This window comes from Deltaproteobacteria bacterium HGW-Deltaproteobacteria-4 (assembly GCA_002841765.1).
Classification (GTDB): Bacteria; Desulfobacterota; Desulfuromonadia; order Desulfuromonadales; family UBA2197; genus UBA2197.
Genome location: PHAV01000014.1, coordinates 1 through 57,671 on the forward strand (window position 1 = coordinate 1; position 57,671 = coordinate 57,671).

Here is a 57,671-nt window from a genome sequence, read left to right on the forward strand (position 1 = left end):
GCCGATAGAGGACTTTCACCACCAAGTCGCGATTCAGCCACCATAGCTGAATCGATGGCGCTTACACGCCACGCGCCCTGCCGGGCGCACCAAGAAAAAGAGGCGGCCACCAATCGGTAGCCGCCCCTTCTCTCTACGTTTCACGGTTCACCATTCACGGTTCACCATTCACGGTTCACCAGAGCAGTTTCTTCCATTGCAGTACACCTTCCACCTTGGCGCAGACTTCGACTGTATCATCTGCTGCGCCTTGCGTGACCCAGATAGTGCCGCGGGTGGTGGGCGTAGCGTCATCACACGTCGGTTTGGCGGCAACGGTATTGAGACGGACGCCGCCGGCTACCTCGAGTCTTTGGGAAGGCGCGGTGGTGCCTATACCAACGTTACCGTCATTTTTTACCACCAACCTCTCGGCTCTATTACTTGGAGCACTTCCTGTTACAATTGAGAAGCGTTGTGGCACAGAACCGGCACTAACGGTGCCGTCAACAAAAACTTCCATCAAAGCACCCGACTGAAAAGCTGTGCCATCATGTCCGGCAAAAGCAAGTGTGCCAAGTTTATCCCCTGTTTGCACCGCCAGAGGAATTGAAGCAGTGCCTCGGCTGCGATTACCAACAAATACTGGTCGTTGACCGCTAACATCGCCATGCATCTGGAGCGTAAGGCTAGGCTGGCTCGCCGCACCAAGAATATTCATAATGCCATTTGATGTCATGGAGTAGGCATTATTCCCCGCACTATCCTTTACTGCCAGTTTAATAGCGCCTGCAGTTTCTGTTGCACCCTGCTGAACAGTCAGAACTGCTCCATTTGTCTGCGTTGCAATCTTGCTAAGAATGCTGGACTGGGTTTCAGTCTCTGAAGCTGGCAGTTGTGTGGCGGGTACTTTACCTGTAGCATCAAGGGCTGCATAGCCATTAGCAATGCCTTTGTTTATTTCATTTTCCGGGGTGAATCCAAGAACATTCTGCTTAGCATTAAGGGAGCTTTGCAGATCAGTCTGATTGCTGATAGTCCCGGTTATGCTACCCCATGACCCACCTGTAGGGAGGTTGGTGAGTTGAGAACCATCACCAATAAAAGCAGTAGCTTTTATATTCCCGTTAACTTCAAGCTTTTGAGTTGGGGCGGTTGTCCCGATGCCGATATTACCATCGTTTTTAACCACCAACCTCTCTGCTCTATTGCTCATACTACTTCCCGTTACAATTGAAAGTCTAGTCGGCACCACGCCGCCAGATACTGCACCATCAACGAAGCCCTCTATCAATGCACCACTCTGCTGAGCTCCTCCATCGTAGCCACTGAAAGCAAAGGTTCCCAGTTTATCGTTTAGTTGAACAACTGTTGGACTTGTTACCGTCCCTCTTGAACGCTCAAGCCCGTATACCGGTCTGACTCCTGGTGTGTCGGAAAATGCCTTGCTGTAATAATAGCCATAACTAGTGACTGTCCCTCCTGAATTTATATTTAGTTTTGATATTCCGGTTGCATCTTTAATATCGAACTTTAAAGCGCTTGCCGCTTCGGTCGCACCCTGCCGCACCGTCAGCACCATCCCATCAGCCTGCTGCGCCAATTTGCCGAGGATATCCGCCTGAGTATCCGGCGAACCAGCCGGGCCCTGGGGTCCGGTCAGACCCGTCGAACCCTGGGGGCCTTCCGGCCCGGTCAAACCAATGGGGCCTTGCAAGCCTTGCGGTCCGATTGCACCATCAGCACCCGTCAAACCTTGCGGGCCTTGTGGGCCCATCGGCCCCTCAGGTCCAGTCGCACCGACTGCACCGTCAACGCCATTGATACCGTCAACGCCGTTAGCGCCGGCAACACCCTGAATCCCCTGCTCACCTTGAGGACCAGCAATGCCCTGAATGCCCTGCTCACCTTGCGGCCCGGCAGGCCCGGTTGCACCGTCAGCTCCGGCAGGACCTACTGCGCCGTCAACACCGTTAGTACCGGCCAAACCTTGCGGCCCCATCGGGCCAACTTCACCTTGCGGACCGGCAGCACCATCAACTCCATTGGTGCCATCAACACCGGCAATGCCCTGGATCCCCTGCTCGCCTTGAGGCCCGGCAGGACCAGTTGCTCCGGCAGCACCATCAGCACCAGCCAAACCTTGCGGGCCCATCGGGCCAACTTCGCCTTGAGGTCCGGTCAAACCAATCGGACCTTGCGGACCAACTGCTCCGTCAACGCCATTGAGGCCATCGGCACCGGCGACACCTTGGATGCCTTGTTCACCTTGCGGCCCGGCAGGACCAGTCGCGCCAGTGGAACCAGTCAAGCCTTGCTCGCCCTGCAGTCCCTGTAGCCCTTGCGGCCCGGCAGGCCCGGTTGCACCGTCAGCTCCGGCAGGACCGACTGCGCCGTCGACACCGTTAGTACCGGCCAAACCTTGCGGGCCCATCGGGCCAACTTCACCTTGCGGACCGATAGCACCATCAACTCCATTGGTGCCATCAACACCGGCAATGCCCTGGATCCCCTGCTCACCTTGAGGACCAGCAGGACCAGTTGCGCCCGTTGCGCCGTCAGCACCGGCAACGCCTTGCGGACCGACTGCACCGTCAACTCCATTGATGCCATCAGAACCAGCAACGCCCTGAATTCCTTGCTCGCCCTGCGGCCCGGTCAAACCAATCGGACCCTGCGGACCGACTGCTCCGTCAACGCCATTGATGCCGTCAACGCCGGCAATACCTTGGATTCCTTGCTCGCCTTGCGGCCCGGCAGGACCAGTTGCGCCCGTTGCGCCGTCAGCACCATCGACTCCGGCAGCGCCGGTCAAACCGATAGGTCCGATGGGACCAGTTTCACCTTGAAGACCCTGGAGACCTTGATCTCCGGTATCGCCCTTGGGCCCGGTAGCGCCGATCAAGCCCTGCTCGCCTTGCGGACCAGCAGGCCCGGTTGCGCCCGTTGCACCAGCAGGTCCTACTTCTCCGTCGACACCATCAGCACCAGCCAAACCTTGCGGGCCAATCGGCCCGGCAACGCCCTGGATACCTTGCTCACCTTGCGGCCCGGCGGGGCCCATTGCACCGTCAGCTCCGGCAGCACCCGTCAAGCCGATTGGACCTTGCGGACCGACCTCACCTTGAATACCTTGGGGACCAGTTGCTCCGTCAAGTCCGTTAGTACCGGCAACGCCTTGAACCATCAGCACCAGCCAAACCTTGCGGGCCAATCGGGCCGGCAACGCCTTGGATGCCCTGCTCACCTTGCGGACCCATCGGGCCAACTTCGCCTTGAGGTCCGGTAGCGCCGTCAACTCCATTGGTGCCATCAACACCGGCAACACCTTGGATCCCCTGCTCGCCTTGAGGCCCGGCAGGACCAGTTGCGCCTGTCGCACCATCAGCACCAGCAGGTCCTACTGCGCCGTCGACACCGTTAGTACCGGCCACACCTTGCGGGCCCATCGGGCCAACTTCGCCTTGCGGTCCGGCAGCACCATCAAGGCCGTTAGCACCAGCGGCACCCGTCAAGCCGATTGGACCTTGAGGGCCAACCTCACCTTGAATACCTTGGGGCCCAGTTGCTCCGTCAAGTCCGTTGGTACCGGCAACACCCTGGATACCTTGCTCACCTTGCGGCCCGGAGGGGCCCATTGCACCATCGGCTCCGGCAGCACCATCAAGGCCGTTCGCACCAGCGGCACCCGTCAAGCCGATTGGACCTTGGCGCCTGTCAAACCAGTCAATCCTTGCGGGCCTTCCGGACCAGTGGCGCCGGTCAAACCTTGCAGTCCTTGTGGCCCAATCGGACCCTGGGGACCTTCAGCGCCGTCGACGCCATTGATGCCATCAGCACCGGCGGCACCTTGGATACCCTGCTCACCCTGAAGACCTTGAATCCCCTGAACGCCCTGCGGCCCCTGCGCACCATCACACACAAAGCTGACAGCATTGACGAATTCCGCTCCGTCCATCACGCCATTGCGATTATCATCGAGAAAAAATTCGAGCTTCTTTCCGCCGTTGGCACAGTTAGCGCCGACCAGCTCACTGCTGATCGTCACCAGGGCATTGCTGCCGTCGAGGCCGGGCGGAATCGAGAGATTGGTCAATCCCGCACCGTCGCCACTGTAACTGGTGGCCGTCACGGCGCCGAGATCGCTGACCTTGAAGGTAATGGCTCCGATATCGTTTTTGACCCAGAACCGATCGACCGCAAAAGAGACCGACGGTGACAGCAGGACGGCAGCAGCAATGATGGCCGTGGCCTGGCAAAGTGGTTCCAACCTGCCGCGCATTTTCTTGTTCCTCTTCATCTGATTCTCCTCATCAATTTATTGAGACCACAACATTCTCAAAGTTTGTTTCATTCCCTTGTCCCGCAGCACGCGTCGTGCGTGCGCGGGCCGCTATTCGATCCCGAGATTCTGCACTTCGAGGCCGCCATCACTGACTTCAAGATTCCCCTTGAGGATGGTGGCACCGGTCTGGCTGCTGAACAGGGAATCGTAGCCGCCCTCCAGAACGACCTCCTTGTTCATATCGCAAGCAAGGTCTTCGACAAAGTTTCTGGCCTGAGCCTGCACCGGGGCTCCCGGTCCCGAGACGTCATAGGCCCCCTGAAGCGTACCGATGTAGACACCGGCAACGCGAACATAGGAAGCAAAGAAGGCCTCGATGGTGTGATTGGCGTCGAGGTTTTCAAAGGTGTAGCTAATGACCGGACCTTGGGGGACGCCGTCGACCAGGACATTGGCGACATGCAGACCGGGATCAGGGGTGATGGTAAAGGTCTGGCTGGCGCCGGGCGGGAGGGCGGTGGAGCCGCTCGGATCGATGCTCCCCTGATTGCCGGCCGAAGCGTCGATGACGTAAAGGATCGTTTCGGTGGAGCCGACCAGTGCGACCTCCTTGATCGGGGTGTAGGAGTCGTTGGACGGAATCCGCAGGCTGCCGGTCAAGGTGCCGTTGATGGTCGGCGCAAATGTGACGGTGATGGTGCACTTGTTGGCGGGAAGGCTGGCATCGGCGACCAGAGTGGCGTTACTGCAATTGTCGTTGCTGACACTGAACTGGGCAGCGTCGGCACCGTTGAGTACGATGCTGCCGATTTTGAGCGGCACCTTGCCGACGTTGCTGACCGTCACCAGCTTGGAGGACTCCTGCCCGGACACCACGTAACCGAAGTTGACCGACGCCGGAGTATTGATGACCGGGATCTGTTTGATCGCCACCTTGAGAGAGGTGCGGGAAGCGTCGTAATAAGCGATGCTGACATTGTGATGGTCATCGACCATCAGGGTGGCATAGCGGCCGACGTCGCTCCCCGAGGCTTCTCCGGTCGCCCAGACCGGGGTCGGGATAGACCAGCTGCCACTGGCGGTGCGCTGGGCATACATGACCGTACCGATGCCGTTGCCGTTGTTGCTGTAGTACGCGAGGTGAACGATATCGAGGCCGTTGGCTTCGATGGAGGTGAAGGCTCCGGCCGTACCGCAGGGGCCGAAGTCGTAAGGGGTACTCCAGACCCGGGCGCCATTGACCAGCGCGCCATTCAGATACTTGACCCGGCCGGCCTGGACGTAGGCGACGTGCAGGGTATCCTGCGAATCGATGGTGATCGACGGGTCGGAGACAAACGCATTCACCAGCGCACTGACCTGGAAGTTGGTGGCCTGGGGCGTGGTGTTGGTGCCGTACATGAGGGTGCCGTTGGGGTTGTAGTAGACGACATGGATGTTGCCGAGGGAGTCAAGGACCAGGTCGCTCTGTTTACCGGCGCCGGCCAGCTGGTTGTCGCTTTCGAATTCGTAGTAGTACATGTCGCGTTCGTTGGCGTACCACAGGTTGTTGCCGTCGGTGTAGCTGATGAAGGTCTTCCCCTGATACTGGGTGGCGCCGGTGAAGGTATCTTCGGTGACTGCGCCCATCGGGAAGGGGGTGGGTGGGCCGGCCACGGGTTGCAGCTGCCAGGCGCCCTCGGCCGTGCGCCAGCGCGCTGCCGAATAGCCGTAGACCTGGGTCGCGGCATCCTGGGTGTAGGCCATGAAGCGCGGACCGATCCCCTCGCTGTAGACGGTGGCGGTACCGGCGGTGACGAAGTTGCTCCCCGTCGGGGCCGGGACAATGACCGGCGTGCTCCAGGAACCGGAGCTGTTGGTGACATATTTGAAGAGCGGCGCCGGGTTAAGGGGACTGGTGTCCATGTAGCCGACATAGAGCTTGCCGGCCTCGTCGCGGGCGATGGAGCAGTACTTGCCGGTATCGACGCCGCTGACGTTGTCGACCTCGTTGATCACCCAGGTGGCGACCGGGGCGACCGGGGTAAAGGCGACGGCGATACTTTGATTGGCGTTCACCTCGACAAAGGTGTAGGAGGTCAGGGTGCCGACAGAGACGCCGTTGACCGTCACTCCGCCGATCAGGAAGCCGGGATCGGGAGTGATGGTGAAGGTCTGGTTGCTGCCGCCGGCGGCAGTGACCGCCCCGGCGGGGGTGATGGCGCCACCGATAGTCGCGGAGGCGTTGACGGTGAAGCTGTCGGCCGGCGAGTAGCTCATGCCGCGCAGATCCACCGCCCGGGTCGCTGTAGCCGGATCGTTGGAGACGATGTTGAGACTGGCCGTTTTCGTCCCCAGGGCGGTGGGGATGAAGCGCACCGTCACGCTGCAGCCGGCGGTGCCGGCGGCGATGCTCAGGCCGCTGGTGCAGGTGTTGGCGGTGATGGCGAACTCGGCGGCGTTGGCGCCGCTCAGGGTCGGGATGCCGGAGAGGAGCAGGTTGCTCCCCCCCTTGTTGGTCACCGTCACCGTCTTGGTCAGGGAGGCGTAGGGTTGCACGTTGCCATAGTAGACCGGGGCCGGCGAGACATTGATCGCCGGGGTCACCTTCCTGGCCACGCACAGTTTCGAGCGGAAGACATCGTAATAGGCGATGCTGATGTTGTTGTTCGGCCCGACCACCACGGTGGCGTACTGGCCGATATCCTTGCTGACCTGGTCGGCGGGCGGGACGTCTTCCGCCGCGGACCAGACACCCGCCGGCGTCCGGGACATGTAGCGGAGGAACGATTTGCCGTTGGCCTGGGCGTTGTTGTAGTAATAGGCCAGATGCAGGCTGCCGCCGCTGTCCGCCTTGAGAGAGAGGTGCCCGCCGATGCTGCCGACGGAGCTGATGTTCACCGGAGTGCTCCAGGCGCCGCCGGAGGGCTTGTTCATATACCAGATATTGTTGATCGGCCCGAGGTAGGTGACGTGCAGGCGGTTGCTGGCGTCGATGGCGATGACCGGGTTGCGGGTCACGCCGCTCACCAGGGTCACGGGGGCCGTGTTGTTCAGCGCGTACTGGAGCCCTGCATTGGGATCGTAGAAGACAATATGGCCAGCGCCATTGCTGTCGATGCCGAGATCGCTCTGGTTAACGGTACCGGTCCCCGTAAAGGGGTAATAGTAGTAGTCGCGCTCGTTGGCATACCAGAGCTTTTCACCGTCGGAAAAGGTGATGAAGGAGAACCCCTGGTGCTGGACGGCGCCGGTTCTGGTCGCATCGCTGATAGCGGTGATCGGCATCTGGTCGCCGCCGCCCATCGCCGCCGGCCATTTGCCGCCGGCGATGTCCTGCAGCTGCCAGCCGTCGCCGAGAATCTTGCGCACCGCCTGGTACTTGAACTGACCGGTGGCCTGATTCTGGGAGTAGGCCATGATGCGCGGCCCGGCCGGGGTGTAGACCGTGGCGGTGCTGGCCAGCTTGACGTCGTTGATGTAGGGCTGCAGGCTCTCGATGGTGAAGTTCTTCCAGCTTGCCCCTCCGGCGTTATTGGCGTACTTGAGGACCGGGAAGACCGAGTTGGTGTCGAGGTAGCCGATGTGCAGGCTGCCATCCGGGGCGACGGCCATGGAGGCGTATTTGCCGGAGATGTTGGTCGAGTTGTCGACCGTTGTGGAATCCCAGCTCGCGGCTGTCGCCCCTGCCGCCGTCAGCCAGAGAATGGCTGCGAGCAACAAAGGGAGCGCCCTGGTGACTCTCCTGAAAATTCGTGGTGCAGTTATCACGAGGTTCCTCCTTTCCCAAAGTCGCACTGGGTCGATCCGTACAACGAAAAAAATTTTCTTTTCACTTTGTCCTCCCGGGAATGAATTCCAACCTGTTTATCAACCAGCCGGAATCAGTTTGAATTTCCGATCAAATCTTATCGCCATCCCCTGCTGGTCGCTGCGCAGAACCGTACCGGAGATATTGAGCTGAGCCCCCTGCTCCTCCTGCGCCGCCGGCACTCCGTGCAGCGGCAGATGAATATGAAGCCGGGTGCGCGTCCCTTGCGGCAGGAGCGCAGCGCCCAGAAAATAGGCGCCGCCGCTGGAGATATCCCGGGTTTGCAAGTAAAGTACTTCTGCCTCCCGACCGGGCACACGCGCCTCGATCGTTGCGAAAGCTTGTAGTTCGAACCGTTCCAAACGTCTGCGCTCCTTACCTGTCATTGCGTCCTTTCACTCTTTCCCCCTCAAAAGAGAACCTGAAGTTGCTGATCCGCAGCCAGGGCCTTGCCAGGGAAGGCTCTTTAACCGGGAAAAGTGGATAAACGAATTTTGTCGACGGATATTTCCTGTGTGTCTCCAACTAACAGGGGTAGCGTGAAGAGGACCCCTGATCCGGAACAACAGACAAATAGGATGGTGGTTACTTTAAACTAATGTTGGAAAAGAGCTATGCGGCAAAAGTACCAATTGTTTTCGTATTTTTTACGGGGAGGAGGTACGAAAGGAGCATGAGGTATGGGGGGGGAGAGTATGAGGAAGACTAATACTTTTTTCGTACGATGACGGCGCAACTCCCCTGACTGCCAGCGGGACCGGCCGGCAACTCCCGGCGTGACGGGGGGGATGCTACAGGTTCTTCGCCGCCCAGAGCGCGGCCTGGAGGCGGTTGGTCACTTTGATTTTCTTGAAGATGTTGTAGACGTGAGTTTTGACGGTGTGGGTGCTGATGCAGAATTTTTCGGCGATATTTTCGTTCCTGGCGCCCTTGGCGACCATCACCATGATCACCCTTTCTCTTTCCGTCAACAGCGCACAGTCCTTCTCGCGGTGCGGATGCGGCGCAGATTGATCCAGGAGGCACTGGCTCATCTTTTTACGGGAAAGCCAAAGCTCCCCCTCAAACATGGCGCGGATCCCCTTAAGGAGACTTTCCACCGGATCATTTTCATAAAAAAAGCCCCGGACACCGTTGCCCAGAGCTTCACTCTCAATCTCTATGTCTTCAGCCACGTTGAAAAGGGCGAGGCGGGATCCGGAACAGAGGCCTCTGGTTTGCGGCAGAAGGCGGGAAATTTCTTCCCGGTCGTGAAACAGACAGTCGCAGAGGACCAGTTTCGGTGGTGAATTTTCACGCCCGTCGTCAAGCGGAATCCGCGTCATGGCGGTGTGGGCAAAACAGTTTAATCCCAAATTCCCCTGAAGATAAAAGACCATCATGGAATTGTGGAATGTGCGTGGGCCGACAATGTGGACGGCACCTCCCTCGGTCTTCATGATGCTGTTCCTCCTGCAAAACACATGTCCAACACCCGCATCTCCCCACAGGGAGAAGAAGGGATCGGCAGAAAATTTCATTTTTCAATGGTTAAATTGTTTATATTGACTTCTGTTAATTGTCAATACAAAAAAGTTGAGGGGCCGTGAGGCGTGAATCGGGAATTGGAAGACCTTGAAATCTGAATCGGCAGTTCATTTACCGCAAAGGCGCAAAGGTCGCAAAGAAATTCGAGCAGGCATAAAAGGCAACTGATTAGCGTCAATTTTCCGAATAACAATCTCCCCCTTTGCTAAAGGGGGAGGAGCGCAAGATACTAATCTTCGACGATCTCTATCCGTGTCGCCACATCTCTAAAAAAATCATGAGACCACAGGTCAAGAGCACGCGGATCCCTGACAAAGGGGAAGACATCCTTGAGCGCCTGATTCACATCGAGTTGATCGATGGTTTCGGTCAGCAACCCGGCGAATCTTGCGGACGTCAGTTTCTGATCGCCTGCCCAGTGCCTCGTTTGCCGCATCCGCTCTTCGAGATGAGCAAGGTGCAATCGGGGGTGATTCGCTGCATACCAGACAAGATCATACCAGTCACGCCCTTTGACACGATTCTTCCACTTGCGAAACAGGAGTGCATGCATCTTCCCCGCAAAGAGGTCAGGGAGTGCATAGCACCGCACCGCAAACGGTATGGGGTTGAGAAGATAGCGGGTTTGGGTCGCAAAGCCCGGGGGCGGATCGGTATCGACCTCAATCTTGATCTTCAGGACTTGGCCCTCGGGTATCTGCCGGGCAAAGTTATTGCCAGCCTCAACAACCAATAGCTCGTTTTTGGTATTCGCTTTGAGAAAAGCCGACTGCACTGCCGAATCGACCGCTTTATCGATCATCTCGACTTTGACGGTGAAGCCGAAAGCGAACAATTCCTCTTCGAGCGATGCCGTATATCTTTTCAGACTGAAATTTTCGTCCGGCGTCAAGAGCGAAAAATCGAGATCCTCTGAAAATCGATCCAGGCCGTAAAGGATTCGAAGAGCCGTCCCACCATAGAAAGCAGCATGTTCAAAGAATTTGGCGCGCCAAAGCCCAAGGAGAACCACTTCCTGCATAATCTCCCGCAGTGCCTGCTGCGAATCGCCAACGCTCTTCAGCTCATACTTGGCCAGCATTCTGGCAATCGCCTCACTCATTCACCGCTCCCCTTATCATCCTTGAGCCCGTGTCTCTGAATACGACTGACGAAATCTGCTAACAGTTTCACCCGACGAGATCTATAGCGCATGGCAATCTCCGTCAAGCGAAGCGGATTCATCTTCATAAGACCATCCGCATCGATGCGAAGATTTTCGAACAGGTAACTGCGCAACTCTCTTTGCGTTGTTATCCCTCCCCCCCGGCTTGCTACCAACATATCTGCCAAGACTTTTTCAGGGGTTCCGATAAGAAAGGAGCGCCCATCCGCAAATTCAAACCGGTCCATCCCCATGCTGAATACATCTAATGGAATTGATTTATAAGAAAAGATGCCGACGGGTGTTGCAAAACTCCTCGCCCGCCCGCAAGTCACCGAGGTGACGGTTTCAACCCTTTCGGGGATCAACCCGTAATAACTGAGCGCATACTCCAGAGAGATATAGGATGGACCGTAAATCAGGTTAGCGAGAAGCTCGCGACAAAAAGACTGACGGCGCTGAGATTCTCCTCGAATATAGAGCCCCTTCTTGATCCGGATGATCAATCCTTTGGCGAGAAGACTTGAGATTTTTTGGCGCGGCTGCGAATACCCGCGGACGGCGTCCAACAACGTCTGATAGTCAAACTCTTCGCGGGGGATAGCACTGAGCAAGGGATTCTTCAATTTGCACCTGGGTCAATAGGTTGTTAGCTCTCAACTCAAACTATACAATATTTTCACACAGTATGTTCAAAAAAATCGAACATACTACACATAAGTAAAGGTAAGGATCGGGAAAGGCTGAAGTTCGGGGAGCGGGAAATTCAGGGAACAGGGATCGGTAAGGGCGGGAAATCGATTTTCACCGTTCACCGTTCACCGTTCACCGTTCACCGTTCACCGTTCACCGTTCACCGTTCACCGTTCACCGTTCACCGTTCACCGTTCCCGCCTCACGGCCCCTCACCCATCCAGCAATTCTCGAAATCCCATCCGGTACTGGCGCAGCAGCGCCGCCATCTCGCGGCTGCTGAGACGGCGCGGGGATTGCCGGCGGCAGCTCAAAACGCGCGGCATGCCGGCGAGGGCGTCGCGGATGCCGAGGCCGAGGGCGCCTAGCAGTTCCTTCTTGCCGCCGCTTTGGCGGAATTCGTTGCCGACTCCGGCACCGCCGGCCACCAGACGGGCCTGGCACGCGTAGCGCAGCAGGGAATAGTAAGGGAGGCGGAGGAGCCAGGACCGGGGAAAATTCTTCAGCGCCACCCAGAAGTGATTGCGCTCGACCAGGTAGAGTTTAAAGGGGGAGAAGGCGCCGCCGGTGCCGGAATATTTGTGGAGGACGATGGCATCCCGGGCGAGGAGCGCACCCCAGCCGGCGCGCCGGCCGCGCAGGCCGAGGTCGGTATCTTCGCAGTAAGCAAAGAAGTGATCGTCGAAGAAGCCGGTCTCGGCGATCATCGCCCGCTTGTAAAGGGCGGCGCAGGCGGTGGGGATGAGGATCGGCTCAACCGGGGCAAGCTGCAGCGATGAAAAGCGCTGGCGGCGACCGGCACTGCGCGACATGCCGTCCGGGCAGATGCGGACACCGAGGGAATCGATGAGATCGGGATCGGCAAAGGAGCAGATCCGGCTCGCCACCATGCCGACCCCGGGGTTTTCATCCGCCACCCGCACCAGCTCGGCCAGCCACCCCGGATCGACGTGGGTGTCGTTGTTGAGGGTGACGAGATAATCGCCTTGCGCCGCTGCCAGGGCGGCATTGTTGCCGCCGGAAAAGCCGGTGTTCCGATCGAGAGGGACGAGCGTCACCCAGGGATAGCGAGCGCGGACAAAGTCCACCGAGCCGTCGGTCGAGCCGTTGTCGACAAGGATGGTCTCAAAGTCGCGGAAGCTCTGCAGCACCAGCGAGTCGAGGCAGTCGGGAAGGTGGTGCTGGCCGTTCCAGTTGACGATAAGGATGGAAACTTTCACATGGGAACCTTATTCGGTTGCTAAGCAACAGGCTTCACCACCGAGGACACCGAGAGCACAGAGAAAACCCTGAAAATGATTTTGACATCACTGCTTACAGCTTTACCTCTGTGTCCTCTGTGCTCTCTGTGGTGCAAGCTTTTGCGGTAATGAACTGTTTAAATGCTCTTCAGAAAAGAGCGCCCCCCTCTGAGCAGCCCTCTCAGCATGCGCGGATTGCGCAGCAGCCTGCCGGCGTAATCAACGATGACCCGCGGCCGCAGGTAAAAGCGACGGGTCAGCTCCTGCTGGGCGCGGAGGAGGTCGGCGGCGGTGAGACCGTGCGGGATAAAGACGGCGTTGAGGAGGTTGAGCTTGCGCCAGTCGTCATCGAAGCTGCCGAACTCGGCGGCGCGGCGGTAAAGTTCGGTGCCGGGAAAGGGGGTGAGCATGGTGACACTGATATCGTTGAGAGGGAGTTCGAGGGCAAAATCGATGGTCTGTCGCAGGGTTTCAGCGGTCTCGCCGGGGTGGCCGACAATAAAGAAGCCCTTGGCAAGGATACCGGCCTGGCGGGTGGCATGGATTGCCGAGCGGATCTGCTCAAGCGTCACCCCTTTGCCGATGGTGTCGAGGATGAGCTGGCTGCCGCTTTCGATGCCGAAGCTGATCTGCCAGCAGCCGGCGCGCTGCATCAGCGCCAGATTTTCGGGGGTGACGTGGTCGACGCGGCCGAGACAGGTCCAGGAGATCTTCATTCTGGCGGCGATGAGTTGGTCGCAGATCTCATTAAGGCGCTTTTTAAAGGTGACAAAGGTGTCGTCCTCAAAACTGAATTCGCGGACGCCGTAATCCCGGTGCAGAGCCTGCATCATCGTCACCACGTAGTCGGCGGAATGACCGTGACAGCGGGCACCGAAGACCGAGCGGTCGCAGAAGATGCAGTGGTTGGGACAACCCCGCGAGGAGACCAGGGAAGCGGCGGGGAGCTGGCGGACCTTGAAGGGGGCGGGAGCGTAGCGGCCGGGAAAGCCTTCGAGGAGATCCCAGGCCGGTAGCGGCAGTTGATCAAGATCGCGCAGGAAGGGCCGCGGCGCCGTGCTGTGCAGGGCCGCGCCATCGCGATACAGAATCCCCTCGACCGCGGCGAGCTCACCGGCGCCGGCCAGGGTGGCCAGGAGGGCGGCGAGGGTTGCCTCCCCTTCACCGAGGACGGCGATGTCGAAGGCCGGAAAGCGCTGCATCGTCTCTTGCGGTGCCGCCGAGACGTGGGGGCCGCCGATGATGGTGCGCAAGCCCGGCAGCTGCTGCTTCGCCGCAGTGGCGAGGGCGGAGGCATGGAAGATGGAGAGGGTGGTGGAGGAGATCCCGAGGACGTCGGGGCGCGCCGCCACCACCTGCGCCAGGGTCGCCTCCAGCCCCAGATTCAAGGCCGCCGCCTCCAGCACAACCACCGCATGTCCCTGCTGCCGCGCCACCGCCGCCAGGAGGAGAATCCCCAAAGAAGGCGCTGCACTCCCGGCACCGGCAAGGTTGCCGTAGCGTTCTTCGAGAGAGATGGGGGGGGTGGTGAGGAGTATTTTCATGGGTCAGTCTTTCTTTAGAATCCGTAAGCCGTAAGCCGTGATTCGGGATTCGGGATTTGTCATTTCGTGGACAAAAGCCTTTGATCTCATCCACGAAGGCACACGAAGGCACACGAAAAAAATCAAAACGAACCTGACATCAGGGGGTTAACACAAAAAGCTGCTAGCGTTTTTTCGTGAAACTTCGTGCTGCTTCGTGGACAAATGCCCTTTCACCGTTCCCCGCTTCCCGGCCCTTCCCGCTTCCCGAAATTTTCACACGTTAGGGGTTTCGGGCGGGGAGTGTCAACCGAAAATTCCCGGGATGCCGACTGCGACGGCTCCGGTTTTGTTCGCGGAGAACGTATTAACTGTTTGCAACGCCGCGCAGGCAGGGCATAATCGCGCCATGACTCCACCGCCCTTTATTTCCTTCAGCCTGAAAAACCGCCGTTTGCTCCTGCTGCTGATCGCCAGCCATCTGCTGTGGAGTGGCGGCATCTTCGCTCTCAGCTGGAGCAGCCGGGGGTTCGCCAGCGCCGGCCCCTGGTTCGGGGGGGCCTTTATCGCCCTGCAGCTCTACGCTGCGGCCCAGCTCCTGCTCCCGGCCCTCCTCCTCCACCCCGAAGAGCGGAGCCGCGGCTTTTACCTTTTCTGGGGGGTGACCCTGGGGCTGAGTATCTGGCTGCTCAACCAGTTGCCGGCCGTCGGTCTCGAACATGAGCTGCTGACCGCGACCCGGTCGGGGCTGCTGCTGCTGGTCGCGACTGTGACCGGGGCGGCGATGGCCCGCTATATCCACCGGCTGTGGGAACTGGTGCCGATCTGCATCGTCATGACCCTGGCCGACTTTGCCAGCTGGCGTTACGGCCCGACCGCGGCCTTCACCGCCGAGATCGAAGCGTATCGCCAAACCCCGACCAGCCCGCCCCCCCTGGTCGACATGATTCTGATCAAACTTGCTGCCCCGGGCGCGGCCGGACTGGTCCCCCTCTTTGGCATCTCCGACTGGATTATGGTCGTCTTCTTCGCCATCGTTGCCCGGCGTTTCGGGATCAACGACAACCTGATCGGTGTCGCCGGGGAAGCGCTGGCGCAACAGGGCAAGATCGGCCGCTACCTGCCGGTTTCGGTCGTCGCCCTCGGCATCGCGACGCTTCTCGCCCAGACAACCGGACGCTTTATCCCGGCGCTGCCGCTGATTGCCCTGATCATGCTTCTCTGGTACGCTGGCCGTTATCTGCGACAGCGGCGCCGGGCCTGAACGCAGGCCCTCTCTTTTCTCTCCAACCCAAGGACGAATTCCGCCATGATTGAACCATCCGCTAAAGACCCCCTGCACGGCGTGACTCTGGAGCAGATCATCAACCGTCTGGTGGCGTGTTATGGCTGGGACGGGTTGGGACACTGCATTGAAATCGACTGCTTCAACAATCATCCGACGCTTAAATCGAGCCTCAAATTCCTGCGCAAGACCCCCTGGGCGCGCAAGAAGGTCGAGAACCTTTACCTCGACATGGCGCTGGACGAGCGGGAAAAGAGAGAAGAGTGGTGAGGGCCGCAACGACCGGCTGAACAAGGAACCGCCCGGACAACAGCTGTCACCGGGCGGTTTCTATTTCGTTAACGGTGCAGGGAGGGTTTAGTGCGGAGCAAAGATTTTAGCGATCTTTTCCCTGCCTGCCTCAATCTGTTCAAAAGGAACGACCCGCAGCAACTCTTCCAGGGTCGTCTCGCCGGCCTGTACCCGCCGGAAACCGTCTTCGATCATGGTTTTGCGGCTTGTTTCGACAAAGACGCTTTGCCGCAGCGACAGATTATCCGGGCGACGGTTAAAGAGCGCCAGCTCTTCGCGCGACGGCATCCACAATTCGACGATCGGAATCCGCCCGCTGAAACCGGTATAATGACAGGCCGCACACCCCTTGCCATGAATAAATCCCCTACCGCTGGCCAGGGGGATGCCGAATTCCGCCAGAAGTTCTACCGGCGGATCATAGCGGACCCGGCACTGTCGGCAGATTTTGCGGACTAAACGTTGCGCCATCACACAGCGCAGAGTGGCGGCCAGGAGAGTCGGATCGACCCCCATGTCGATCAGACGCGTCACGGCGCTGGTGGCGTCGTTGGTGTGCAGGGTGGAAAAGACCGTATGGCCGGTCAAGGCCGCGCGCATGGAGATGGTGGCGGTCTCGAGATCGCGAATCTCCCCGACCATGATGTTGTCGGGATCCTGACGCAGGAAGGCGCGCAGCAGGCGGGAGAAGGTGTTGCCGATAATTTCATTGATCTCGGTCTGGGTAATGCCCTCGATCGCGTATTCGACCGGATCTTCAATCGTCAGGGTCTTGACGCCGGGAGTATTGATATGGGAAAGGACGGCATATAGGGTGGAGGATTTGCCGGAACCGGTCGGACCGGTGACGAGAAAGATGCCGGTCGGGCGATCCAGGGCCTGATACAGCGCCGAGGCATGCTCGGGAGTAAAGCCGAGTCCCTCCAGTGTGATGGTGCCGACCTGTTTGTCAAGAATGCGGACCACGACATCCTCGCCATATTGCGTCGGCACCGTCGAAACGCGAAAATCAACGCCGCGGACTTTCTGGCCTTTTGAGACCTTCATCTTGAAGCTGCTGTCTTGCGGGCGGCGCCGCTCGGTAATATCCATATCGCACATGACTTTGATCTTGGAGATGATCTGGCGGAAATTCGGATCGAGCAAAGCTTCGTCGGCGCCCAACTCCACCTTGCGCAGAATCCCGTCAATGCGGTAACGAACGTCCATCCCCCGCTCGGTCGATTCGAAGTGAATATCGCTGGCACCGTCCATGATCCCTTTGATGATAATGCGTTTCACCAGAAAACTGGCATCTTCACTGATAAAATCACTGACGTATTTCGATTTGCCGAGTTCATTGCTTTGGTCTTCGGACAACTCGAAACTGAACTCTTCATCAGTTGGCGTCCCCCGCAATTTGAAGACTTTTTGCTGCGCCGTGAGGATTTCACTTTCCCGGGCAATGACCGGCTCGACCCGCATCTTGCTCCAACTCTCCAGCTGAGCGATTTCGTCGCGCCGCAGCGGATAAGCCATGGCGATCGTCAGGCAATTATCCCGACAGCGGATGGGGACGATGCGATGATGCTGGGCAAAGGAGGCATTGATGATCGTAGAGAGTTCGGCATCATAGCGGACACCGGCGAGACTGACAAACTTGAGGTCATGCTGTAGGGAAATCGCCCGCGCCAACTGTTCCTCTCCGACCAGGAGCTGCTTGACCAGCGCCTTGCCCAGGGGAATTTTTTCTGACTGACTGATTTCGAGGGCGCTTTTCAGACGATCCGCGTTAATCAGATTCTGGGCAACGAGGATTTCGCCGAGTTTAAGACGCTTGTTATTGTGATCCAGAACATATTCCAGATCCTTGGCTTTCAAAAAACCCATCTGACACAGCAGTTGTCCAATCGGCTGGGATGGATTCGCTTCCTGTTTTTTCAATGCCGCATCGAATTGCTCGGTCGTGATCAACTTCTTTTCTATCAGCAATTCACCTAATTTTTTCACCTGCATTGGCGTCATCCTTCCAATCGAACAGATTTTTTAATATAAATGAAGGGGAAAGGTAGCCGTATCCTGAGCATTCATCCGAAAATTGCTAACATATAGTTTATTACCGTCAGTCGTCAATAGTACTCTATCATTAAAGGGAACAGACTATTCTCCCCGAACCAGACTTCTTTTCCCGACCGGACAGTTTGCAGACAGCTCCAATCACGAATTTTTTGCTCTGACCTGTTATTTCAGGGTTGTTTTGCGCGCCAGAGGGGTTAATATAAGAAAAAGTTTTAATAACTTCACCACGGGAGATCAGAATGCTGAAAAAGATCGGTTTTTTGGGACTGGGAACCGTTGGCAAACATATGGCTGCCAACCTGCTAAAGGGACATTATGCGCTGTCGGTTTATGATTCGGATCCGCAAGTCGTTGCCGAGCTGGTCAAACTCGGCGCGACCGCCGCTGCAACGCCGAAGGACGTGGCGACCGGGAAAGATCTCGTTATCTACATCCGCCCGGAAAAAGAGCGCCTGCGTCCTGACCTCTACGGTACAAACGGTATCTTCGCCGGCATTAACCCCGGCACCATCCTCGCCGACATGGGGACGCATTCGCTGGAAAGCACCATGGAAATGGCGGCGGAAGCAGAAAAACACCGGATCATGTTCCTTGATGCGCCGATCTGGGGGACCAAGGAGCATGCTGCCAACGGCCTGCTGACGATTCTGGTCGGCGGCGATGCGTCGGTGCTCAGTCGCTGCCGTGAAGCCCTCTCCATGTTCGGCCTCAACATTATTCCGGTCGGCGGGGTCGGCGACGGCACGCGCATGAAGTTCGTCGTCAATCTGGTGCAGGCGGAGTTGATGCAGGCATTGGCCGAAGGATTGGTCTTCGGTGAAAAACTCGGGCTCGGCTCCAGCAAGGTTCTTGAGGTGCTTGAATCGGGCGGCGTCGGCTCCCCCCTCTTCAATTCCAAGGGACGGAGCATTGCCCGCGGCGATTTCACCCGCAACCTGGCCCTCAAGTACGTGCACGAACAACTTGAACTCGTCCTCGAAGCGGCGAAAAAGGCCGACCTGAAGCTTCCCGGCGGGGAGTGCGCTTGCAACCTCTACGCGCAGGCCGACCAGGATGGCCGCGGCGAAGAGGACTACTCGGCGGTGATCAAGGTCCTGCGCAAGTAGGATTGCACAAAAGAAGCAAGACGCAAAAGGGCGGCCAGTGATGGCCGCCCTTTTCTTTTTTCAAGCAAACTCGCAGAGGGAGTTCTTCAACGCGGATTTTGCAGGTAGCGGTAAAACTCGGAATCGGTAGAGATGACCAGGCGGGCATTCTCCTTGATCGCCTTGCGGTACGATTCGAGGGTACGGATAAAGGCGTAGAAATCCGCATCCTTGTTGTAGGCGGCGGCGTAGATCGCCGCGGCCTCGGCATCAGCGCGGCCGCGGATCTGCACCGACTCGCGATAAGCGTCGGACTCGATGCGCTTGAGCTCCTTCTGCATCTGCCCGAGGATATTCGCCTTCTCCCCTTCCCCTTCGGAACGGAACTGGGAAGCTACCTTCTTGCGCTCCGAGATCATCCGGTCATAGACGCGCAAACGCACCTGTTCGACATAGTTGATCCGCTTGATCTGTACATCGATCAGTTCGATGCCGTATTCAGGGATGTTCTTGCGCGCCTCGGCGAGGATGCTGGCAAGGATCTCTTCCCGTCCTGCCAGATTCTCAGTCGTGATCTGCTGTCCTTCGAAGTCGAGAACTTCGACGCTCCCCTCCGGGGCCTTGTAGTCCTTGCCACGCACCAACTCCACCAAAAGCTGGCTGGAAACAGCATCACGCACCACCGAATCGAGAATATCGTCGAGGCGGCTCTGTGCCCCCACTTGGGTAGCAACGGTGGTGTAGAAAAGGAGCGGATCGACAATACGCCAGCGGGCGGTGGTATCGACCCAGATATAACGTTTGTCCTTGGTCGGGATCTGGTTGGGGTCGCCGTCCCACTTGAGGATCTTGCGGTCGAAGCGGCGAACATCCTGCACTAAGGGCGTTTTGATGTGCAGTCCGGCGTACTTGACAGCGCCGACCGGTTTGCCGAACTGCGTGACGATCGCCTGCTCCCCTTCCGCAACAACGAAGAGTGAGCCCTTGCCGAGCAGAACGAGAAGGACGACAACGATGATCAAAAGTTGTTTTTTCATTATTTCCCCCCCTCTTTCGAACTGCGCAGCGGCAGCAGCGGCAGTGCCCCCGCCCCTTTACTGTCCATGATGTAGATCTCTTCCATACGGGGCAGAACCTCTTCGAGGGTCTCCAGATACAGGCGTTCACGGGTAACCTTCGGCGCCTTGCGATATTCTGCATAAAGGGAAAGGAAACGCGCTGTCTCACCTTTGGCCTGATTGAGCCGCTCCAGTGCATAGCCCTCGGCTTCGAGGATAGCGCTCTTGGCGACGCCGCTCGCCTTGGGGACTTCGCGGTTATACTGTTCACGGGCCTGGAAGATCAGGCTTTCCTTTTCCTGCTCGGCCTCGTTGACCTCGTTAAAGGCGGTCTTCACCGATTCCGGAGGATTGACGTCCTGAAACTTGACGGTAACGATGCGCACGCCGATGTCGTATGCATTGAGGATCGTTTGCAGATCCTTTTCAATGGCGGTGGCGAGAAGGGCCCGTTCGGTGGTGAGGACCTCGGTGACATTGGAGTTGCCGACCGCCTTGCGCACCGCCGCTTCGGCAACATCGCGGATCGTCGAACGCGGATCCTTGATGTGGAAGAGATACTTGAAGGCATCGGCAATCTGGTACTGGACGATCCACTCCAGATCACTGACGTTGAGGTCGCCGGTCAGAGTCAATGATTCCTCACTCAGCCCCGCCTTGGTGTAGGTGGTGCGTTCGCCCGGCTGCACCGTGCGAAAACCGAACTCCTCCTTCATAACTCGCCCGGTCTTGACCAGATAGACCGAATCGATGCCAAAGGGGAGCTTGAAGTGCAATCCCGGCTGCGCAAAGTCGGTGTAGCGCCCGAAACGGAGCACAACCCCGGTCTCCTCAGTGCCGACCTGATAAAAACTGCCACTGACCACCCAGGCAACAAGTAAAGCGGCGGCGATACTGGAGAGCATCTTCAGCGGTGCTTTCTGCCCCTTGAAACGGGAAAGAAATTCGTTGATCTTCTGCTGGAGGGGATCAACATTTCCTCCTCCTTGCCAGTTCGTCATAGTTACTCCCTTTGATTGCGGCACACGCCGGCCTGGTTGCCGGGTGGCATTTCAGGGGGCAAGCCTAACATAGCAGGGCGCCAGTCGGGAGCGAAATCGGACGAAAAGCGACGGATTGCAGAACGAAAGATGCAATCAAAAGTTCGTCAACTCCACATCGTCCGTCGCGATCCGCTCGCAGCGCTGCCCGAGCTTCTTTTCAATCATCTGGAAATGTTCGAATTCCTCCGGCGCCAGGAGGGTGATCGCCAGGCCGGCAAGATGAGCGCGGCCGGTGCGACCGATGCGGTGTGTGTAATCGCTGGCGGCACGGGGAAGTTCGTAGTTGACAACATAGGGGAGACCTTCGATGTCGATACCGCGGGAAGCGAGATCGGTCGCCACCAGGACGCGCACTTTTCCCTCTTTGAAGTCGGCGAGTGCCTTGCTTCGCGCCCCCTGGGTGCGATCACCATGGAAGGCCTCGGCGCTGATGCCATGATCGGCCAGCTTCTTGGCGACATTGTCGGCGCGCTTCTTGGTGGAGACAAAGACCAGCACCTGCGGCCATCCCCCCTTTTTGAGGAGATAGCGCAACAGCGGCCCCTTGCGCGCGGCGCTGACAACATAAATCTTTTGACTGATCTGACCGCTGGCACTGCTGCTGGTGCCGAGGTCGATACGCAGGGGATCACGCAGCAGCGGCGCCGCGAGAGCCTGGAGGTAGTCGCCGGTCGTGGCGGCAAAGAGGAGATTCTGGCGCTGCGGCGGCAGCAGGGCAAGGATCCTGCCCAGTTCCTCGGTAAAGCCGAGATCGAGGAGACGGTCGGCTTCATCGAGGACCAGAGTCTCAACGGTTGACAGCTGCAGAGCATTCTTGTCGAGGAGATCGAGGAGACGGCCGGGGGTGGCGATGAGGAGATCGACCCCGTTGACCGCCGTCATCTGCGGATTGATGGGAACGCCGCCGTAGACGGCACGGATCTTCAGCCGGGTCGGGAGATAGTTGCTGATGGTCTGGGCAAAGTCGGCGATCTGCATCGCCAGCTCCCGGGTCGGCACCAGGACAAGGATTTTCAGGGTGCGGCGTTCCGGCGCCGGCGATTCCTGCAAACGTTGCAGCAGCGGCAGAATGAAGCTCGCGGTCTTCCCCGAACCGGTGCGGGCAAGGGCGAGGAGATCCCGGCCGGCAAGGATGGCGGGAATCGCCTGGGTCTGAATGAGGAACGGCACAAGAAACTGCCGGGCTGTGACCGCCGCAAGCAGGGACGGCGATAAACCGAGGGAGGAAAATGACATGCAATCTCCTGAAGTGCGATTAACCTGCAAAACAATTAAAAAGTGAAGGATCTGCAGCTAAAATCTGCGGATCTTGAAAAAACGCCCCTTGATCTTGTGCGCGCTCAGGCGGGCCATGGCGAGATTGGCACTGGCCATGCGAATCGCCACATAGGTGTGGAAATCGAAGACATCGATCTTGCCGACCTCACTGCCGGGGATCCCCATCTCGCCGGTGAGGGCGCCGAGGATATCACCGGGGCGCACCTTGTTCTTGCGGCCGCCGTCGATGCAGAGAGTGACCATCGGCGCTTTCAGCGGCGCTGCTGACGGCATGGACAACGACTCCAGCTCGGCGCGGGGCACCGTCGTACCGAGATAATCTTCGATCGCGGCGATCCGCCGGTTTTCGGCCACCGTCACCAGACTCAGGGCCAGCCCTTCCTCCCCAGCGCGGCCGGTACGACCGATGCGGTGGATATGGATCTCCGGGTCGCGGGTGAGTTCAAAATTGATCACCGCGGTCAGCTCCTTGATATCGATGCCGCGCGCCGCGACATCGGTGGCAACGAGAATGGAGACGCTTTTGTTGGCGAAGCGGGCCAGCACCTGGTCACGCTCGCGCTGCTCCAGGTCGCCATGGATCGCCAGGGCAGAGAAGTTCCGTTCCGTCAAGGCATCGGCGACCTCCTGGCACTCCTTGCGGGTATTGCAGAAGACCAGGGTCGATTCCGGGCGGTAATGGCCGATGATCCGGGCCAGGGCCGCGATCCGCTCGTCCTTCTCGACGAGATAGAAGAGCTGCTTGATCTGGGCGCCGTCGTGGATCGCCTCGACCTGCACGGTTACCGGCTGATGCTGCACCGTCGCACTCATGGCGGCAATCGATTCGGGGTAGGTCGCCGAAAAGAGGAGGGTCTGGCGGTTGGTCGGGGCGGCGGCGACGATGGCAGCGAGCTCTTCCTGAAAACCCATGTCGAGCATGCGATCCGCTTCATCGAGGACCAGCATCCGCAGTGATTTAAGATGAAGACTGCCGCGGCGCAGGTGGTCAAGGATGCGGCCGGGGGTGCCGACAACGATATGGACGCCGTGTTCAAGGGAGCCGAGCTGCGGTCCGAAGGGGACGCCGCCGCAGAGAGTGAGGATCTTGATGTTGTCGGTAAAGCGGGCAAGCCGGCGCAGCTCCTTGCTCACCTGATCGGCAAGTTCGCGGGTCGGGCAAAGGACCAGTCCCTGAACGCTGAAGGTCGTCACTACCAGCCGCTCCAGGAGACCGATGCCGAAGGCGGCGGTCTTGCCGCTGCCGGTCTTGGCCTGGGCGATGACGTCGGTTCCGGCCAGAATCAGCGGCAGGCTCTGCGCCTGAATCGGCGTCATTGCGCTGTAGCCGAGGGAATCAAGGTTCTGCAGCAGGGGACTCTTGAGCGGCAGGGTGGCAAAGGCAGTCGGGATCATGGCTCGCTCTTTTTATGGGGGGAAAACAGCTTCAGGAGATTGTCCCAGGAGGATTCTCCGGCGGACTCTTCGCTCTCCGGCACCACCAGGGCATCCGGGTCAACCGGCGGCAGGGGCGGCAGCGGATCACCGCCATGGTCGGGACAAAGGAGGGTCGGTTCGGTGCCGGCGAGGTAAAGTTCGTCGTGCGTCTTGGGGCAGTCAATCGTAGCGATGTAGCCGGTGGTCGGGTCGATATTGACACTGACGACGCTATCCGGCACAGCAAAGTCGACAACCTCTTTGCCGGCCAGGGCCGGACGCATGAAGCCCTCCCAGATCGGCGCGCAGATCGCCCCGCCGGTAAAGCCCTTGCCGCCCGGTTTCGGCTGGTCATAACCGACCCAGACACCGGTGACAAGCTGCGGGGTATAACCGATGAACCAGGCATCGCGATAATCATCGGTGGTGCCGGTCTTCCCGGCCGCCGGGCGCTGCCGGCTGAAGTTCGCCAGGGACTTGGCGGTGCCGTAGCTCAGGACATCCTGCAGCATGCTGGTGGTGACATAAGCCACCGCCGGGTCGATGACCGGGGCCAGGATCGGGGCAAACTCCGTCACCTCATTGCGCTGCCGGTCGACGATGCGGAGGATGGTCCGGACATCAGGACGCAGGCCGCTGTTGGCCAGAGGGGCGTAGGCCTGCACCAGCTCGACCAGGGTGACCTCTTCGGTGCCGAGAGCGAGAGAAAGGTCGTGCCGGGCGCGCAGCGGCAAACCGAGTTGACTGGCAAAGTTGACAAAGGTCGGCACGCCGATGGCTTCAAGGAGCTTGACGGTGATGACATTATTGGAGTGGGCCAGGGCCTGCCGCAGCGGCAGAGAACCAAAGACTTCATTGCCATAGTTGCGCGGCGTCCAGCTGCCCCCCTCGCCCCGCGAATAGGCCACCGGAGTATCATCCCAGATGTCGGAGGCGCTATAGCCTGCTTCCAGAGCCGCGGCAAAGATCAGCGGCTTGATCGCCGAACCGGGCTGACGCTTGGCAAAGAAGGCGCGGTTATAGCTGCTTTTGGCGAAATCAACGCCCCCCACCGCCGCCAGAACATTGCCGGTGGCAGGATCGAGACTGACGATTGCCCCCTGCAACCCGGGATCGCGCCCCTGCATCTTCTCGCGCAACGTCTTCTCCGCCAGCTGCTGCAGATCGAGATCGAGGGCGGCGGTGATCTCCATCCCTCCTGCTTCGATGACCTGCGCGCCGTAGCGCTCGATCAGTTTGCTGCGAATATGATTGAGGTAATAAGGCGCCTGACCGCGCGGGGTGACGGTCACCTGCTGGGCGCGCAGCTGCTGCTGCTTCTGCACCGTGATGATTTCGAGATCCGCCATGCGCTTGAGGACGACATCACGACGGCCGTTGACACTGGCGGCCTCCCCGGCGGGATTGTAGCGACCGGGATTCTTCGGCACTCCGGCAAGGAGGGCACATTCGGCGTCGTTCAACTCCTCGGGATTCTTGTCGAAATAGAGACGGGCCGCAGCGGCAATCCCCCAGGCGCCATTGCCGTAATAGATTTCATTGAAGTACATCTCCAAAATCTGCGCCTTGCTGTACTTCTTTTCATACTCCACCGCCATGAAGCCTTCTTTGACCTTGCGGTCGATGGTCTTCTCGCCGGTGAGGTAGCGGTTCTTGATCAGCTGCTGGGTGATCGTTGACCCCCCTTCAGCGAGATTGCGATTGATCACATCCTTGACCAGCGCCCGGGCGATGCCGCGGACATCGATGCCGCCATGCTCGTAGAAACGGGTGTCCTCCACCGCCACCACCGCCTGCTGCAGAAAGAGAGGGATACGCTGCAGAGGCGTCCAGTAGCGCTGCTCCGGCAGCAGCCGACCGACAAAACGACCGCGTTGGTCGAAGACCTTGATCGAGCGGTAATCCGGTGCCAGCAGGGGATAAGTGACAAAATCGTCCGCGGCTTGCGCCATCGGAACGAGGAGCAGAGCGGCGAGGAGGAGAAGCAGGGAGGATGCCAGAACTTTTCTGTACAGCGGGACCAAAGCAGAGAACAAGACGCTGGTGACTCCTTCAAATGGTGGGGGAACGATGGTTGGCCGGGATCACCGGACGTTGCAGGATATAGCTAATGACGCGTCAGAACAAAGAAATTTTTTCTCATAGAAGAGTAGCAGGAATTGTGAGCGCCGATTGGCTCGAAAATCATTTAGCACACGGATTTAACGGATTAGACGGATTTTCACGGATTAAACACTGACAAAAGTTACAGGCCAGGGTTATCAGCATTCAGCCGCTTGCCCTCGATTAATCCGTCTTTATCTCACAACCTTTATCAACTATTTAAATGCAGCAGCCAGGCCTTCAGCCCCTGCATGATCATTTCAACGGAAATTGTCCCGATCACCAGCGCCGTCACCCGCCCCATGATCTCGATATAGCGCTCGATCAGTTTGGCGTTGTGCGGCCGGACCACGTCATGAAGCCGTTTCAGCAGCAACAGGGTCGTCACGGTGATCACCATGGCGAGAATAATAGCGATGACCGCCCAGAGCGTCGGCAGACGGCTACCGGCCAGGATACTGGCGCTGACGGTACTCGGGCCGATCATCACCGGCATGGCGATCGCTCCGGCAATATGCTCCGGCTTGCCGCGCATCTTGCGAATCGCTTCAGGACCGGTGAACATGAACTGGATACCGATGAGGAGAAAGATGATACCGCCGAAGATCTGAAAAGACGCAAAACGAACCTGGAGGACGTGAGTAAAGAGGGCGTCACCTACCAGAGCGACACAGATGAAGACGGCGGTGCTGATGAGTCCGGCCCGAATCATCACCTGCGAAAAGGCCCGGTTATCAAGTTCCTGAATCAGATCAACAAGGTAGATAATCAGCAGAAACGGGTTGAGCAGCATCAAGAGCAACAACACCGAGCTCATAAAATTCTGTAAGACCACGGCAGTCATGGAAGGAGGCTCTTGTGCCACACATTCATGCTCTCCAGGGTGCCGGAGATCTGGGTGTTGTGGGTGAGGGTGCCGCTGTAGGTATAGCCGTTGCGGGCAAAGGTAATATTCATGCCGGGCGAATAGGAGCGGGCAATGGTGTAAGCGGTTTTGATGCCGCATTGCGCTGCGGCTGCTTCCGCCTGCGCCAGGAGATAGTTGGCGAGCCCACGGCCTTGACAGTCGGGCCGGGTGGCAAAGTCGGTCATCTCCGCATTCTCTCCCTTGCGGTCCATCTCCGCCGAAGTCAGGGCGATGAGCTCAGATCCTTCCCAGATGCCGAAGTAGATGACATCCTCCGCCATGGTCTGGCGCAGATAGGCTTCGTCATGGATCGGAAAAGGATAAGTGGCAAAGACCTGGCGGTAAAGGGCCGCCATCGGCGGCGTATCGGTGGGCAGCATCTGCCGGCAGCGCAGGGCCGCGTCAAGGGGTTGATGGCCGCCGCCGAGCGTCGCCTTTTGGCGGGCGAGATCCAAAGCCTCGGCAACGCTCGCGGGGCGCTTCTCCTCCTGCCGCTCCGGAGAAAAATATTTCCCGAGGAAGAGGGCGGACTCCTGTCCCCGGAAAAAATTCGGAATCGACGCTTCGACAGTGTAGCCATCGGCGAGAAAGGTGTCTTCGGCGGCCGCCGGAATCTTGGCGAAGATCTTTGAATAGCCCCGGTCGCCGGCGAGCGCGCGAAGATGCGGGATGATCCCCTGCAAATCCGCCGTTGCCAGGTGCATCAGATAGACCCGGTCACTATGTTTGCCGTGCTGGATCTTCGACTGGCCAAAAGTTGTCAGAGTATCAATCATCACTATTACGGCGCTCCATGCGAGAGTTGTTCTCCGGCGTCAGGGAGATCGTTTCGTCAAAGTCGGAGAGGAGTTTAACGATGCCGGTGGCTTCGCACTCTTCCGCCCCCTCGAGCTTGAGCTCGAGTTTGCAGTCATCGCATTTGCGATCGCAGAAGATCGCTTTATAGCTCTCCGGCTCGTGATAGGTGGTAATGACCCCTTCGTAGTTGCGCAGCACCACCTTGTTGGTCGAAAGGGAAAGGAGGTAGTTGGGGGTCAGCGGAATCTTGCCGCCACCGCCGGGGGCATCGACAACATAGGTCGGGACGGCAAAGCCGCTGGTATGGCCGATGAGGTTCTCCATGATCTCGATCCCCTTGCCGACCGGGGTGCGGAAATGGGCCAGCCCTTCGGCCATATCGCATTGATAAAGGTAATAAGGACGAACCCGGTTGGCGACGAGTTCCTGGACCAGCGACTTGATGATGCGCGGACAGTCGTTGATCCCGGCCAAAAGGACGGTCTGGTTGCCGAGCGGGATGCCGGCATCGGCGAGCAGACGCAGCGCCGCGCGGGACGAGGCCGTAATTTCACGGGGATGGTTAAAGTGCGTATTCACCCAGAGGGGATGGTGCTTTTTGAGCATGGTAATCAGCTCAGGGGTGATGCGGTAAGGGAGGACGACCGGCATGCGCGTACCGATACGGATAACCTGGACGTGGGGGATATTCTCAAGCTCGGTGAGAATCCAGTCGAGATAATCATCGGAGAGCATCAGCGGGTCCCCCCCGGAAAGGAGGACATCACGGATCACCGGGGTCTGACGGATATAGTCGATCCCTTGCATAATACTGTCACGGTCGGGGATAGAGTCGACGTCGCCGACCTTGCGTTTGCGCGTACAGTGCCGGCAGTACATCGAGCAGACATTACTGATGTGAAAAAGGACCCGGTCGGGGTAGCGGTGGGTAATCCCCGGCGCCGGGCTGTCTTTATCCTCATGGAGAGGATCGGCCATATCGTTGCGCTCGATCTCCAGTTCACGCGGCGAGGGGAAAGCCTGCATGAAGATCGGGTCGTTGCGATAATCGGCGGCATTGATCAGGGAGAGATAATATGGCGTTACCGACAGAGGGAAACGGTCGAGGGTCTTTTCCAGCTCGAGCTTCTCCTCGGCACTGAAACGGATATTCAGGAGTTTTTCCACCGCTGCCAAAGATTGAATCGAGTGCTTGAGCTGCCAGCGCCAATCTTTCCAGTCGGCACGGGAGACCCCTTTAGTTGAGAGTTTTTCGGCGATTTCCTGTTGGTTTGGTGTGTAGATAGACAATGTTATCTCCTTTGTGGGCGCAGGTAAAAAAGTGGTCATCCCGCCGCAGCCCGCGAACCGGGGCTGCGCTGCGCGTTTATGTCCTTCTGAAAAGGATAGTTAAGATCGACCGGGCAACACAGGGCCGCCCGCGAAAGAATACTCAGGGAAGGGGCGAATCACTAGCCGGCAGAAGCGGGCCGGTCTCCAGAATCGGTGCGGCCGAGATCTCCCCGGCTTCCATCAAGCTGACGAGTTTGTCCAGAGCCAGGGTAATCGACACCTGCTCCAGGGACGGCAGATTTTTCAGACTATCGGACAAAGTCTCCTGCAACGGCGAGGGAGCAGTCGCGGCGAGGAGCGCACCGGCTTCCGTCAGACAGATCTGCACCTGACGGCGGTCCGCGGTGCTGCGGATACGGGCAAGAAGCCCTTTTTCTTCGAGGCGATCGACGATGCCGACCACGGTGCTGGCACTAAGGTAAAGGATACGGGCAAGACGCGTCGGCGTCATTGCCCCGTTTTGTTTGATCGTCAGAATACACCCGAGCTGGGGGCCGGTGATCTGATAGGAATGACTCAAGTGCTGTGAATGGATTTCAATGGCGCGGATGATACGACGCAGCGATTGCAGGATGCGCAGCTCATAGTTCCCCTCGGGGATGGGGGGGGCAGCGTTCCGTGCAATAATTTCCTGCAAGGCCGGATCACGATAACTGGCTGCCGTCTTATCGCGCATTTTCTTTTCGTCACGTACTGCCGCCATAACGACATCATCCTTCCAACGAGGGTAAATGAGTGGTCAACTATTTCACATGGAAATGTTTCGCATAAATATAATTAGCATACGAATGAATATCTGTCAAGACAGGGAGCAGACAGGGAGCGGTACAAAGGCGTTGCAACAGAGTGCATTACCGACGGCAGAAACCGGTGGTGACGACAAAAATTACCATCGACGGTTGACAACTCATTTGCCGGCGGCAAACTCTAGTCACAACAAACATCGCTAAATCGATATGTTAGCGATTAAGGGACAATCTGAATTATCCGCCCATCCCCCTCCCTGACTCTTTAATGACATCACGACAAGGGAGAACGGGATGATTTATCGCCAGTTCAACCAGGACACACTTTTCGTATGGAGGTTAATTATGTGGCGCAAAATTTTCGTGTTAGCACTTCTCGGTTTTCTCCTTGCCCCTGGTGCGGCCATGGCGCAATTTCAAATGGGGGACATGGAACTGACTCTCAACGGCAATGGTTCAAGTGACAATGATTTTGATGCTACGGTGACGTCCGTCGAGCTGAGTCTAGGCTATTTCATGAATGCCAATCTCGAAGGAATTGTCCGCCAGGGGGTCTCCTATATCGATGTCCCGGGTGACAACATCTGGAACGGGTCGACACGTTTAGGTCTTGATTACCACTTTGACTTGCAGATGTGGCAACCATTTGTCGGTGCCAGCATCGGCATGATTTACGGCGACATGGTGAAAGATCAATTTATCGCCGGGCCGGAAGTCGGCATAAAAGCCTTTGTCAACACCACCACCTTTATCCTGGCCTCGGTTGAATACGATGTCCTCTTCGAGGACGCCGATGAAGTCGATGATCAGTTCAGTGACGGTCGCTACGTTTACAACCTCGGCGTCGGATTTAGATGGTAAACTCTGCATACAGATCGATGATAAAGAAGGGCCGGCAAAGCATGCCGGCCCTTCTTTATGGTGGTGTGGCAGGATCCCCGGACTTGAGATTACGGGGTTACTACGGGTGCGCTGCTTAGCAGGGAGGAGTCAGCCCGCGGAGAGAGATCGGGATCCACCGGTGTCTGAGGAAGTGGCAGGCCGCTGCGCAGCAACACTGCCATTTCGGCCGCCGGCAGGGGGCGGCTATAATGGAAACCCTGGGCCTCGTTGCACCCTTCGCGCAGAAGAAAGTTGCGCTGGTCTATGGTTTCCACCCCCTCGGCAAGAACCTTGAGGCGCAGGCGGTGGGCCATGGCGATAATGGCGCTGGCGATGGCCGCGTCGTCCGGGTCGCTGGAGACGTCACGCACAAAGGAACGATCGATTTTTAATTTATCGACGGGAAAGTGTTTGAGATAACTGAGAGAGGAGTAGCCAATGCCGAAATCGTCGATGGAAATCCGCAGCCCCATCTCTTTGAAGCGACGCAGAAGAGGGACAGTCTGGTCTTCGCTACTCATGAGCAGATTTTCGGTAATTTCAATCTCCAGGTAAGTGGCGGCCAGTCCGGACTCTTCCAGGGCCTGAGTGATGATCGCTTCGAGATTTTGTTGCCGGAACTGCAAGGGGGAAAGATTCACCGCCACTTGTACCGGGGGGAGTCCGGCGTCTTGCCAGGCCTTGTTCTGCCGGCAGGCTTCGCGAATGACCCATTCGCCGAGGGGTAATATCAGGCCGCACTCTTCGGCTACCGGAATAAACTCCTCCGGCGGGACCAATCCCAATTCCGGATGGAGCCAGCGCAGCAGAGCCTCGGCGCCGAAAATCCGGCCGCTTTCCAGGTCGACCAGAGGTTGGTAGTGGAGAAAAAATTCCCGGTTTTCCAGGGCGCAGCGCAAGCGGTTTTCCAACACCAAACGCTGGTGGGCGCTGGCATTGAGGTCGGCGGTAAAGAACTGATAGTTGTTACGGCCGAGCTTCTTGGCATGATACATGGCCGCGTCGGCGTTCTTGATCAGAGTGGCCGAATCCAGACCGTCTTCCGGGTAAAGGGCGATGCCGATGCTGGCAGTAACGCGCAATTCCTGCCCTTCAATGCTGAAGGGCAAAGCCATGGCCGCAAAGATTTTGCGAGAGATCTGGACCGGATCCGCAGACTCGCGAATCTGTCGCACAATGATGATGAATTCGTCCCCTCCTTGCCGGCTCACGGTGTCGCTGCCTCGCACGCAGTCGATCAGGCGGGCCGCCATCTGCTGCAGGAGCTGATCGCCGACCAGGTGCCCCAGGGAATCGTTGATATTTTTAAAATTATCGACATCGAGGAAGAGGATGGCGAAATACTCCTCTTCCCGCTGGGCAACGGCAATCGCCTGCTGCAGTCGGTCGAGGAGCAGGGTGCGGTTCGGCAGGTTGGTCAGGGTGTCGTACTGGGCGAGATAACGGATTCGTTCGTCGTTCGCTTTACGCTCGGAAATATCGCGGAAGGCCGCGACCGCGCCGATGGTCACCCCTTCGGCACGCATCAACTGGCAAGAGATCTCCACGGTCAGCAGTCCGCCATCCTTGCGCCGGAACAGCTCCTCCCCGACATAGCCCTGCCCGCGCTCTATCGCAGAAAAGACCGGACACTCCGCTGGGTGCTGGCGGGGGATGCCGTCGCCATGGACGTGGAAGCGCTGATGACCGACCTGCCCGACGACTTCCTCGGCGCGGTAGCCGAGCAGTTCGCTGAAGGCCGGATTGACCCGGTTGATCTTCCCGTGCACATCCATGACATACAGGCCATCAGCGATGGTATCGGTGATCGTCTGCAACTGCTGCTTTTCCTGCTGGAGCTTGGCTCCGGAACGCAGTAGTCCCCGGGTGAACCAGGTGAAGGCGGATAAGACCAGGGTGAGTAACCCCATATTGAGATAGAACTCATGGCGCAGGGCCGCGACAAAGGGCGCCCGGGCGTAGGCGACGACATAAGCGGCCGGGCGGTCAAGGATATCCCGGATCGGCAGGAAGGAGACCGCCCAGTCGCCGGAGGCTGTACTCTGAGAGACGGTGAAGCTTTCTCCGGCAGCCATCCCCTTCTGTACCCGGGGAAGGCGACTCAACGGGCCATCGAGCTCGCGAACTGTCGCGCTCGGCGGCGGCGGCGAGTCGAAAAAGAGCAGACGGGGGTCCTCTACTAAAAAGCTGTCATGCAGCGGCGAAGTTTCGTAGAGCGAGCGCTTTCCGTCGAAAAGAATCTCCTCAACCTGCTCCCGGCGCAGCACCAACACATATTCACTGCGCGGGTCGAGGTCGGTCATGGCCTCACGGATCGAACGGAAGGTGACGCTGGTCTCCATGCTCCCCAAGTGTTCTTCGCCACGAAAGACCGGGTAGACGTAGCGGAAACCCGAAACTGACTTCCCGGCTTCGAAGCCGGAAACCTCCCGGCGTTCCGTATTGGCCAGACGCACTGTGGGGCGGGCCTCGAAGAGGGGGTCTTCGCACTTGTCCGGGGCGTGAAAGCGCAAAAAACTGTGGCCGGAGGCCGTATGAAAATGCATCTGGCGGATGCCCCGCTCCTTGAGTTGGGCATAGCTGGGAGCGAGCAACCGGTAGAGTTTGCCCCGGGCCCGATCACGGGTCGCTCCCGTGCTGTGCACCCCCCGGGCAAAGGTCTCGACAACCTCATCATCCAGGACCATTTCTTCGAAGAGGATTTCTGTAGCCAGTCGGTACATCTCGATGCTGGCCCGATAAGTGACAGCCAGCACGGTGACATTTTCCTCGAGTTGCTGACCTTCCTTGTCCTGCCAGTGATTGTAGAGGAAGGTAGCGGAGAGGCCCCAGGCCAGGACAAAAAGGAACAAGCCGACAATCAACCGCATCAGAAATTGCTCCGCTCGGGGATGGAGCTTTTGTAGGGAAGTTGCCGCGCCCCGGCGTAGTCCTCGTCGTGGCCGGGGATGACGCCGTAGCGGATATTGTCCCCCCAATGCTCCCGGACCGCCGGGGCGACATCGAGGAGCGTCTGACGGATTTGCGCGATGCGCTCGGCAGAAAGGGTGTTGCCGTTGGCAACCAGGGCCAACCCCGGCAAGGGAGAGGTTTCAGCGATTACCACCAGTCCCAGGCGGGCGTATTTGCGGGCGATGGCGGTCTTCACTCCGCCGGCGGCAAATTCGCCGCGGAGGACGGCCAGGGCCACTTCGTCGTGCTGCCCGAGGTAGCGGTAACGGTTTTCTTTCAGGCTGCTCCCCGCCTGCTGAAGCAGGCCGTCGACGGAAAGATAGCCGCAGGTAGAAAGGTGCTGGGTCAGGGCGATCTTGTGATCCTTCAGTTGCCCGGGACGCAACTCGCTTTCGGCGGTCGCGATCAAGGCACAGGTATAGGCAGGCTCTCCGGTCTTTTCACGAAAGATGACCAGTGGTTGCGCCGCGGGGAAGCGGTCCTTGAGCCGGAGATAAGGGAGGGGACCAAGATAGGCCAAATCGAGGCGGCCGGCGACAAATTTATCGAGAATCTCCTGGTACTCGGTCGAATGATCGATCTGCACTCTCACCCCCAGAGACTTTTCAAGATACTCCAGCAGGGGTTTCCACTGACTGGCCACGGTTTCCGGGGATTCCATGGGTAAGGGAGCAAAGCGCAGAATGTCGCCGGCAAAGGCGACGGGCGGGAGGGTGAAGAGCAGCGCGGCCAGGAAGGCGATAACCTTGTGCATGGTTCCTCCAGCCCGAAGGGCAAATTTCAGAGTCAATCGTTGTGCCGGAAAAAGGAGGATGAAATCATGATTTTATCCTCCTCATTTAACGAAAACGATTGTATCTATGAGGGCTTTTCTTGTCAATCTTGGTGAATCATCCCCTGTGCCAGGCCTGTTCGAGCTCTGCACGAAGCTCCGCTTCCCTCCCCCGGTACTTGGGAGAGAAGTGAAAGGGGATGACCCTGCTCACACCGGCAGCGCGGGCGAGTTCACCGGCCTGACGGGCGGTAAGGTGGGAGCGCTCACTGGCCCGTTCGGCTTCGGCCTGAAGAAAGGTCGCCTCGATGAAGAGGTAGTCGGCCCCTTGTGCAAGGGCAACGATCTTCGCGGCATTTTCCGGAGTATAGCCGGCATCGGTGACATAGCAGATCTTCTGTCCGGCGCTGATCCGCACCACTGTCTCCTTCAACTCTCCGAGGGGACGTACATCCCCTGACGGCAGCGCCATAGGAGTATCATCCGGAAGACCACCCACGATTGCCTCCTTGAGTTTCTTGAGCCAGGGACCGACCGCCAACCCTGACTCCGCCAGCCGGTTCTTCATGATATTGAGATGCCACTTCTCTTCGAGGGCAAAGGCGAGGCTGGGAATCTTGTGATCAAGGTGGGCAACCCGGACACGAAGGCCGGCCTCGTCATGGAGGAGATCGCCGGTTTTGCCGCCGAATGGGAAATTTTCCAGCGCAAAACCGCGCTGGCAGTGGAATTCACCGGTGAGGAGACGGCCATCGGCATGAACCTCGCTGGCGATGATGGTGAAGTCGGTGTCATAGCTGAAGACGAGATTCCAGCTGTAGGCGGCAAGACGATGGCGAATCTGCTCGACAAAACCGGGAGGGCCATAGAGGTGGAGATGCTTGTCGCGGCCGAGACAAAGGCGCAGGAGGTGATCGAAACCGATGAAATGATCGATGTGGGCGTGGGAAACGAAGACATGACCGGTGCGCAGGAGCTTGCGTGTCGAGAAGTTATTAAGAGTGCCGAGATCGAAGAGGATGGCGCGGCGGCTGTACAGGAAATCGACAAAGACTGCTGGGTCGTCGAAGGGGGAGTTGATTAAAAAGGGGTGAAAGATCGGGGTCATAATCACTCCACCGTCAGCGGAAAGCTCTGAAGGGGAAGATGCTCGGCGCCACGCGGGGTCAAACGGCTCTGAAAGAGGATGAACTCTTGCACCACCAGCATGGGAAGGTGCGGAGGGAGGGATTGCTCAAGAAAGACCCCGACCTCACGCGCCGCCGGCGCCTTGAGGCGGGCCAAGGTGATATGAGGGGAGAAGAGGCGTTCCTCCACCGGCAGGTTACACCGAAGGAGAGCCTCCCGCACCAAGGCGGCGAGCTCGGTCAGGCGCGGTTGCGGCGCCAGTCCAACCCACAGCACCCGGGGACGCTGCCGGCCGGGGAAGCAGCCGGTGCTGGTAAAGGAGACCTTGAAGGCGTGGAAATGAATCCGCGCCAGTTCGGCCCTCAGCACCCCGACCGCCTCATCCTCTACCTCGCCGAGAAAGGCGAGGGTCAGGTGCATCTGCTCCCGTGGCACCCAGCGTGCGCCGGGGAGATCAGAGCGCAGCATCCAGAGGGTGTGCTTGATCTCCGGCGGGAGCTCGATGGCTACAAAAAGGCGCATACTTCCCCCGCCTACGCCTCGACCAGCAGCCGATTTGTCACCCCGTCGACGCCGAAGAGATACCAGGCATCGGCCTCCGCCATCCGCCGTTCACTTTCGTTCTTGACCAGCCCGTCGAGGGTCACCCAGTCGTTGGCACAGCTGACCCTGATCTGCCCGGCGTTGACAAAGGGGTCCTTTTCGAGAATGAGACGGAGAGCGTCGATAACTTCATCGGCATTGTCTTCCTCGGTCGGCACCTCCTCGATACCGTTGACCACGTCGCGGCTCCCCGGCACCCACCAGGCGAGGACCCCGGCGAGACGCTTGGCGGTCAGGCTGGAGACGACACCGTTGAGAATGACGATGCCGTCCGTCACCTCGACATCGATACTGCCGTCCAGCCCCTGTTCCGCTTCACGCACCACCTCCGGCCTCCCTTTAACGATCGCCCAGAGGGCGCAGGAGCCGAGCATCTCCTCGGCGAGGAGAGCCTTGCAGACCCGTTCACGGATTTCGCCGTCCGTCATCGCCTCCGCCGGAGAAAGGTGGACGCGGTCAACGATGCTGGCGACGCCGGGGATCGCCGCCGCCACCTCCAGCGCCCGCTTTTTCGCCATGATATGCTCCACCTCCCCTTCCATGGTCAGCACTCCGTCCGCGAACTCCAGTTGCAGAGGGAAGTTGTAGAGATTGACCTGCTTCTCCCGCTCCAGGGCCGCCGCCACCGCCTTGACTATCCGCTCTTCGTTGCGCATGCTCGCCTCCCTTTCTGTCTACCTGTTTGCAAGTATACCAACCCCCGGCGCGGATGCAGGGCGCACTCTTTTTTTCCCCGCAGACGCCCTTCCTCCATTTGACCTGGTCCGATCCCCTGTTATGCTTTTGCAACGCCCTTTGGAGACGAATCATGCGCTATTCACCGCTGCTCACCGACCTCTACGAACTGACCATGCTCGCCGGGTACCTGGAGGAAGGGATGGCAGAGAAACCGGCGGTCTTTGACCTCTTCTTCCGCAAGAATCCCTTCGAAGGGGGCTACGCGGTCTTTGCCGGACTGGAACCGGCTCTGGAGTATCTGGAGAAGCTGCGCTTTCTGCCGGAGGAACTGGAGTACCTGCGCAGTCTGGGGCTCTTCCAACCCCGCTTTCTCGACTTTCTCCGCGACTTCCGCTTTCACGGCACCGTCACGGCCCCGCCGGAAGGGACGGTGGTCTTTGCCAACGAGCCGCTGCTGACCGTGGAAGGGCCGCTCGCCGAGGCGCAGTTCGTCGAGACTGCCCTGCTCAATATCATCAACTTCCAGACCCTCATCGCCAGCAAGGCTGCCCGCATCGTCCATGCCGCCGCCGGAGCAACCGTTCTCGAATTCGGCCTGCGCCGGGCGCACGGCCCGGACGGCGGCCTTTCCTGTGCCCGCGCCGCCTGTGTCGGCGGGGTGCGCAGCACCAGCAACGTTTTGGCGGGGATGGTCTACGACCTGCCGGTGCGCGGTACTCACGCCCACAGCTGGGTGCAGGCCTTCCCCGACGAACTCACCGCTTTTCGCGCTTATGCCGACGCTTTCCCCGACAGCAGCACCCTTCTCGTCGACACTTACGACACACTGTTAAGCGGCATCCCCAACGCCATCACCGTAGCGCGCGAACTGCGGGAAAAAGGGCACGAACTGCGTGGCGTCCGTCTCGACTCCGGCGACCTCGCCTATCTTTCCCGCGCCAGCCGCAAGATGTTCGACAACGCCGGCTTTCCCGAGGTCAAAATCGTCGCCTCCAATGAACTCGACGAATTCGTCATCGATTCGATCCGCGCCGAAGGGGGGCAGATTGATATCTACGGCGTCGGCACCAAGCTGGCAACCGGCAGCGGCAGCGGCGGCGGCGCGCTCGGCGGCGTCTACAAGCTGGTGGCGATCGATGGCCTGCCGAAATTGAAAGTCACCAGCGACATCGCCAAGGCGACCTTGCCGGGGAAGAAGAAGCTGCTGCGGGCGCGGGAGCCGGATGGCAGATTTATTCAGGATGTCATCTGTCTGGAGGGGAAGACACCGGGGGCCGGCGCGGTCGTTTTCGATCCCGCTAACCCCCTGCAGCAGACCACCCTGCCCGCCGACGTCATCCTCCAGGATCTGCGGCGGGTGGTGATGCAAAACGGGCGACGGACACAACCCCCGGAGATGTTGGAGGTCATGGCAGCGCGGAGTGCCGGTGAGCTGGCGATGTTGCCGCAGGGCTGTCTGCGCTTTATCAACCCGCACCGCTACAAGGTCTCGATCTGCGACGAGCTGAAGGAGCTGCGCAACACCTTGATCGCGCAGCTGCAAAGGAGCATGCCCCATGCCTGAAAAAGCCGCCCTGCTCATTGTCGATGTCCAGAATGACTTTTGCCCCGGCGGCGCCCTGGGGATCCGCGACGGCGACAAGGTGATCGCACCGCTCAATTACGCCGCCCAACTCTTCAGGGCGGCAGCACTGCCGGTGTTGACCAGCCGCGATTGGCATCCGCCGCAGACGCATCATTTTCGCGAATTCGGCGGCGACTGGCCGGTGCACTGCGTCGCGGGGACAGCCGGGGCGGACTTCCATCCCGACCTCCAATTACCGGAAGAGACAATGATCCTTTCCAAAGGGATCGACCCAACGTTGGACGGTTATTCGGCCTTCGAGGCGGTCAGCGCTGACGGCCGGCAAATGGCGGAGCTCCTGGCTGAAATGGGGGTGCAAAGACTCTATATCGGCGGGCTGGCGACCGACTACTGCGTCCTGGCCACCACCCTCGAAGCCCGGCAGCGTGGTCTGGCAGTGACGGTGCTAATCGACGCTATCGCCGCCGTCGAACTCCTCCCCGGCGATAGCGTCGCTGCTCTCGCCAGGATGACAGGAGCCGGCGCGCAGCTCGCCAGCGTTGCCGACCTGCCGGACAAACTGCAAGCGAAACGACGGGAGTAATGCCATGGCCCTACCCCCGCAACTGCGCAAAGTTTCCGACACCACCTGGGAACTGCCGACCTCTTACAAAGACGGCATGCGGGTGCCGGCGCGGATTATCGCCACGGAATCTCTCCTGCACGGCATGGAGGCCGGGGTCTTCGAACAGACCGCCAACGTCGCCTGCCTCCCCGGCATCATCAACTACGCCTACTGCATGCCGGACGGCCACTGGGGTTACGGCTTCCCCATCGGCGGCGTCGCCGCTTTCGACCCGGCCACCGGCGTGATCTCTCCCGGCGGCATCGGCTTCGACATCAACTGCGGCATGCGCCTCTGCCTGACCAACCTCACCGAAGAGCAGGTGCGGCCGCACATTCGCGAACTCGTTGACCGGCTCTTTGCCGCCATCCCCACCGGCGTCGGCTGCAGCGGCTTTGTCCGCTCTTCGCGCAGTGAATTCCGCCGGGTGATCGAACGCGGCTCGCGCTGGTGTCTGGAGAACGGCTTCGCCACCCCCGAGGATCTGGAGATGACTGAGGAAGGGGGCGGCTTTGCCGGCGCCGATGCGGCAGCGTGCAGCGACAAGGCGATCGAACGCGGCTACGACCAGATCGGCACCCTCGGCAGTGGCAACCACTACTGCGAGATCCAGGTGGCACGGCCGGAGAACATCTTCGACGCAGCGACCGCCCGCGCCTTCGGCATCACCATCCCCAACCAGGTGGTGATCATGTTCCACTGCGGCAGCCGCGGCTTCGGCCATCAGGTCGCCACCGACTACCTCCAGACTTTTCTGCGGGTAATGACGAGCAAGTACGGGATCAAGCTCTACGACCGCGAACTCGCCTGCGCCCCTTTCCGCTCCCCGGAAGGGCAGGCCTACTTTGCAGCGATGAAGTGCGCCGCCAACATGGGCTTTGCCAACCGCCAGGTCATCCTCCACCGCATCCGCGAAGTCTTTGCCCACTGCTTCCATTCCTCCCCCGAGAAGCTGGGGATGCGCATGGTCTACGACGTCGCCCACAACACCGCCAAACTGGAAAAACATTGCATCGACGGGGAGATGACCGAAATCCTAGTCCACCGCAAGGGTGCGACCCGCGCCTTCGGGCCGGGGATGGCCGGACTCCCTAACGCTTACCAAGAGACCGGCCAGCCGGTCATCATCGGCGGCAGCATGGAGACCGGTTCCTACCTCCTCGCCGGCATGACGAGCGCGGAGTCGACTTTCTATACCACCGCCCACGGCAGCGGCCGCACCATGAGCCGCCACCAGGCGAAGAAGCTGGTCAAGGGCCGCCAGCTGTTGGACGATATGGAGGCGCGCGGCATCCATGTCCGTTCCGCTTCCTACGGCGGTCTTGCCGAGGAAGCCGGTTTCGCCTACAAGGATATCGACATCGTCACCGCGGCCACGGAAGTTGCCGGCCTCAGCCGCCGGGTGGTGAAGCTGGTGCCGATCGGCAACATCAAGGGGTAGCGATGCCGTTTCGCTTTGACGACACAATATCCCCCGCCGATGTCGCCTTCGCAGCCTGGGGCGCGACGCAGGAAGAGCTCTTCATTTCCAGCGCCGCCGCCCTGCTCCGCACCATGGTCGAAGCACCGGAAGCGGTAGCGCGGCAACAAAAGCTCACCATCTGCCTGGAAGACGAATCACTGGATATGCTCCTCTGGGCCTTTCTCTCGGAACTGATCTTCTACAAGGATGCCCGTCGTCTGCTGCTGCATGCCGATGCGGTGGAGATTGAGGAAAGGGAGGGGATTTTCCAGTTGGAAGCGCAAGTCAGCGGCGAAGCGATCGCGACCGACCGCCACCACTGCCTCGTCGATGTCAAAGCGGTAACGCTGCACTGTTTTCGGGTGATACACGAGGAGGGTTGCTGGAGAGCGGTGGTGGTGCTGGATGTGTAAGTCTGGCGTGTGGTTGCCTCCCCCCTCCTTACTTCAAGGAGGGGGTCGGGGGGTGGTGCTCTAGACTTGTTAACGTAATACAAACGTCGGGCGACTCGACTCATCCGAATTCACCATCTCCCTCTACCTGGAAGCAAAACCCCCCTCCCCCATCGCGCCATTCTCCTTGCATTCATCCCCCGAATAAGCTAATTTTCCCACTCCGCCACCGGCTCGGCCGCTGCGATTTCCCCCTTTTCGAGGTCTGACCCCCATGCGCTATTCCCAATACTTTATCCCCACGCTCAAAGAGACTCCGGCCGATGCCGAAGTTATCAGCCATCAGCTTATGCTCCGTGCCGGACTGATCCGAAAAGTCGCCTCGGGGATCTACAACTATCTCCCCCTCGGCCTGCGGACGATCCGCAAGGTGGAGAAGATTGTGCGGGATGAGATGGATCGCGCCGGCGCCCTGGAGATTCTCATGCCGATGGCGAATCCGGCAGAACTGTGGCAGGAGTCGGGACGCTGGGAGAAGTACGGCAAGGAGCTACTGCGCTTCAAGGACCGCAAGGAAGCGGAATTCTGTATGGGGCCGACCCACGAAGAGGTGGTGACCGATATCGTCCGCCGCGAAGTGCGCTCCTACCGGCAGATGCCTTTGAACCTGTACCAGATCCAGACCAAGTTTCGCGACGAGATCCGCCCCCGTTTCGGGCTGATGCGCGGCCGCGAATTCATCATGAAGGATGCCTACTCCTTTGATGTCAACGAAGCCGGCGCCATCGCCGCCTACGACAAGATGTACCAGGCCTACCGTCGCATCTTCGCACGCTGCGGTCTCAACTTCCGCGCCGTTGAAGCTGATTCCGGCGCCATCGGCGGCAGCTATTCCCACGAATTCATGGTCCTTGCCGATTCAGGAGAAGATGCCATCGTCTCCTGCAACGGCTGCCAGTATGCCGCCAATGTCGAGAAGGCGGAAGCGCGTCCCACCGGCGCTCCGGAGCACTGCGACCCCCGCCCGCTGGAGAAGATTGCCACCCCCGGCCAGAAAAGCATCGAAGAGGTCTCGACCTTCCTCAAGATCGCTGCCAGCGAGACAGTGAAGTGTCTGATCTTTGTTGCCGATGGCGAACCGGTGGCGGTGCTGCTGCGCGGAGACCACGAGCTCAACGAGATCAAACTGAGCAAGGTCCTTGGCGCCAGTGAACTCGCCCTGGCCGACGAAGCTCTGGTCAGCAAGGTCACGGGCGCACCGGTCGGCTTTGCCGGCCCCATCGGCCTGACCATCCGCGTCATTGCCGATCTCGCCGTCGAAGGGCTGCGCAACGTCGTGGTCGGCGCCAATGCGGCCGATCTCCACCTCAAGAATGCCAATCCCGGCCGCGACTTCACTCCGAGCCTTTATGCTGATCTGCGCAACGTCGTTCACGGCGACCTCTGTCCGCGCTGCACAGGGGGAGTGCTGGAAATGTGGCGCGGCGTCGAAGTCGGCCATGTCTTCAAGCTCGGCACCCGCTACTCCGAAGCGATGAAGGCGTGCTTTCTCGACAGTGACGGCAAGGAGCAGTTTGTCTACATGGGTTGCTACGGCATCGGCATCGGCCGCACTGCCGCGGCAGCGATCGAACAGAACCACGATGCGAACGGCATCATCTGGCCGATGGCGATCGCCCCCTTTGAAGTTATCGTCACCATGCTCAACCCCAACGATGAAAGTGTGCGGATGACGTCCGAAGCCCTTTACGCTGAACTGCAGAAACTCGGCGTCGAAGTGCTTCTCGATGATCGCGACGAGCGGGCCGGCAGCAAATTTGCCGACGCAGAACTGATCGGCATCCCCCTGCGCATCACTGTCGGTGCGCGCGGCGTCAAGGACGGGGCATTGGAGTTACAGGCACGGAGCGGCGGCGAAAAAGAGCTGATTGCCATCGATGCGATGGCTGCGGCTGTCGCCGAGAAGGTGCGTCTGGCCAAGGTATGACCCGCCTGGAGCTCGACAGTGCTGACCGCATCGCCCTCCCCACGGCTGTCGCCAATGGCCTGAACAGCCGGGAACTGACCCTTGCTTCCCGCTCGCAGCGCCACCTTCTCCTCACCACCGAGGGGGGCGGAGAAGGGCAGATCGCCCTCGCCGGTCGTATCGGCGACCTGCAGGTGGTGGAAATCCTGTCGATCATCAACATGTTCCGCAAGAGCGGCCTCCTCCACTTCAATCTGGAAGGGGGGAGTAAAGATCTCCACTTCGACGAAGGGGAACTGGTCTCGGCAACTTCGACCTTCCCCGAGGAAGAGCTCGGCGAATTCCTCCTGACCGCCGGCAAGATCGACCGCGACACCTTGATCAAGACGCGTCAGGCCGCCGGCAACGATCCACAGACGCTGCGGCTGCAACTGTTACAGGGCGGGCGGCTTACCGAGCAGGATCTGCGCGATGCGGGCGGCGCCCAGATCGAAGCGATCGTTTATCATCTCATCCCCTGCCAGCAAGGGGATTTCATCTTTGTACAACGTCGCAATACCGAAGCACCGACCGCCAGCCTGGCGCTGCGCACGCAAAATCTGATCATGGAGGGTTTACGCCGCTCCGATGAACGCCAGCTCTTCATGCGCACCCTGCATTCCCACAATGCGATCCCGGTGGCGACAGGAAAGAGCGTCGACGAACTCCCGGCCAAGGAAGAGCGCCTGCTGGCCATGGCGAGCAGCGGCAAGCTGACGGTGCGCGATCTCATCGCCCGCAGCGGCCTTGACGAGTTTCAGACCTTGAGTCTGCTGCACCGCCTGGCCGGCCGAAAGCTTTTGACCTTTCCCTCCCCGGAAACGCCGGAGCTTTCAGCGGATCTGGCTGAAATTCTGGCGGTTGCCAATGGTGTCCTCGCCGCCCTTTATCAGAAGATCAGTGAAAAGAACCAAAATTTCGGCCTGGAGATGCGGCTGTTCCTCCGCGATCTCCCGCAACCCTTTGCCTCGGTCCTGCGCCATGCCACTCTCACCGACAAAGGAACCATCGACCCCGGCCAGGTTGCCGCCAATCTCGCGAAATCCCCCGCCGACGAGCAGCGCGGCCTCCTCGCCGAGACGCTGAGCGAGCTGGTCTTTATGGCCTGCATGGCGGCGCGCCGCGATCTCGGCGACACGAACTCTCTCCGCCTGGTGCAGCAAGCCCAGGAGATTGCCATCCGTATCAACCAGCTCAAGGAAAGGAAGAATCCATGAACCAGGCGATTGAACGCCTTATCTTTGCCCTCGATGTCGACGAATTTGCCCAGGCGCAGCGCTGGGTCCGGGAACTGCGCAACCATGTCGGCGTCTTCAAGGTCGGCAAACAGCTCTTTACCCGCTGCGGCCCCGATGTGGTGAAGATGATCCGTGACGAAGGGGGCGAAGTCTTTCTCGACCTCAAGTATCACGACATCCCCAATACCGTGGCGATGGCCGGCATCGAAGCCTGCCGTCTCGGGGTGAAGATCTTCAACGTCCACGCCCTTGGCGGGCGAGAGATGATGAGCGAGACGGCAAGGAAGGCACTGGAGAGCTGCAACGCCGCCGGCATCCCCGTCCCTCTACGCATCGCCGTGACCATCCTCACCTCCAGCACCGACGCTACCTTGCGCGAAATCGGCATCGATCGGCCGGTGGCGGAGATGGTGCCGCGCCTTGCCAGACTCACCCAGGAAGCCGGCTTTGACGGCGTCGTGGCCTCGCCGCTGGAGGTGATGCAGATTCGCGCCGCCTGCGGTCCGGAGTTCAAGATCATTACCCCCGGCGTCCGCCCCGCCTTTGCTTCGGCCGACGATCAGAAGCGGATCATGACGCCCGGCGAAGCGATCAGCGCCGGCGCTGATTACCTCGTCATCGGCCGGCCGATCTCGGCGGCCCCCCAGCCAATGAGTGCCGCCCAGCTGATCCTCGATGAAATCAGCGCCGCTCTGGAGCAGCGCTCTTGAGCGAAGCCGATCTCGTCTACGGCATTAACCCGGTGGTCGAAGGGCTGCGCGGCACCCTGCGCGCCCCCCTCGAACTCCTCGTCCTGAAAGGCGTTCTGCCGCCGCGCCTGAGTGAAGCGGTGCAACTCGCTAACGCCAAAGGGATCGCGGTACGCCTGCGCGATCGCCAGGATCTCGACCGTCTTGCCGGTCACAAACACCACCAAGGAGCGATCCTGCGCGTTGCCCCCTTTGCTTACTGCGATCTTGAGGACCTCATCGGTTGCTGGCGCAATAGCGGCGGACCGGCCTTCTTCCTGATCCTCGACGGCGTCACCGATCCCCACAACTTCGGCGCCATCCTGCGTAGCGCCGACGCCGCCGGATGTCACGGCGTCATCGTCGGCAAGGACCGCGCCTGCCCGGTTTCAGGCGTTGTTGAGAAGAGCGCTTCCGGCGCCCTTGCCCATCTCCCCCTCGCCCAGGTCACCAATATCTCCCGTGCCCTCGAAGAGTTGAAGAAGGAAGGGGTGTGGATCTACGGACTTGCCGGCGATGTCGGCTCCGAGCCGTTGCATGCCGGCGATTACCGAGGCCACGTCGCCCTGGTGGCCGGCAGCGAAGGCGAAGGATTGCGGCCCAACGTCCGCCGCCACTGCGATCACCTCATCGCCATCCCGATGCGCGGCCAGGTCCCTTCTCTCAACGTCTCCGTCGCCACCGCCGTCGCCCTCTTTGAAGTCGTGCGGCAACGCCCCCTGTAGACGAGCAAAGCAAAAGACAGCACAAATAAAAAAGGACCCAGCCACATCGGCGGGATCCTTTTTTATTTGTGCTATTTCCCTCGGCGGCTCAGGCGGCTTTGGGCCAGGTCAGTGCCTGCTGCGGACAGGCGGCATGGCAACTTGAACATTTGAGACAATCGCCGTGCTCCAATCTTCCCGCGTCCCGTTGCGTTGCGATGGCAAGCTCCATCGGGCAGCTTTTCTCGCACAGACCGCACGATTTGCAACTTGCCGCAATCTGCATCGGGTACTTCTCCTCACCGATAGTGGCGGTCAAGGTGCCGATCGGACAGACAGCGCACCAGGTACGCGGCTGCCACACCAGTCCCAAAACGATGGCAACAGCGGTGGTGACGGCGCAGGCCTGCCAGAAGACCGCCCCCCAATGCTCGGCACTGCCGGGATCCTGCATAAGCTGAAAGCCCATGAATCCCATGAGTCCGACAAAGACTCCCCACCGCATTGGCAAGGCACGCAGGCGTTGCGGAATCGCACGACTCCCTCCGACGAAACGAAAAAAGGTATCAAAAAAACTCCCGCGCGGGCAGATATTTCCGCAGGCATAACGCCCTTTACGCAGACTGTATAGAATGGCCGTCAGCATCACCACCGGGACGATGAAACCGATCAGGGGGAACTTCCACCCCAGCGTCAAGGTGGCAAGCATCACCACAGCCAGCAACCATCTGTACAGTTCAGGTTTCTGTCTCTGCGGGGCAATCTGTACAACCTTCTTTTTCAAAGTCATCAACATCTCCTTGATAATTGTTTTATATGTTTATTCATATATATCATTTCCAATTTTTCGTCAAGAGGTCAGGGGCCCTTTGTATTTTCCCCCAAAGCTGATTATTAACGTTGCGGCCTTTCAGGCGCACAAAACAAAAGGGCTCAGCGAAAAAACGCTGAGCCCTTTTGTTTTGCAAGATGTCAAAATTTCAAGGTTTATAGGTTTTCCCCAAGTGCTCGACCAATGCCTTCTTCTCCTCGCCGCTTAATTGCGCCCCCTTGCCCATCATTCGGGAGACAGTCGATTCCCACTCCGCCGGGGTCTTTTTTGCCGCCTTGGGCCTTGCCGCCGGATGGCAGACCGAACAGCGTTGTTCAAGGAGACTGGCACCATCCTTTGCCGGAGCAGCAGCAATACTGATACCGGTGAAACCGAAAGTAAGGGCCAAACCGAGCAACAAACCTCTTTTCATTGTGTACCTCCTCTGATGAATTTTCCCTGCTGGATTAGCAGTGAAAAACTATATCATAAAGTTATCATAGTCTAAAAGGATCTGAAAACTTGCCGCTGCTCTTTTTTTCATCAACAATGTCCGCATCGCAGCAGCCAGCCGACACCGGCGACAAGGGAAGTCGACAACCGTGCCCCTTCCTACCTTGGCATAGCCCGTGCTAAAGAAGTAATTAACCCCCTCCGGCATTGCCGCCGGACCCTTGGCAACGTCGCCCCGTGATCTTTCGATCGTGGGGTTTTTCTGTTTTACGGAGACCGTCATGACTGATTATAGCGCCAGCCCCGTCATCATCGACGATACCACCCTGCGCGACGGCGAACAGACTGCCGGCGTCGCCTTTACCCTGGAGGAGAAAAAACGTATCGCCGCCATGCTCGATGAAATCGGCGTCCATGAACTCGAGTGCGGCATTCCGGCGATGGGAACCGAGGAACAGGAAAGTATCCGCGCCCTTGTCGACATGGATCTCAAGTGCCGTCTCCTTACCTGGAATCGGGCGCTGATTCCGGATATCAAGGCTTCCCTGGCCTGCGGTGTGCGGGCCGTCGATCTCTCCCTCTCGGTCTCCGACCTGCAGATCTCCCGCAAGCTGCGCAAGGATCGGGCATGGGTCAAGGAGCAGCTGAAAATCGCTCTCGGCTTTGCCAAGGAGCACGATCTGTATGTCTCCATCGGCGGCGAAGATGCCAGCCGTGCCGACCTTGATTTCCTCGTCGAGCTCATGGAGATTGCGCAGAGCATGGGAGCGGACCGCTTCCGCTACTGCGACACCCTCGGCATCCTCGACCCCTTCAGTATGTACGACAATATCCGCGCCCTGCGCTGCCGCGTCCCGGAAATGGAGATCGAAGTTCATACCCACAACGACCTCGGCATGGCGACCGCCAACGCCATCGCAGGGATTCGCGCCGGCGCCCGCTTCGTCAATACCACGGTAAACGGCCTCGGCGAACGCGCCGGGAATGCCGCCCTCGAAGAAGTAGTGATGGCGCTCAAGCACAGCTGCCACATCGACACCGGAGTCGACACCCGTCGTTTTGTCGAGATCTCCCGTTATGTCGGCAAAGCGAGCTGCCGGCCGGTGCCGGATTGGAAGGCGATCGTCGGTGAGAAGGTCTTTTCCCATGAATCGGGGCTGCATGCCGACGGTGTCCTCAAATTTCCCGGCAACTACGAAGGCTTCGATCCCCGCGAGGTCGGCCTTTGCCGTCACCTTGTCCTCGGCAAACACTCCGGCAGTCACGCCCTCCTTCATCGCTTGCAGCAGCTCGGCATTGCCGCCGACCTCCCCTTTGCCGACAACCTCCTTGGCGAAGTGCGGGCCCTGGCGCAGGGACGCAAACGCCCGGTGAGCGACCCGGAACTCTTCACCCTCTGTGCCGCCGCCCGGCAGGTGGCGTCTTGATTGTCACCGCCGAGGATCGCGACTGGCTGATCTTCAGGAAAATGGCGAAACAGGAAGGATGGCGGGTGCCGCAGAATGAGTTGTCGTTACACCGGCAAGGGGGGTGCAGCCGCGCCTGGGCGCTGCGTCATAACGATGATACCAGCATCGGTCTGATCACTGGCTTCCGCCATCAGCACAGCGCCTGGATCGGCAACCTGATTATCGCCCCATCAGAGCGGGGACGTGGCTATGGTGCCGCCCTCTTTGACCATGCAGCCGGGGAACTACGCGCTGCCGGAGTAACGACGCTGTGGCTGACTGCTTCCGCCGCAGGCGTTCCTCTTTATGCAGCGCGGGGTTTTCACTCTGTCGGACAGATCGAACGCTGGGTGCGTCAGGAGGGGGGAAAGGGCAAAGCGGGAACGCCAGTCGCGGGCAGCAATAGTGCCGTCGTCGATGCCGCCATCTGGGGCGATGATCGCCACCCCCTGCTGCGTCATCTGGAAAAAACGGGAAGCTGGCAACAGCAGGGGGAGAGCCTCGCCCTGCTGTACCGGGGTGATGATCTCCAGATCATCGGGCCGTGGCATAGCGCCGGAGACCGGCAAGACGATGCCGTGTTGTTGGACCGACTGGTGGCGATTGCGGATCCACAGCTGGAACTGGTCATCGATCTTGTTGCTGACTCGGCGCGGCAAAGCCTCCTTGCAGCTGCCGGTTTCACCCCCGGCGGGGGCACCGAGCTGATGGTGGCCGGACCGATACAGGTACAATGGTCACGGCTCCTCGCCCTCGCCACCCTGGGTAGCTGCGGCTGATTCTTTGTGCAATTACGCGGCAGTCCTGCCTGTTTTTATGGCAACTCTATTGTTACCAGCTTGTACCTCCAGCGCAACTCCCTGATTTTGAGTATTATTTAAACAAAATATCTGGCACATATTATGCGAATGTGAAAGCCAACCCCTTGAGTGGAGAGAGCTTCACACATGACTGCCGTATCCCGTGAAAAACTCCTCAATGCCCTGATCAATATCGGCCAGGATCTCGCCTCGACCGTCGATCTCCCCGAACTCCTCGATCGCATCCTCCAGGTCTCGCGGGAGATCTTCGGCTTTGAAAATGCCATCATCCGCCTCCTTGATGCCGAGGGAGCAACCCTGACCACGGTTGCCGCTTACGGTTATCCGGCCGAGGTGACGACGCCGGCGCTGCCGGTCGACCAGGGGATCATGGGGCGCGTCGCCCGCAGTCGTAAGCCGCTGTTGATCAACGATCTTCGCAGTGAAGCCGATTACTTCCCCGGCATTGCCGGCGCCCGCAGCGAACTCGCCGTGCCGATGCTGGTGCGCGATCATCTCATCGGCGTCTTTAACGTCGAGAGCCCGCGTCCCGACGCCTTTAGCAGCGCCGATATCGAACCCCTCCTTGCCCTCGCCGGACAGGCAGCGATCGCCATTGAGAATGCCCGCCTCTATGACAAACTCCGCCAGGGCTCGGAGCGTTATCAGCGTCTGCACCATCTCAACGAACGGATCCTTAATAGCGCCAGTCTCGGCATTTATGCCCTTGATGCCGATTTGACCATCACCGCCTGGAACCGGCGTATGGCCGAAATCAGCGGCGTCAGCACCGACACCGCGGTCGGCCGCCAGCTCTTCAGCCTCTTCCCGGCCCTGCGCGATGAAGATTTTGACGAGCGTTTGCAGCGGGTGCTGACCACCGGGCACAGTGAAAAGCTTCAGCTCAGTCACCGCGACCTGAGCGGCACCACCCGCTTCGAAAAACGCCGCATCACCCCGCTCAAAGAGGCCGACGAAACCATTGGCGTCGTCGTCATCGTCGAGGATATTACCAAGTTTCGCCAGCTCCTTGATCAGACCGTGCATATGGAGAAGCTCGCAGAAGTCGGCCGCCTCACCGCCGCGCTGGCGCACGAAGTCAACAGCCCCCTGGCGATCATCGCTTATGCCGCGCAACTTCTGGAGCGGGAAGAGCCCCTCTCCGACTTCCAGCAGGAGATCATCGCCCGCATCGCCGGCGAGACCGAGCGGTTGAAAGGACTCACCGGCAGCCTCCTCTCCTTTTCGCGGCCACAGGACGAAAATTTTGTGCCGATCGACCTCAACGATCTCCTCGCCGATATCCTCCGCCTGCTCCGTTTCGAGATTCTGCGCCACAGCATTGAGCTGCGCGAAGAGTATGGCGAGATCCCCCTGGTCGAAGCCGACGCCAACCGCCTCAAGCAGGTGTTGATCAACCTGGTGATGAATGCGGTGCAGGCGATGGGGACAAAAGGGACGCTGACCCTGACGACGCGGACACATGCGGAGGATTATGCTGAAATTCTGCTGCACGACAGCGGCCCGGGAATTCCCGCCGGGGTGAGGGAGAGGATCTTCGACCCATTCTTTACCACCAAGGCCGATGGCGAAGGGACCGGCCTTGGCCTTTACGTCTGCCGCCACATCATCCTCGAACATCAGGGGACGATCGAGATCGACTCCGACTGCGACAGTGGCACCACGGTCAAAGTGACTCTCCCCGCCAGAAGATTGAACAAATATTAGGCAATCACCGATATTCTCAGCGGTGCGGATAGCGGACAAAAACCAGATCAACCAATTAAAACATTGAACTTATTAATAAAAAAAATCTGGCACAGCCTATGCTATAGAAAAACAACAAGACCGACAGCAAGACGACGGTGAATAAAAAATCAAACAAAGACTCTTCCTGACAACGGCGTCATGGAATCGTACTTACAGGGCAAAGGCGCCCCGTTTTCTGACACCAGACAGGAAATCGGGCGCCTTTATTTATTTCAGAATCTCACAACCGGAGGACAAAACGATGATGAAAAAAGTGGAAGCGATCATCAAACCGTTCAAGCTCGAAGATGTGAAGAGTGCTCTGACCGAAGTCGGCATCACCGGCATGACCGTCAGTGAAGTCCGGGGGTTCGGTCGGCAAAAGGGTCACACCGAGCTTTACCGCGGCGCCGAGTACCAGATCGACTTTCTCCCCAAGGTCAAGATTGAATTGGTGCTCCCGGAAGATCTTGTCGAAAAGGTTGTTACACTCATTCTCAAGGAAGCCAGCACCGGCCGTATCGGCGACGGCAAGATCTTTGTCACCCCCGTCGACCAATCGATTCGCATCCGTACCGGCGAGACCGGAACCGACGCCCTCTAACAACGCAAAGCAACTGACAACAGTCACCATAAACGGGAGGACACCATGAAACGGATCAACAAGATAACCCTCACCTGCTGTGCGCTGCTTTTGGCGCCGGCCCTGGCCTTGGCCGAAGACGCGCCGATGAGCGAAGTCGGCTACATTCTCAACACCTTTTCCTTTCTGATTAACGGTGCCCTGGTCATGTGGATGGCCGCCGGTTTCGGCATGCTGGAAGCCGGACTGGTGCGCTCCAAGAACGTTGCGACGATCTGCCTGAAGAATATCTCCCTCTTCGGCGTCGCCGGCATCCTCTTTTACGTCGCCGGCTACAACCTGATGTACAACGGCGTCGACGGCGGCTGGATCGGCAGTCTCGGCCTCTGGGGGCCGGATGACGCCACCGCCCTCGCCGGTGACTTCGGCGGCAAGTACGCCACCGGCTCCGACTGGTTCTTCCAGATGGTCTTCTGCGGCGCGGCCTGCTCCGTCGTCTCCGGCTGCGTGGCCGAGCGCATCAAATTCTGGCCCTTTATGATCTTCTGCGCCATCCTCTGCGGCGTCATCTACCCGATTCAGGGCTCCTGGGTCTGGGGCGGCGGCTGGCTCACCGGCATGGGCTTCAAGGACTTTGCCGGTTCGACCCTGGTTCACTCCGTCGGCGGCTGGTCGGCGCTGACCGGTGCCATTATCCTCGGCGCCCGCAAAGGGAAATTCACCAAAGAGGGCAAGGTCAATCCGATGCCCGGTTCCAACCTGACCCTGGCAACCCTTGGTACCTTCATCCTCTGGATGGGCTGGTTCGGCTTCAACGGCGGCTCGGTCCTTGACCTCAGCAGTGCCGCTTCTGCCATCACCATGTCGAACGTCTTCGTCAACACCAACCTCGCTGCCTGCGGCGGCATGATCGCTGCCCTCCTTGTGCTCCAGGCTCTGTACAAGAAAGTCGACTTGACCATGGCCCTCAACGGCGCTCTCGCCGGTTTGGTCGCGATAACCGCCGGCCCCGACACCCCGACACCGGGGGCCGCCATCCTCATCGGTGCTGTCGGTGGCGTTCTGGTTGTTCTAGCCGTCCCCCTCTTCGACAAGCTCAAGATTGACGATGTTGTCGGCGCCCTCTCCGTGCATCTGGTCTGCGGCATCTGGGGCACCCTGGCCGTCCCCATCACCAACCCGGACGCCAGCTTCGTCACCCAGTTGATCGGCGTGGCATCCATTGCCGCCTTTGTCCTGATCACCTCCGCCATCGTCTGGTTGGTACTCAAATTCACCGTCGGCATTCGCGTCTCGGAAGAGGAAGAATTTGCCGGCAGCGACACCACCGAACTCGGTCTCGAAGCTTACCCGGAATTTGGTCGCGGTTCACAGGGCCTGCGTTAAAAATTGTCGCCGAATACGCTCGGCATTATTGTCATCAAACCATCACACCCAAGGAGAAGAACGATGAAGAAACTAACCGTATTACTTGCTGCCGCCCTGCTCTTTGCCGGCGCCACCTCCGCCCTGGCCGAAATCAAAGTCGAAGGAAGTGCCTCCGTCGGCGTCTTCAGTGACTACATCTGGCGCGGCGCAAACTTCACCGGTGACGCGAACATGGTCGTCCAGCCTTCGGTCACCGTTGGAACAGGGGGGTTCTCGGTCAACTGGTGGGGGAATATGAATGAAAATACCGGCGAGTTGGATGAGGTCGATTTCACCCTCGACTACAGCACAGAGCTCGGTCCCCTGGCGGTCAGTGTCGGCAACATTCTTTACAATGTGGATGGAGCGAGCGATACCAATGAAGTTTATCTTGCGGTGGCTCCCACCACCCTGCCGCTCGACCTCAAGCTGACCTACTTTTACGATTACGATGAATTTGAGGTCTCCTACCTGATTCTGGCCCTCGGCAAGAGCTTCGACATTGCCGACAAGACCAGCCTCAGCGTTGGCGCGGCTGCCGGCTACTTCGACTTCGACTATTTGAATAATGCCGAATTGAGCGCCAGCCTGTCTTATGCCATCAACGATCAGCTGGCAATCACCCCTTCGGTCCTTTACTCGACGCCGATTAGCGACGAAGCCAAAGATGCTCTTGACGATGAAGTTGTCGCCGGTCTGACGGTCGCTCTCTCCTTCTAATTTAAAGTTATTTTTCGGTCAGGTTGCCTCCTGCCGAGAAAAGGCCGCCATTCTGAAGCTGGGATGGCGGCCTTTTTTACTACAAACAACCGCTGCCTCTGCCCAATAAAATGACACGAGCACCTTTTAGAAGAAAAAATAACCCAATTAATCGAACACATAGCTTTTGGCATCGGCTCTGCATAAGAAAATAATATCTCCCTGCATTCAGCGAGAAGCACCCCTACCGGCCCGCCGGGCCGCATTCGAAAGGAAATCGCGATGAAGACCGCTCTGATTGCCGATGACGAACCGTTGCTGCGTCGTCAGGTCCGTGATGTCCTGGAACGTTATGGCTTCGACCAGATTATCGAGGCGGCGAATGGTCGCGACGCCGTCACTCTCGCCCTCAAACTCGAACCGCTCCTCATTGTCATCGATTACACCATGCCCGAGCTCGACGGCCTTTCGGCCTGCGACCAGATCAACAAGAAGTTCCCGACGCCGATGGTCCTGATGACCGGCGCCACCGATCTGGAGACGATCGAACGCGCCCGCCTCAGCGGCATCCTCAGTTATGTCGTCAAGCCCTTCCGCGACGAGCAGATGCTCGCGGCCGTCGATCTCGCCATTCACCAGTTTGTCGAACTTCATTCTCTGCGCGAAGAGGTCTCGACCCTGCGCGAAACCCTGGAGACGCGCAAACTCATCGACAAAGCGAAAGGACTGCTGATCAAGAAGGGGATGACAGAGGCGGAAGCGTATCGCAAGATGCAGAAACTCTCGATGGACAAACGCAAAACCCTGAAAGAGGTTGCTGAGGCCATCCTCCTCATGGAAAGCTGAAGGGGAGACGATGGCGTCGTCCCCCTTTAATCGCTGCAATCTCCCCCCCTGGGCGATCGCCTCGCGCCATTTCAACCGGAATCCCCAGCGGATCGAGATCCAGGGGGTGAGCAGCGCCAATCCCAATCTCTTCCGCCGCCTTGCCGAACTCGACGACCCGCTGGCGCGCGCCGCCCTCTTTAACGACTATCTCGATGTCACCTTCCAGCTCCATCAGTGGCAACAGGAGACTTCGGAGTCGGGGCGCAAGAGTTTGAAGAATAGTTATCTGCGTTTTCTGCGCGGCTGGATGTTCGACTCCAACTCGGTCGAAGGGGCGGTCCTCAAAGGCTGGGTCGAGAGCCGCATCGGACTTGCTCCGACCTTCCATCATCAGCCGATTGCCGGCCCCGACGACCCGGCGATGCAGCGCTACCTGATCGACCGCATGCACGGCTCGGCCCGCACCAGCGCCATCTACGCCCAGCTCGATCTCCTTTATGAATACGTTCAGTTCGAAATGCTCTGCCGCCACCCCGATGGCGCCCCCCTCACCCTGTACCGCGGCATCAACGACTTTGCCGAGCACCAGGTCATCGAACAGTACGACAAGCGCCGCTACCTGTTGCGCCTCAACAATCTCAACTCCTTTACCAGCGACTTCGAACGCGCCTGGGAATTCGGCAGCCGCGTGTTGCAGACCGAGGTGCCGCTGGCGAAGATCTTCTTCAGCGGCGACATCTTCCCCACTTCCCTGCTCAAAGGGGAAGGAGAGCTGCTGGTCATCGGCGGCGAATTCGAAGTGCAACTTTTGAGCGGCGGCTGAGGAGGATGACGAATTCCTCCCCGGATGCTTTGACCTCCCGAGCCCGCGCCGCCTTTCTCGGTCTCGCCCTCGGCGACGCCCTCGGCGCCACCACCGAATTCATGACGCCGGGCGAAATCCGCAACCAGTACAAGGTGCATCGGCAGATCATCGGCGGCGGCTGGCTCCATCTCAAGGCCGGCCGGGTCACCGACGACACCGAGATGTCCCTCTGCGTCGCCCGGGCGATCGTTGACCGGGGTGAATGGGAGCTAGCGGCCATCGCCGACAACTTCGTTTCCTGGATGAAGGGCAAACCGATCGACATCGGCAGCACCTGCCGTAAAGGGATCCGCGACTACCTGCTCAACGGCACCCTCGAACAGCCCTACAGCGACAACGACGCCGGCAACGGCGCCCTGATGCGCCTGCTCCCCACCGCTCTTTTTACCCTCGGTGACGCAGCGCTGTTGCGGCGCTGCGCCATCGAACAGGCCCATCTCACCCACCATCACCCCCTTTCCGACGCCGCCTGTCTCACCTTCGGCAAAATGATCCACGCCGCCCTGTGTGGCGCCGACCGCTTTGCTCTGCACGCCATCGCCCGCGAGCTCATCGCTGCCCACCCCAAATTCCACTTCAACGATTATCGCGGCCATGCCGGCGGCTATGTCGTCGAGACGATGCAGACCGTTCTGCACTACTTCTTTACCACCAGCAACTTTGAAGACTGCCTGATCGGTATTGTCAATCAGGGGGGGGACGCCGACACCACCGGCGCCATCGGCGGCGCTCTGGCCGGCGCTTTTTACGGCATGGAGCAGCTGCCGCGCGCCTGGTCGAAGAAACTCGATGCGGCGGTGAGTGTCGAGGTGCAGAGGCTGGCGGGGGAATTGGTTCGGCTTTCGCCGGCGGGGTTGGCCCACTTTATGCTCAAAGATCAACGGTAGGGGCGCCCCTCGTGGGTGCCCGCTTCTTGTGCCGACCCGGACCTGGGCACCCACGAGGGGCGCCCCTACCACCACAACCAAACAGGAACCCGCCGCCGGGTTCCCACCGCGAGCAACGGCGCCCGCAGAGAATCATCTCTGTGGGTTTTTTCATGCGCAGCAAGAGACTGCGCCCAAGGAGTTGGGCATGTGCACAGGAATAAATCTGACCGTAGAAGAAGCCGCAATCGCCCTTAATACCACCCCGACCGCCATCCTCATGTTGTTGCGTCGCAACGAACTGACCGGCGTCGAAGTTGACGGTACCTGGCGGATCACGTCCGAAAGTTTACAAAGTGTTCGCGCTGCCCGGCAGGGGGATGGACCGTTGGTCGAATGCCGCAGCAGCTGTGCCGCCAAAGCCGGCGGTTGTGCATCCTGCGGATCGACTGCTGAATAATCAGGCATCAGGAGGTGAGTATGGGCATCGAGATCAAACCGTCGGATCTGTACTATCGCTATCCGCGCAAAAAAGAGACACGGGATGCGCCGAAATTTACCGGCCTGCCGGATCCCCATCCTTTTGATCGCAACGATCTTTACGAAGTCATCCCGATGTTTGAGGCGGTGATGGATGAATTGGAGAGTGTCGACGGCGCGGTGCTGCAGGGGATTGAAAAGATCCTGAACGACCAGGTTCCCGCCTTTATCCGCAGTCGCGAGGAGATTTATCGTTGTCTGGTCGGGATGATGCGGGAAGAACTGGGAGGATGAAATCGACCACCCCCAGCCCCTCCTTTTTCAAGGAGGGGCTGGGGGTGGTCGCCTATGGGGCGGAGGTGTGCTGAGACGCGGATTTGACCATCTGATTAATTCGCTGGGTCAATTCTGTCATGTCCACGGCAACCAGTCAGCACTTCAACTTGACAGATTGGAAGCCAGGCATCTTTGCCATACCCCTGGCTTTCATAAGTATGGTGACCCTGAATTTCGACGAGACTGTCCGAAAGTCGAAGCGTCAAACATGATGGAGAAGTGTACTTTATTGAGCAGTCGGCTAATCGACTATAGAATGTCCCCGGAGCCTCTCCCTTCAATTTGACCTATACCAATAAATATTATAATCTAATGTAATCTCAGATATTGTTGGAGGCCTATCCCATGAAAAAAAATACCAGCGTCACGCTCGGCTCACATTACGAACAATTCATTTCTCAACAGGTCGCCCAAGGTCATTTTGGGTCAGCAAGCGAGGCAATACGAGCTGGGTTACGGCTTCTGGAAGAGCGTGAAACCAAACTTTCCTTGTTGCGTCGAGCGCTTGTCGAAGGGGAAGAAAGCGGCAAATCCGACTATTCTCTTAAGGCTTTGCTCAAGGAACTTGACGACGACGGCTGCTGCTGATGCAAACCTTCAGCCTCACGAAGAAGTCCATTGCCGATTTAATGGATATTGGTCGCTATACTTTGAGCCATTGGGGACGCGAACAGCGCAACCTGTATCTGGAAATGTTGGATATGTCCTTTCAACAACTGGCTGCCAATCCGCGGACAGGGAAGGATTGCAGCGATATTCGCAGCGGCTACCGAAAATTTAGTGCAGGAAGTCATGTAATCTTTTATCGGCAGACATCCAAAGATTCGATAGAAATCGTTCGTATTCTACACGGACGAATGGATTGTGAGACGTGGCTTTGACCACCTGATTAATTCGCTGGGTCAATTCTGTCTTATGTCTACCGCCCCTTTTCCTCTTCCCAACACAACGCAAAAGGCGACCAATTTGGCCGCCTTTTGCGTTGTGTTCGTCAAGGAAACTGCAACATGTCAGCGCTTCAATTTGACAGT

At 59.0% G+C, this 57,671-nt stretch carries 51 protein-coding genes and 1 pseudogene; 25 read left to right on the forward strand and 27 right to left on the reverse strand.

Annotated features, from left to right (window positions below; translation table 11 throughout):
- Positions 1-175: 175 nt before the first annotated feature.
- The 9 genes and pseudogenes from CVU69_10130 to CVU69_10170 all read right to left on the reverse strand — a co-directional run bounded on the left by CVU69_10130 (position 176) and on the right by CVU69_10170 (position 14,203).
- Positions 176-3,166, reverse strand: a complete 2,991-nt coding sequence (locus CVU69_10130) for a hypothetical protein (protein PKN11830.1) — start codon at positions 3,164-3,166, stop codon at positions 176-178.
- Positions 3,141-4,279 (reverse strand): annotated as a pseudogene (locus CVU69_10135) (hypothetical protein). Before CVU69_10135 ends, CVU69_10130 begins: the two are co-directional and overlap by 26 nt.
- Positions 4,280-4,372: 93 nt before the next feature.
- The gene (locus CVU69_10140) at positions 4,373-7,963 is read right to left on the reverse strand and encodes a hypothetical protein (GenBank protein PKN11831.1); all 3,591 of its coding nucleotides are present in this window, start codon (positions 7,961-7,963) and stop codon (positions 4,373-4,375) included.
- Between the two features lie 150 nt (positions 7,964-8,113).
- Entirely contained in the window at positions 8,114-8,440 is a 327-nt protein-coding gene (locus CVU69_10145) for a hypothetical protein (protein ID PKN11832.1), read from the reverse strand.
- A 405-nt stretch (positions 8,441-8,845) separates the two neighbouring features.
- On the reverse strand, positions 8,846-9,574 hold the full coding sequence (locus CVU69_10150; GenBank protein ID PKN11833.1) for a hypothetical protein: 729 nt from the start codon (positions 9,572-9,574) through the stop codon (positions 8,846-8,848).
- A gap of 236 nt (positions 9,575-9,810) precedes the next feature.
- A complete protein-coding gene (locus tag CVU69_10155; GenBank protein PKN11834.1) occupies positions 9,811-10,683 on the reverse strand; it encodes a hypothetical protein in 873 nt (290 codons plus the stop codon).
- Positions 10,680-11,351 (reverse strand): hypothetical protein, encoded by a 672-nt coding sequence (locus CVU69_10160; GenBank protein PKN11835.1) that lies wholly within the window; start codon positions 11,349-11,351, stop codon positions 10,680-10,682. The genes CVU69_10155 and CVU69_10160 overlap by 4 nt, the downstream gene beginning before the upstream one ends.
- Positions 11,352-11,630: 279 nt before the next feature.
- On the reverse strand, positions 11,631-12,638 hold the full coding sequence (locus tag CVU69_10165) for a glycosyltransferase family 2 protein (GenBank protein ID PKN11836.1): 1,008 nt from the start codon (positions 12,636-12,638) through the stop codon (positions 11,631-11,633).
- A gap of 158 nt (positions 12,639-12,796) precedes the next feature.
- Entirely contained in the window at positions 12,797-14,203 is a 1,407-nt protein-coding gene (locus CVU69_10170) for a hypothetical protein (protein ID PKN11837.1), read from the reverse strand.
- Positions 14,204-14,591: 388 nt separating this feature from the next.
- Between CVU69_10170 and CVU69_10175 the strand changes: the two genes are divergently transcribed.
- A complete protein-coding gene (locus CVU69_10175) occupies positions 14,592-15,446 on the forward strand; it encodes a hypothetical protein (GenBank protein PKN11838.1) in 855 nt (284 codons plus the stop codon).
- Positions 15,447-15,491: 45 nt separating this feature from the next.
- Positions 15,492-15,737 (forward strand): transporter, encoded by a 246-nt coding sequence (locus tag CVU69_10180; GenBank protein PKN11839.1) that lies wholly within the window; start codon positions 15,492-15,494, stop codon positions 15,735-15,737.
- Positions 15,738-15,824: 87 nt separating this feature from the next.
- On the opposite strand, the gene CVU69_10185 is transcribed toward CVU69_10180, so the two are convergent.
- On the reverse strand, positions 15,825-17,762 hold the full coding sequence (locus tag CVU69_10185) for a type II secretion system protein GspE (GenBank protein ID PKN11840.1): 1,938 nt from the start codon (positions 17,760-17,762) through the stop codon (positions 15,825-15,827).
- 293 nt (positions 17,763-18,055) lie between these two features.
- Between CVU69_10185 and CVU69_10190 the strand changes: the two genes are divergently transcribed.
- Positions 18,056-18,922, forward strand: coding sequence for an NAD(P)-dependent oxidoreductase (locus tag CVU69_10190; GenBank protein PKN11841.1), 867 nt, complete (start codon positions 18,056-18,058; stop codon positions 18,920-18,922).
- Positions 18,923-19,008: 86 nt separating this feature from the next.
- On the opposite strand, the gene hflC is transcribed toward CVU69_10190, so the two are convergent.
- The 9 genes from hflC to CVU69_10235 form a co-directional block, all read right to left on the reverse strand.
- Positions 19,009-19,938 (reverse strand): protease modulator HflC, encoded by a 930-nt coding sequence (gene hflC / locus CVU69_10195; GenBank protein ID PKN11842.1) that lies wholly within the window; start codon positions 19,936-19,938, stop codon positions 19,009-19,011.
- Positions 19,938-20,864, reverse strand: a complete 927-nt coding sequence (gene hflK, locus CVU69_10200) for an FtsH protease activity modulator HflK (protein PKN11892.1) — start codon at positions 20,862-20,864, stop codon at positions 19,938-19,940. The genes hflC and hflK overlap by 1 nt, the downstream gene beginning before the upstream one ends.
- A gap of 231 nt (positions 20,865-21,095) precedes the next feature.
- Entirely contained in the window at positions 21,096-22,238 is a 1,143-nt protein-coding gene (locus CVU69_10205; GenBank protein PKN11843.1) for an RNA helicase, read from the reverse strand.
- 57 nt (positions 22,239-22,295) lie between these two features.
- Positions 22,296-23,675, reverse strand: coding sequence for an ATP-dependent RNA helicase DbpA (locus CVU69_10210; protein ID PKN11844.1), 1,380 nt, complete (start codon positions 23,673-23,675; stop codon positions 22,296-22,298).
- Complete coding sequence (locus tag CVU69_10215) at positions 23,672-25,648, reverse strand: penicillin-binding protein (GenBank protein ID PKN11893.1); 1,977 nt, start codon at positions 25,646-25,648, stop codon at positions 23,672-23,674. The genes CVU69_10210 and CVU69_10215 overlap by 4 nt, the downstream gene beginning before the upstream one ends.
- A 362-nt stretch (positions 25,649-26,010) precedes the next feature.
- Positions 26,011-26,643, reverse strand: coding sequence for a hypothetical protein (locus CVU69_10220; protein PKN11845.1), 633 nt, complete (start codon positions 26,641-26,643; stop codon positions 26,011-26,013).
- Positions 26,640-27,482 carry a putative beta-lysine N-acetyltransferase gene (ablB, locus tag CVU69_10225; GenBank protein PKN11846.1) on the reverse strand — a complete coding sequence of 281 codons (843 nt, stop codon included), beginning with the start codon at positions 27,480-27,482 and terminating at the stop codon, positions 26,640-26,642. The genes CVU69_10220 and ablB overlap by 4 nt, the downstream gene beginning before the upstream one ends.
- A complete protein-coding gene (gene ablA, locus CVU69_10230) occupies positions 27,475-28,794 on the reverse strand; it encodes a lysine 2,3-aminomutase (protein PKN11847.1) in 1,320 nt (439 codons plus the stop codon). The genes ablB and ablA overlap by 8 nt, the downstream gene beginning before the upstream one ends.
- Positions 28,795-28,936: 142 nt before the next feature.
- A complete protein-coding gene (locus tag CVU69_10235; GenBank protein ID PKN11894.1) occupies positions 28,937-29,512 on the reverse strand; it encodes a MarR family transcriptional regulator in 576 nt (191 codons plus the stop codon).
- Positions 29,513-29,927: 415 nt separating this feature from the next.
- Between CVU69_10235 and CVU69_10240 the strand changes: the two genes are divergently transcribed.
- On the forward strand, positions 29,928-30,443 hold the full coding sequence (locus CVU69_10240) for a hypothetical protein (GenBank protein ID PKN11848.1): 516 nt from the start codon (positions 29,928-29,930) through the stop codon (positions 30,441-30,443).
- An 89-nt stretch (positions 30,444-30,532) separates the two neighbouring features.
- Here CVU69_10240 and CVU69_10245 read toward each other — a convergent pair whose 3' ends face one another.
- From CVU69_10245 to CVU69_10265, 5 genes are all read right to left on the reverse strand, one after another.
- On the reverse strand, positions 30,533-33,334 hold the full coding sequence (locus tag CVU69_10245; GenBank protein PKN11849.1) for a hypothetical protein: 2,802 nt from the start codon (positions 33,332-33,334) through the stop codon (positions 30,533-30,535).
- Positions 33,334-34,170 carry an ABC transporter substrate-binding protein gene (locus tag CVU69_10250; GenBank protein ID PKN11850.1) on the reverse strand — a complete coding sequence of 279 codons (837 nt, stop codon included), beginning with the start codon at positions 34,168-34,170 and terminating at the stop codon, positions 33,334-33,336. Before CVU69_10250 ends, CVU69_10245 begins: the two co-directional genes overlap by 1 nt.
- 136 nt (positions 34,171-34,306) lie before the next feature.
- A complete protein-coding gene (locus CVU69_10255) occupies positions 34,307-35,296 on the reverse strand; it encodes a ribonuclease Z (GenBank protein ID PKN11851.1) in 990 nt (329 codons plus the stop codon).
- A gap of 2 nt (positions 35,297-35,298) precedes the next feature.
- Positions 35,299-35,838 (reverse strand): RNA 2',3'-cyclic phosphodiesterase, encoded by a 540-nt coding sequence (locus CVU69_10260; GenBank protein PKN11852.1) that lies wholly within the window; start codon positions 35,836-35,838, stop codon positions 35,299-35,301.
- A gap of 11 nt (positions 35,839-35,849) precedes the next feature.
- On the reverse strand, positions 35,850-36,575 hold the full coding sequence (locus CVU69_10265; protein PKN11853.1) for a transporter: 726 nt from the start codon (positions 36,573-36,575) through the stop codon (positions 35,850-35,852).
- Positions 36,576-36,727: 152 nt separating this feature from the next.
- On the opposite strand from CVU69_10265, the gene CVU69_10270 reads away from it, so the two are divergent.
- From CVU69_10270 to CVU69_10305, 8 genes are all read left to right on the forward strand, one after another.
- Positions 36,728-38,161 (forward strand): nicotinate phosphoribosyltransferase, encoded by a 1,434-nt coding sequence (locus tag CVU69_10270; GenBank protein ID PKN11854.1) that lies wholly within the window; start codon positions 36,728-36,730, stop codon positions 38,159-38,161.
- A complete protein-coding gene (locus tag CVU69_10275) occupies positions 38,154-38,765 on the forward strand; it encodes a nicotinamidase (protein PKN11855.1) in 612 nt (203 codons plus the stop codon). The genes CVU69_10270 and CVU69_10275 overlap by 8 nt, the downstream gene beginning before the upstream one ends.
- 4 nt (positions 38,766-38,769) lie before the next feature.
- Positions 38,770-40,227 (forward strand): RNA-splicing ligase RtcB, encoded by a 1,458-nt coding sequence (locus CVU69_10280; GenBank protein ID PKN11856.1) that lies wholly within the window; start codon positions 38,770-38,772, stop codon positions 40,225-40,227.
- Between the two features lie 2 nt (positions 40,228-40,229).
- Positions 40,230-40,661 (forward strand): hypothetical protein, encoded by a 432-nt coding sequence (locus CVU69_10285; GenBank protein PKN11857.1) that lies wholly within the window; start codon positions 40,230-40,232, stop codon positions 40,659-40,661.
- A 253-nt stretch (positions 40,662-40,914) separates the two neighbouring features.
- Positions 40,915-42,627 (forward strand): proline--tRNA ligase, encoded by a 1,713-nt coding sequence (locus tag CVU69_10290; GenBank protein PKN11858.1) that lies wholly within the window; start codon positions 40,915-40,917, stop codon positions 42,625-42,627.
- On the forward strand, positions 42,624-43,862 hold the full coding sequence (locus tag CVU69_10295; GenBank protein ID PKN11859.1) for a hypothetical protein: 1,239 nt from the start codon (positions 42,624-42,626) through the stop codon (positions 43,860-43,862). The genes CVU69_10290 and CVU69_10295 overlap by 4 nt, the downstream gene beginning before the upstream one ends.
- The gene (locus CVU69_10300; protein ID PKN11860.1) at positions 43,859-44,593 is read left to right on the forward strand and encodes an orotidine-5'-phosphate decarboxylase; all 735 of its coding nucleotides are present in this window, start codon (positions 43,859-43,861) and stop codon (positions 44,591-44,593) included. Before CVU69_10295 ends, CVU69_10300 begins: the two co-directional genes overlap by 4 nt.
- Positions 44,590-45,336 carry a 23S rRNA (guanosine(2251)-2'-O)-methyltransferase RlmB gene (locus CVU69_10305; protein ID PKN11861.1) on the forward strand — a complete coding sequence of 249 codons (747 nt, stop codon included), beginning with the start codon at positions 44,590-44,592 and terminating at the stop codon, positions 45,334-45,336. The genes CVU69_10300 and CVU69_10305 overlap by 4 nt, the downstream gene beginning before the upstream one ends.
- Before the next feature lie 88 nt (positions 45,337-45,424).
- On the opposite strand, the gene CVU69_10310 is transcribed toward CVU69_10305, so the two are convergent.
- The 3 genes from CVU69_10310 to CVU69_10320 all read right to left on the reverse strand — a co-directional run bounded on the left by CVU69_10310 (position 45,425) and on the right by CVU69_10320 (position 46,862).
- Entirely contained in the window at positions 45,425-46,105 is a 681-nt protein-coding gene (locus CVU69_10310) for a FeS-binding protein (protein ID PKN11862.1), read from the reverse strand.
- 190 nt (positions 46,106-46,295) lie between these two features.
- Positions 46,296-46,559 (reverse strand): hypothetical protein, encoded by a 264-nt coding sequence (locus tag CVU69_10315; GenBank protein ID PKN11863.1) that lies wholly within the window; start codon positions 46,557-46,559, stop codon positions 46,296-46,298.
- Between the two features lie 48 nt (positions 46,560-46,607).
- Positions 46,608-46,862: a hypothetical protein gene (locus CVU69_10320; GenBank protein ID PKN11864.1), complete on the reverse strand. Its 255-nt coding sequence runs from the start codon at positions 46,860-46,862 to the stop codon at positions 46,608-46,610.
- On the opposite strand from CVU69_10320, the gene nifV reads away from it, so the two are divergent.
- From nifV to CVU69_10385, 13 genes are all read left to right on the forward strand, one after another.
- The gene (gene nifV / locus CVU69_10325) at positions 46,861-48,006 is read left to right on the forward strand and encodes a homocitrate synthase (GenBank protein PKN11865.1); all 1,146 of its coding nucleotides are present in this window, start codon (positions 46,861-46,863) and stop codon (positions 48,004-48,006) included. The two genes, CVU69_10320 and nifV, sit on opposite strands and share 2 nt — an antisense overlap.
- Positions 48,003-48,806: a hypothetical protein gene (locus tag CVU69_10330; protein PKN11866.1), complete on the forward strand. Its 804-nt coding sequence runs from the start codon at positions 48,003-48,005 to the stop codon at positions 48,804-48,806. Before nifV ends, CVU69_10330 begins: the two co-directional genes overlap by 4 nt.
- Positions 48,807-48,974: 168 nt before the next feature.
- The gene (locus CVU69_10335) at positions 48,975-50,555 is read left to right on the forward strand and encodes a hypothetical protein (protein PKN11867.1); all 1,581 of its coding nucleotides are present in this window, start codon (positions 48,975-48,977) and stop codon (positions 50,553-50,555) included.
- Between the two features lie 286 nt (positions 50,556-50,841).
- Complete coding sequence (locus tag CVU69_10340; GenBank protein PKN11895.1) at positions 50,842-51,180, forward strand: transcriptional regulator; 339 nt, start codon at positions 50,842-50,844, stop codon at positions 51,178-51,180.
- 45 nt (positions 51,181-51,225) lie between these two features.
- Positions 51,226-52,545: an ammonium transporter gene (locus CVU69_10345; GenBank protein PKN11868.1), complete on the forward strand. Its 1,320-nt coding sequence runs from the start codon at positions 51,226-51,228 to the stop codon at positions 52,543-52,545.
- 63 nt (positions 52,546-52,608) lie between these two features.
- A complete protein-coding gene (locus CVU69_10350; protein ID PKN11869.1) occupies positions 52,609-53,286 on the forward strand; it encodes a hypothetical protein in 678 nt (225 codons plus the stop codon).
- A gap of 261 nt (positions 53,287-53,547) precedes the next feature.
- A complete protein-coding gene (locus tag CVU69_10355; GenBank protein ID PKN11870.1) occupies positions 53,548-54,111 on the forward strand; it encodes a response regulator in 564 nt (187 codons plus the stop codon).
- A gap of 10 nt (positions 54,112-54,121) precedes the next feature.
- The gene (locus CVU69_10360; GenBank protein ID PKN11871.1) at positions 54,122-54,916 is read left to right on the forward strand and encodes an N-acyl homoserine lactonase; all 795 of its coding nucleotides are present in this window, start codon (positions 54,122-54,124) and stop codon (positions 54,914-54,916) included.
- A 5-nt stretch (positions 54,917-54,921) separates the two neighbouring features.
- Positions 54,922-55,845: an ADP-ribosyl-[dinitrogen reductase] hydrolase gene (gene draG / locus CVU69_10365; protein ID PKN11872.1), complete on the forward strand. Its 924-nt coding sequence runs from the start codon at positions 54,922-54,924 to the stop codon at positions 55,843-55,845.
- Positions 55,846-56,032: 187 nt separating this feature from the next.
- Positions 56,033-56,284 (forward strand): hypothetical protein, encoded by a 252-nt coding sequence (locus CVU69_10370; GenBank protein PKN11873.1) that lies wholly within the window; start codon positions 56,033-56,035, stop codon positions 56,282-56,284.
- Positions 56,285-56,304: 20 nt separating this feature from the next.
- Positions 56,305-56,598 carry a hypothetical protein gene (locus tag CVU69_10375; protein PKN11874.1) on the forward strand — a complete coding sequence of 98 codons (294 nt, stop codon included), beginning with the start codon at positions 56,305-56,307 and terminating at the stop codon, positions 56,596-56,598.
- Positions 56,599-56,985: 387 nt separating this feature from the next.
- Positions 56,986-57,228, forward strand: a complete 243-nt coding sequence (locus CVU69_10380) for a type II toxin-antitoxin system ParD family antitoxin (GenBank protein ID PKN11875.1) — start codon at positions 56,986-56,988, stop codon at positions 57,226-57,228.
- On the forward strand, positions 57,228-57,521 hold the full coding sequence (locus CVU69_10385) for a plasmid stabilization protein ParE (protein PKN11876.1): 294 nt from the start codon (positions 57,228-57,230) through the stop codon (positions 57,519-57,521). The genes CVU69_10380 and CVU69_10385 overlap by 1 nt, the downstream gene beginning before the upstream one ends.
- Positions 57,522-57,671 lie beyond the last annotated feature (150 nt).

Excerpts from the sequence above, each read along its gene's own strand:
- CVU69_10280 (PKN11856.1), top strand. The coding sequence starts at position 38,770 with ATGGCCCTACCCCCGCAACTGCGCAAAGTTTCCGACACCACCTGGGAA.
- CVU69_10245 (PKN11849.1), bottom strand. The coding sequence starts at position 33,334 with ATGCGGTTGATTGTCGGCTTGTTCCTTTTTGTCCTGGCCTGGGGCCTC.
- CVU69_10340 (PKN11895.1), top strand. The coding sequence starts at position 50,842 with ATGAAAAAAGTGGAAGCGATCATCAAACCGTTCAAGCTCGAAGATGTG.
- CVU69_10360 (PKN11871.1), top strand. The coding sequence starts at position 54,122 with ATGGCGTCGTCCCCCTTTAATCGCTGCAATCTCCCCCCCTGGGCGATC.
- CVU69_10175 (PKN11838.1), top strand. The coding sequence starts at position 14,592 with ATGACTCCACCGCCCTTTATTTCCTTCAGCCTGAAAAACCGCCGTTTG.
- CVU69_10315 (PKN11863.1), bottom strand. The coding sequence starts at position 46,559 with ATGAAAAGAGGTTTGTTGCTCGGTTTGGCCCTTACTTTCGGTTTCACC.
- CVU69_10240 (PKN11848.1), top strand. The coding sequence starts at position 29,928 with ATGTGGCGCAAAATTTTCGTGTTAGCACTTCTCGGTTTTCTCCTTGCC.
- CVU69_10145 (PKN11832.1), bottom strand. The coding sequence starts at position 8,440 with ATGACAGGTAAGGAGCGCAGACGTTTGGAACGGTTCGAACTACAAGCT.
- CVU69_10255 (PKN11851.1), bottom strand. The coding sequence starts at position 35,296 with ATGACCCCGATCTTTCACCCCTTTTTAATCAACTCCCCCTTCGACGAC.
- CVU69_10355 (PKN11870.1), top strand. The coding sequence starts at position 53,548 with ATGAAGACCGCTCTGATTGCCGATGACGAACCGTTGCTGCGTCGTCAG.
- CVU69_10210 (PKN11844.1), bottom strand. The coding sequence starts at position 23,675 with ATGATCCCGACTGCCTTTGCCACCCTGCCGCTCAAGAGTCCCCTGCTG.
- hflK (PKN11892.1), bottom strand. The coding sequence starts at position 20,864 with ATGCTCTCCAGTATCGCCGCCGCTTTACTTGTTGCCTGGGTGGTCAGT.
- CVU69_10215 (PKN11893.1), bottom strand. The coding sequence starts at position 25,648 with ATGGCGCAAGCCGCGGACGATTTTGTCACTTATCCCCTGCTGGCACCG.
- CVU69_10185 (PKN11840.1), bottom strand. The coding sequence starts at position 17,762 with ATGACGCCAATGCAGGTGAAAAAATTAGGTGAATTGCTGATAGAAAAG.
- nifV (PKN11865.1), top strand. The coding sequence starts at position 46,861 with ATGACTGATTATAGCGCCAGCCCCGTCATCATCGACGATACCACCCTG.
- CVU69_10250 (PKN11850.1), bottom strand. The coding sequence starts at position 34,170 with ATGCACAAGGTTATCGCCTTCCTGGCCGCGCTGCTCTTCACCCTCCCG.
- CVU69_10270 (PKN11854.1), top strand. The coding sequence starts at position 36,728 with ATGCGCTATTCACCGCTGCTCACCGACCTCTACGAACTGACCATGCTC.
- CVU69_10170 (PKN11837.1), bottom strand. The coding sequence starts at position 14,203 with ATGAAAATACTCCTCACCACCCCCCCCATCTCTCTCGAAGAACGCTAC.
- CVU69_10150 (PKN11833.1), bottom strand. The coding sequence starts at position 9,574 with ATGAAATTTTCTGCCGATCCCTTCTTCTCCCTGTGGGGAGATGCGGGT.
- CVU69_10285 (PKN11857.1), top strand. The coding sequence starts at position 40,230 with ATGCCGTTTCGCTTTGACGACACAATATCCCCCGCCGATGTCGCCTTC.
- CVU69_10180 (PKN11839.1), top strand. The coding sequence starts at position 15,492 with ATGATTGAACCATCCGCTAAAGACCCCCTGCACGGCGTGACTCTGGAG.
- CVU69_10130 (PKN11830.1), bottom strand. The coding sequence starts at position 3,166 with ATGGTTCAAGGCGTTGCCGGTACTAACGGACTTGACGGAGCAACTGGT.
- CVU69_10300 (PKN11860.1), top strand. The coding sequence starts at position 43,859 with ATGAACCAGGCGATTGAACGCCTTATCTTTGCCCTCGATGTCGACGAA.
- CVU69_10295 (PKN11859.1), top strand. The coding sequence starts at position 42,624 with ATGACCCGCCTGGAGCTCGACAGTGCTGACCGCATCGCCCTCCCCACG.
- CVU69_10380 (PKN11875.1), top strand. The coding sequence starts at position 56,986 with ATGAAAAAAAATACCAGCGTCACGCTCGGCTCACATTACGAACAATTC.
- CVU69_10190 (PKN11841.1), top strand. The coding sequence starts at position 18,056 with ATGCTGAAAAAGATCGGTTTTTTGGGACTGGGAACCGTTGGCAAACAT.
- CVU69_10205 (PKN11843.1), bottom strand. The coding sequence starts at position 22,238 with ATGTCATTTTCCTCCCTCGGTTTATCGCCGTCCCTGCTTGCGGCGGTC.
- CVU69_10345 (PKN11868.1), top strand. The coding sequence starts at position 51,226 with ATGAAACGGATCAACAAGATAACCCTCACCTGCTGTGCGCTGCTTTTG.
- CVU69_10385 (PKN11876.1), top strand. The coding sequence starts at position 57,228 with ATGCAAACCTTCAGCCTCACGAAGAAGTCCATTGCCGATTTAATGGAT.
- CVU69_10335 (PKN11867.1), top strand. The coding sequence starts at position 48,975 with ATGACTGCCGTATCCCGTGAAAAACTCCTCAATGCCCTGATCAATATC.
- CVU69_10370 (PKN11873.1), top strand. The coding sequence starts at position 56,033 with ATGTGCACAGGAATAAATCTGACCGTAGAAGAAGCCGCAATCGCCCTT.
- CVU69_10320 (PKN11864.1), bottom strand. The coding sequence starts at position 46,862 with ATGACGGTCTCCGTAAAACAGAAAAACCCCACGATCGAAAGATCACGG.
- CVU69_10260 (PKN11852.1), bottom strand. The coding sequence starts at position 35,838 with ATGCGCCTTTTTGTAGCCATCGAGCTCCCGCCGGAGATCAAGCACACC.
- CVU69_10155 (PKN11834.1), bottom strand. The coding sequence starts at position 10,683 with ATGAGTGAGGCGATTGCCAGAATGCTGGCCAAGTATGAGCTGAAGAGC.
- ablB (PKN11846.1), bottom strand. The coding sequence starts at position 27,482 with ATGATTGATACTCTGACAACTTTTGGCCAGTCGAAGATCCAGCACGGC.
- CVU69_10235 (PKN11894.1), bottom strand. The coding sequence starts at position 29,512 with ATGCGCGATAAGACGGCAGCCAGTTATCGTGATCCGGCCTTGCAGGAA.
- CVU69_10310 (PKN11862.1), bottom strand. The coding sequence starts at position 46,105 with ATGACTTTGAAAAAGAAGGTTGTACAGATTGCCCCGCAGAGACAGAAA.
- CVU69_10275 (PKN11855.1), top strand. The coding sequence starts at position 38,154 with ATGCCTGAAAAAGCCGCCCTGCTCATTGTCGATGTCCAGAATGACTTT.
- CVU69_10290 (PKN11858.1), top strand. The coding sequence starts at position 40,915 with ATGCGCTATTCCCAATACTTTATCCCCACGCTCAAAGAGACTCCGGCC.
- draG (PKN11872.1), top strand. The coding sequence starts at position 54,922 with ATGACGAATTCCTCCCCGGATGCTTTGACCTCCCGAGCCCGCGCCGCC.
- hflC (PKN11842.1), bottom strand. The coding sequence starts at position 19,938 with ATGAAAAAACAACTTTTGATCATCGTTGTCGTCCTTCTCGTTCTGCTC.
- CVU69_10375 (PKN11874.1), top strand. The coding sequence starts at position 56,305 with ATGGGCATCGAGATCAAACCGTCGGATCTGTACTATCGCTATCCGCGC.
- CVU69_10265 (PKN11853.1), bottom strand. The coding sequence starts at position 36,575 with ATGCGCAACGAAGAGCGGATAGTCAAGGCGGTGGCGGCGGCCCTGGAG.
- CVU69_10220 (PKN11845.1), bottom strand. The coding sequence starts at position 26,643 with ATGACTGCCGTGGTCTTACAGAATTTTATGAGCTCGGTGTTGTTGCTC.
- CVU69_10350 (PKN11869.1), top strand. The coding sequence starts at position 52,609 with ATGAAGAAACTAACCGTATTACTTGCTGCCGCCCTGCTCTTTGCCGGC.